Source organism: Acinetobacter sp. YH12049 (assembly GCF_013419875.1).
Lineage (GTDB): Bacteria > Pseudomonadota > Gammaproteobacteria > Pseudomonadales > Moraxellaceae > Acinetobacter > Acinetobacter amyesii.
Genome location: NZ_VOZH01000018.1, coordinates 1 through 57671, shown reverse-complemented (window position 1 = coordinate 57671; position 57671 = coordinate 1). Strand labels below are relative to the sequence as shown.

General features: G+C 40.3%; 53 protein-coding genes and 1 pseudogene (1 of these 54 running past the window's edge). 27 read left to right on the top strand and 27 right to left on the bottom strand.

Features of this window, described 5'->3' with window-relative positions; all coding sequences use genetic code 11:
• Positions 1–2237, top strand: the 3' portion of a protein-coding gene (locus FTU05_RS09735; RefSeq protein WP_373685292.1) for a Lon protease family protein. The gene continues 397 nt to the left of window position 1, outside the view; the window shows 2237 of its 2634 coding nt (coding positions 398–2634); the start codon falls outside the window, past its left edge; the stop codon is at positions 2235–2237.
• 182 nt (positions 2238–2419) lie between these two features.
• On the opposite strand, the gene grxD is transcribed toward FTU05_RS09735, so the two are convergent.
• Positions 2420–2761: a Grx4 family monothiol glutaredoxin gene (grxD, locus tag FTU05_RS09730; RefSeq protein ID WP_067762767.1), complete on the bottom strand. Its 342-nt coding sequence runs from the start codon at positions 2759–2761 to the stop codon at positions 2420–2422.
• A gap of 198 nt (positions 2762–2959) precedes the next feature.
• On the opposite strand from grxD, the gene FTU05_RS09725 reads away from it, so the two are divergent.
• Positions 2960–4171: an aspartate aminotransferase family protein gene (locus FTU05_RS09725; RefSeq protein ID WP_180165147.1), complete on the top strand. Its 1212-nt coding sequence runs from the start codon at positions 2960–2962 to the stop codon at positions 4169–4171.
• Between the two features lie 69 nt (positions 4172–4240).
• Here FTU05_RS09725 and FTU05_RS09720 read toward each other — a convergent pair whose 3' ends face one another.
• The 3 genes from FTU05_RS09720 to surE all read right to left on the bottom strand — a co-directional run bounded on the left by FTU05_RS09720 (position 4241) and on the right by surE (position 6981).
• Positions 4241–5170, bottom strand: a complete 930-nt coding sequence (locus tag FTU05_RS09720; protein ID WP_180004878.1) for a LysR family transcriptional regulator — start codon at positions 5168–5170, stop codon at positions 4241–4243.
• A gap of 92 nt (positions 5171–5262) precedes the next feature.
• A complete protein-coding gene (locus FTU05_RS09715; RefSeq protein WP_180165167.1) occupies positions 5263–6093 on the bottom strand; it encodes a peptidoglycan DD-metalloendopeptidase family protein in 831 nt (276 codons plus the stop codon).
• A 114-nt stretch (positions 6094–6207) separates the two neighbouring features.
• A complete protein-coding gene (gene surE / locus FTU05_RS09710; RefSeq protein ID WP_111884223.1) occupies positions 6208–6981 on the bottom strand; it encodes a 5'/3'-nucleotidase SurE in 774 nt (257 codons plus the stop codon).
• A 116-nt stretch (positions 6982–7097) separates the two neighbouring features.
• Here surE and FTU05_RS09705 point away from each other — a divergent pair, with 116 nt between their 5' ends.
• The 9 genes from FTU05_RS09705 to purB all read left to right on the top strand — a co-directional run bounded on the left by FTU05_RS09705 (position 7098) and on the right by purB (position 14840).
• The gene (locus tag FTU05_RS09705) at positions 7098–7472 is read left to right on the top strand and encodes an MCR_0457 family protein (protein ID WP_180165145.1); all 375 of its coding nucleotides are present in this window, start codon (positions 7098–7100) and stop codon (positions 7470–7472) included.
• A 228-nt stretch (positions 7473–7700) separates the two neighbouring features.
• Positions 7701–8087: an MCR_0457 family protein gene (locus FTU05_RS09700; protein WP_180107519.1), complete on the top strand. Its 387-nt coding sequence runs from the start codon at positions 7701–7703 to the stop codon at positions 8085–8087.
• A 118-nt stretch (positions 8088–8205) separates the two neighbouring features.
• Positions 8206–9354, top strand: coding sequence for a D-alanyl-D-alanine carboxypeptidase PBP5/6 (dacC, locus tag FTU05_RS09695; protein WP_078191838.1), 1149 nt, complete (start codon positions 8206–8208; stop codon positions 9352–9354).
• Between the two features lie 103 nt (positions 9355–9457).
• A complete protein-coding gene (locus tag FTU05_RS09690; protein WP_180165143.1) occupies positions 9458–9988 on the top strand; it encodes a gamma carbonic anhydrase family protein in 531 nt (176 codons plus the stop codon).
• 216 nt (positions 9989–10204) lie between these two features.
• Positions 10205–10738: a hypothetical protein gene (locus FTU05_RS09685; RefSeq protein ID WP_180165141.1), complete on the top strand. Its 534-nt coding sequence runs from the start codon at positions 10205–10207 to the stop codon at positions 10736–10738.
• 286 nt (positions 10739–11024) lie between these two features.
• Positions 11025–11510, top strand: a complete 486-nt coding sequence (locus FTU05_RS09680) for an NUDIX hydrolase (RefSeq protein ID WP_078190179.1) — start codon at positions 11025–11027, stop codon at positions 11508–11510.
• A 4-nt stretch (positions 11511–11514) separates the two neighbouring features.
• Positions 11515–12651, top strand: a complete 1137-nt coding sequence (gene mnmA, locus FTU05_RS09675; protein WP_168379207.1) for a tRNA 2-thiouridine(34) synthase MnmA — start codon at positions 11515–11517, stop codon at positions 12649–12651.
• A gap of 12 nt (positions 12652–12663) precedes the next feature.
• Positions 12664–13395 (top strand): high frequency lysogenization protein HflD, encoded by a 732-nt coding sequence (hflD, locus tag FTU05_RS09670; protein WP_218945479.1) that lies wholly within the window; start codon positions 12664–12666, stop codon positions 13393–13395.
• A 56-nt stretch (positions 13396–13451) separates the two neighbouring features.
• Complete coding sequence (gene purB / locus FTU05_RS09665; RefSeq protein ID WP_180165139.1) at positions 13452–14840, top strand: adenylosuccinate lyase; 1389 nt, start codon at positions 13452–13454, stop codon at positions 14838–14840.
• 203 nt (positions 14841–15043) lie between these two features.
• On the opposite strand, the gene FTU05_RS09660 is transcribed toward purB, so the two are convergent.
• Positions 15044–15283 carry a hypothetical protein gene (locus FTU05_RS09660; RefSeq protein WP_168379205.1) on the bottom strand — a complete coding sequence of 80 codons (240 nt, stop codon included), beginning with the start codon at positions 15281–15283 and terminating at the stop codon, positions 15044–15046.
• Positions 15284–15495: 212 nt separating this feature from the next.
• Between FTU05_RS09660 and FTU05_RS09655 the strand changes: the two genes are divergently transcribed.
• Positions 15496–16161 carry a DUF2238 domain-containing protein gene (locus tag FTU05_RS09655; protein WP_180165137.1) on the top strand — a complete coding sequence of 222 codons (666 nt, stop codon included), beginning with the start codon at positions 15496–15498 and terminating at the stop codon, positions 16159–16161.
• 364 nt (positions 16162–16525) lie between these two features.
• Here the strand turns inward: FTU05_RS09655 and FTU05_RS09650 are convergent, their stop codons facing one another.
• The 6 genes from FTU05_RS09650 to FTU05_RS09625 form a co-directional block, all read right to left on the bottom strand.
• A complete protein-coding gene (locus FTU05_RS09650) occupies positions 16526–16951 on the bottom strand; it encodes a hypothetical protein (protein WP_252725857.1) in 426 nt (141 codons plus the stop codon).
• Positions 16952–17056: 105 nt separating this feature from the next.
• Positions 17057–18019 carry a protease SohB gene (gene sohB, locus FTU05_RS09645; protein ID WP_180009607.1) on the bottom strand — a complete coding sequence of 321 codons (963 nt, stop codon included), beginning with the start codon at positions 18017–18019 and terminating at the stop codon, positions 17057–17059.
• A 190-nt stretch (positions 18020–18209) separates the two neighbouring features.
• A complete protein-coding gene (gene pstB, locus FTU05_RS09640; RefSeq protein WP_168379202.1) occupies positions 18210–19133 on the bottom strand; it encodes a phosphate ABC transporter ATP-binding protein PstB in 924 nt (307 codons plus the stop codon).
• A 13-nt stretch (positions 19134–19146) separates the two neighbouring features.
• Entirely contained in the window at positions 19147–20538 is a 1392-nt protein-coding gene (pstA, locus tag FTU05_RS09635; RefSeq protein ID WP_180022796.1) for a phosphate ABC transporter permease PstA, read from the bottom strand.
• Positions 20535–21914: a phosphate ABC transporter permease subunit PstC gene (gene pstC / locus FTU05_RS09630; protein WP_168379200.1), complete on the bottom strand. Its 1380-nt coding sequence runs from the start codon at positions 21912–21914 to the stop codon at positions 20535–20537. Before pstC ends, pstA begins: the two co-directional genes overlap by 4 nt.
• Before the next feature lie 99 nt (positions 21915–22013).
• The gene (locus FTU05_RS09625) at positions 22014–23042 is read right to left on the bottom strand and encodes a substrate-binding domain-containing protein (RefSeq protein WP_078190190.1); all 1029 of its coding nucleotides are present in this window, start codon (positions 23040–23042) and stop codon (positions 22014–22016) included.
• Between the two features lie 407 nt (positions 23043–23449).
• On the opposite strand from FTU05_RS09625, the gene FTU05_RS09620 reads away from it, so the two are divergent.
• Complete coding sequence (locus FTU05_RS09620) at positions 23450–24502, top strand: Rieske 2Fe-2S domain-containing protein (protein WP_180040626.1); 1053 nt, start codon at positions 23450–23452, stop codon at positions 24500–24502.
• 357 nt (positions 24503–24859) lie between these two features.
• Here FTU05_RS09620 and FTU05_RS09615 read toward each other — a convergent pair whose 3' ends face one another.
• Both FTU05_RS09615 and FTU05_RS09610 read right to left on the bottom strand, forming a co-directional pair.
• Complete coding sequence (locus tag FTU05_RS09615; RefSeq protein ID WP_180040628.1) at positions 24860–26392, bottom strand: aspartate aminotransferase family protein; 1533 nt, start codon at positions 26390–26392, stop codon at positions 24860–24862.
• A gap of 3 nt (positions 26393–26395) precedes the next feature.
• The gene (locus FTU05_RS09610; protein WP_180040630.1) at positions 26396–27769 is read right to left on the bottom strand and encodes a diaminobutyrate--2-oxoglutarate transaminase; all 1374 of its coding nucleotides are present in this window, start codon (positions 27767–27769) and stop codon (positions 26396–26398) included.
• A 483-nt stretch (positions 27770–28252) separates the two neighbouring features.
• On the opposite strand from FTU05_RS09610, the gene FTU05_RS09605 reads away from it, so the two are divergent.
• The 6 genes and pseudogenes from FTU05_RS09605 (at position 28253) to arsH (ending at position 33996) form a co-directional block, all read left to right on the top strand.
• On the top strand, positions 28253–28954 hold the full coding sequence (locus FTU05_RS09605) for an SIMPL domain-containing protein (RefSeq protein ID WP_180040632.1): 702 nt from the start codon (positions 28253–28255) through the stop codon (positions 28952–28954).
• Between the two features lie 187 nt (positions 28955–29141).
• Positions 29142–31337: pseudogene (locus tag FTU05_RS09600) on the top strand (TonB-dependent receptor family protein).
• A gap of 113 nt (positions 31338–31450) precedes the next feature.
• Positions 31451–31780 carry a metalloregulator ArsR/SmtB family transcription factor gene (locus tag FTU05_RS09595; protein WP_180106374.1) on the top strand — a complete coding sequence of 110 codons (330 nt, stop codon included), beginning with the start codon at positions 31451–31453 and terminating at the stop codon, positions 31778–31780.
• Positions 31777–32250, top strand: a complete 474-nt coding sequence (locus FTU05_RS09590; RefSeq protein ID WP_168379192.1) for an arsenate reductase ArsC — start codon at positions 31777–31779, stop codon at positions 32248–32250. Before FTU05_RS09595 ends, FTU05_RS09590 begins: the two co-directional genes overlap by 4 nt.
• The gene (gene arsB, locus FTU05_RS09585; RefSeq protein WP_180165135.1) at positions 32250–33290 is read left to right on the top strand and encodes an ACR3 family arsenite efflux transporter; all 1041 of its coding nucleotides are present in this window, start codon (positions 32250–32252) and stop codon (positions 33288–33290) included. Before FTU05_RS09590 ends, arsB begins: the two co-directional genes overlap by 1 nt.
• 1 nt (position 33291) lies before the next feature.
• Positions 33292–33996, top strand: coding sequence for an arsenical resistance protein ArsH (gene arsH, locus FTU05_RS09580; RefSeq protein WP_078191860.1), 705 nt, complete (start codon positions 33292–33294; stop codon positions 33994–33996).
• A 57-nt stretch (positions 33997–34053) separates the two neighbouring features.
• Here arsH and FTU05_RS09575 read toward each other — a convergent pair whose 3' ends face one another.
• From FTU05_RS09575 to FTU05_RS09560, 4 genes are all read right to left on the bottom strand, one after another.
• Entirely contained in the window at positions 34054–34572 is a 519-nt protein-coding gene (locus tag FTU05_RS09575; protein WP_180165134.1) for a GNAT family N-acetyltransferase, read from the bottom strand.
• Positions 34573–34663: 91 nt separating this feature from the next.
• The gene (gene proB / locus FTU05_RS09570) at positions 34664–35797 is read right to left on the bottom strand and encodes a glutamate 5-kinase (RefSeq protein WP_078190202.1); all 1134 of its coding nucleotides are present in this window, start codon (positions 35795–35797) and stop codon (positions 34664–34666) included.
• Between the two features lie 40 nt (positions 35798–35837).
• On the bottom strand, positions 35838–37052 hold the full coding sequence (gene cgtA, locus FTU05_RS09565; RefSeq protein WP_078190204.1) for an Obg family GTPase CgtA: 1215 nt from the start codon (positions 37050–37052) through the stop codon (positions 35838–35840).
• A 213-nt stretch (positions 37053–37265) separates the two neighbouring features.
• Entirely contained in the window at positions 37266–37640 is a 375-nt protein-coding gene (locus FTU05_RS09560) for a helix-turn-helix domain-containing protein (protein ID WP_078191873.1), read from the bottom strand.
• A gap of 115 nt (positions 37641–37755) precedes the next feature.
• Here FTU05_RS09560 and FTU05_RS09555 point away from each other — a divergent pair, with 115 nt between their 5' ends.
• Entirely contained in the window at positions 37756–38610 is an 855-nt protein-coding gene (locus FTU05_RS09555) for an SDR family oxidoreductase (RefSeq protein ID WP_180165132.1), read from the top strand.
• Between the two features lie 57 nt (positions 38611–38667).
• Here the strand turns inward: FTU05_RS09555 and FTU05_RS09550 are convergent, their stop codons facing one another.
• From FTU05_RS09550 to uvrB, 7 genes are all read right to left on the bottom strand, one after another.
• On the bottom strand, positions 38668–39348 hold the full coding sequence (locus FTU05_RS09550; RefSeq protein WP_180040488.1) for a hypothetical protein: 681 nt from the start codon (positions 39346–39348) through the stop codon (positions 38668–38670).
• A 3-nt stretch (positions 39349–39351) separates the two neighbouring features.
• Positions 39352–40068 (bottom strand): MFS transporter, encoded by a 717-nt coding sequence (locus FTU05_RS09545; RefSeq protein WP_180040489.1) that lies wholly within the window; start codon positions 40066–40068, stop codon positions 39352–39354.
• Positions 40069–40361: 293 nt separating this feature from the next.
• Positions 40362–41819, bottom strand: coding sequence for a glyceraldehyde-3-phosphate dehydrogenase (locus tag FTU05_RS09540; RefSeq protein WP_180165130.1), 1458 nt, complete (start codon positions 41817–41819; stop codon positions 40362–40364).
• A 711-nt stretch (positions 41820–42530) separates the two neighbouring features.
• Positions 42531–44210, bottom strand: a complete 1680-nt coding sequence (locus FTU05_RS09535) for a hypothetical protein (RefSeq protein ID WP_180165128.1) — start codon at positions 44208–44210, stop codon at positions 42531–42533.
• A 218-nt stretch (positions 44211–44428) separates the two neighbouring features.
• On the bottom strand, positions 44429–45361 hold the full coding sequence (gene rarD, locus FTU05_RS09530; protein ID WP_180040491.1) for an EamA family transporter RarD: 933 nt from the start codon (positions 45359–45361) through the stop codon (positions 44429–44431).
• Positions 45362–45488: 127 nt separating this feature from the next.
• Positions 45489–46085, bottom strand: a complete 597-nt coding sequence (locus FTU05_RS09525; RefSeq protein WP_111885539.1) for a lipocalin family protein — start codon at positions 46083–46085, stop codon at positions 45489–45491.
• 155 nt (positions 46086–46240) lie between these two features.
• A complete protein-coding gene (uvrB, locus tag FTU05_RS09520) occupies positions 46241–48262 on the bottom strand; it encodes an excinuclease ABC subunit UvrB (protein WP_180165127.1) in 2022 nt (673 codons plus the stop codon).
• Positions 48263–48562: 300 nt separating this feature from the next.
• On the opposite strand from uvrB, the gene FTU05_RS09515 reads away from it, so the two are divergent.
• Both FTU05_RS09515 and FTU05_RS09510 read left to right on the top strand, forming a co-directional pair.
• Entirely contained in the window at positions 48563–49351 is a 789-nt protein-coding gene (locus FTU05_RS09515) for a hypothetical protein (protein ID WP_180165125.1), read from the top strand.
• Between the two features lie 197 nt (positions 49352–49548).
• Positions 49549–51006, top strand: coding sequence for a sensor domain-containing diguanylate cyclase (locus FTU05_RS09510; RefSeq protein ID WP_180165165.1), 1458 nt, complete (start codon positions 49549–49551; stop codon positions 51004–51006).
• 59 nt (positions 51007–51065) lie between these two features.
• On the opposite strand, the gene FTU05_RS09505 is transcribed toward FTU05_RS09510, so the two are convergent.
• On the bottom strand, positions 51066–51245 hold the full coding sequence (locus tag FTU05_RS09505; protein WP_078190224.1) for a hypothetical protein: 180 nt from the start codon (positions 51243–51245) through the stop codon (positions 51066–51068).
• Between the two features lie 443 nt (positions 51246–51688).
• Between FTU05_RS09505 and FTU05_RS09500 the strand changes: the two genes are divergently transcribed.
• The 4 genes from FTU05_RS09500 (at position 51689) to FTU05_RS09490 (ending at position 55507) form a co-directional block, all read left to right on the top strand.
• Positions 51689–52747: an OmpW family protein gene (locus FTU05_RS09500; protein WP_180165123.1), complete on the top strand. Its 1059-nt coding sequence runs from the start codon at positions 51689–51691 to the stop codon at positions 52745–52747.
• 243 nt (positions 52748–52990) lie between these two features.
• Complete coding sequence (locus FTU05_RS09495) at positions 52991–54202, top strand: MFS transporter (RefSeq protein WP_180165121.1); 1212 nt, start codon at positions 52991–52993, stop codon at positions 54200–54202.
• Positions 54195–54329, top strand: a complete 135-nt coding sequence (locus FTU05_RS17920; RefSeq protein WP_257220694.1) for a hypothetical protein — start codon at positions 54195–54197, stop codon at positions 54327–54329. Before FTU05_RS09495 ends, FTU05_RS17920 begins: the two co-directional genes overlap by 8 nt.
• 221 nt (positions 54330–54550) lie before the next feature.
• Complete coding sequence (locus FTU05_RS09490) at positions 54551–55507, top strand: TauD/TfdA family dioxygenase (protein ID WP_180165119.1); 957 nt, start codon at positions 54551–54553, stop codon at positions 55505–55507.
• 107 nt (positions 55508–55614) lie between these two features.
• Here FTU05_RS09490 and FTU05_RS09485 read toward each other — a convergent pair whose 3' ends face one another.
• Both FTU05_RS09485 and FTU05_RS17915 read right to left on the bottom strand, forming a co-directional pair.
• The gene (locus FTU05_RS09485) at positions 55615–56391 is read right to left on the bottom strand and encodes a LysR substrate-binding domain-containing protein (RefSeq protein WP_373685290.1); all 777 of its coding nucleotides are present in this window, start codon (positions 56389–56391) and stop codon (positions 55615–55617) included.
• On the bottom strand, positions 56382–56525 hold the full coding sequence (locus FTU05_RS17915; RefSeq protein WP_257230106.1) for a LysR family transcriptional regulator: 144 nt from the start codon (positions 56523–56525) through the stop codon (positions 56382–56384). Before FTU05_RS17915 ends, FTU05_RS09485 begins: the two co-directional genes overlap by 10 nt.
• A 102-nt stretch (positions 56526–56627) precedes the next feature.
• Between FTU05_RS17915 and FTU05_RS09480 the strand changes: the two genes are divergently transcribed.
• Positions 56628–57479, top strand: a complete 852-nt coding sequence (locus FTU05_RS09480; protein WP_180165117.1) for a pirin family protein — start codon at positions 56628–56630, stop codon at positions 57477–57479.
• The last annotated feature ends 192 nt before the right edge of the window (positions 57480–57671 follow it).

Below are 57671 nucleotides of genomic sequence, written 5' to 3'. Positions count from 1 at the left end.
GCGAACCGATTGCGCTGAAACTTCCCTCTGGTCAAGCGACAAAGTTCCAAGCGTTATTACATCAAAGTTGGCAAACCATATTAAAACAGCTTGAACGTCGCTTCACCGCAGAAACCTATCACAATCGTATTGAAATGATTCGCCAACATGCTGGTGATGAACAACATCTTGCTTTAGTTGAATTAACCCGAGAAGGTGAAGAGCTCGATCTTAAACTGATTTCTCAGGATGATGATCATTGTTTCGTTCCGATGCACTTAGTAGATAACAAATACCAAGAAATGTCGAAAGAAGACATCAATGCTTTAAGCAGCAAACAACGTGCTGAAATTGCGTCAAACGTCCGTTATATGGATAAAAAACTTGAACGTCTTGGTCTACATCTTGGTGATCTTGAAGATGACGCACGCGATAAAGTTCAGGTTTTAAACCGTGAAATTGCTAAACAAGTCGTCATGCCGCGTATTGATGTAATTCAAAATAAATTCAGCATGGTTGAAGGCTTGGAAGATTATCTGAAGCAATATGCAGATGACATCATTCAAAATGTTGAGTTTGTGCTTGAGCAAGAAGAAGATGACTTTACACCTGGCCTATTTAACCGCGTGCCATCTCGCTACCAAGCTAACATTATCGCCTCACACAAACCAAATGCTGGTGCGCCCGTTATTTTTGAAGATTTCCCAACCCATTACAATTTGCTAGGTCATGTCGAACAACTGACCCAAAATGGCACCATCACCACAGACTTTACGTTAATCCGTCCTGGTGCATTGCATAAGGCCAATGGTGGATTCCTCATCTTGGAAGCTGAACAACTTTTAGAGCAGCCTTATGCATGGCAAGGTCTAAAACGTGCATTAAAGTCAGGACATTTAAAGCTGTCTTCACTTGAACATATGCTTACATTGACAGGCAGTATTTCGATTGAGCCTGAAGCTATTGATTTAAATATCAAAGTGATCCTGCTTGCTGAACCTGATATTTATTACGATATTTTAGAACTCGAACCAGAACTGGGCAGTGTCTTTAAAATTCGTGCCGATTTTACCGATACATTACAACGTAATGACATTAATGAGCAGGCATATATGCAGCTGATTGCTGACTATGTGCAAACAGACAAACTTCTGCCGTTTGACCGTACAGCACTTGCTGCACTGTTAACTGATTCAAGTCGTCAAGCTGAAGATCAAAGCTCTTTGTCATTACATGCCCTCACCTTAGGTGATTTGATTCGTGAAGCACATCATCATGCAGCACTTGCTGGCGATAAAATGGTGACAGAAACACATATCAACACCGCTCTTGATCATCGTAAATACCGTCTAGGCTACTTACGTGAATTATATTGGCAAGATCTCACTCGCGGTACACAGTTAATCGAAACCAAAGGTCATCGATTCGGGCAGATTAACGCCCTCTCTGTGATTCAATATGCAGATGTTGAATTTGGTTTACCGTCACGTTTAACGGCTTCGGTTTATCAAGGTGGCGGCGATATTTTAGATATCGAGCGTAGTGTAGAACTCGGTGGTTCTTTACATGCCAAAGGCGTCCTGCTGATGTCGAGTTTCTTAAAGGCACACTTTGGTCGTGAACAAATTTTACATTTCTCTGCTGCCCTCGCCTTTGAGCAAAGCTATGGTCAAGTGGATGGCGACAGCGCAACTGTTGCAGAGCTTTCAGCTCTGATTTCCGCTATTAGCCAATTACCGATCGATCAATCTTGGGCAATCACTGGCTCCATGAACCAATTGGGTCAAGTTCAACCGATTGGGGGTGTAAATGCCAAGATTGAAGGCTTCTATGATGCATGTAAATTACAAGGGTTAACAGGCAAGCAAGGTGTGATTATTCCACGCCAAAATATGCAGCACTTAATGTTACGCAAAGATGTGATTGAAGCTGTGCAACAAGGTCAATTCCATATTCACGCCATAGATACCATTGACCAAGCATTAGAAATTTTGATGGCGCGTCCAGTAGGCACTCTTGATAAAAAAGGTCGTTATAGCAAAGGCTCAATCTACGCTGCTGTCATGGAGCAACTTGAGTACTGGCAAGCGATTGAAGATGGTGCTGAGTTTGAGGAAGAAGAGCCAAAGAAAAAGAAAAAAAAGAAGAAGTCTAAAAAGGACAAAGATAAAAAGGCAAAGAAGTCTGAAGCTCAAGACAGTACTGCTGAAAATGAGCAAGTCATTGAGGAAAGTCCGACTGAAGACAATCCGTCATAAATCTTCGATGAGTTTATTCATTTGTTGATTTTTCCACCACTCATTGTGCTTTAAATGCCTATGAGGATGGTGGAAAAACGCATAACCCCAGACTTTTTAGATAATTAAGTCATAAAAAAAGCGCCTTAAAGGCGCTATTTTTATCTGTATCCAATGATTAAAATCATCAAATACACATCCAATTAAGCTTCAGGAGCTGGGCTATATTGTTCAACTAAAGGTTGTAATTCACCTTTTTGGAACATATCAAGCATAATGTCGCTACCACCGATCAATTCACCATTGATCCATAATTGTGGGAAAGTCGGCCAGTTTGCAATTTGTGGAAGAGTTGCGCGAATATCTTGATTTTCAAGAATATTTACATAAGCAAATGGACGACCAATTTGACTGAGCGCTTCTACTGCACGCGCAGAGAAACCACACTGTGGAAACTGTGGAGTGCCTTTCATGTAAAGTAGAACTGCGTGTTTAGCAATTTGGTCACGAATTAACGCTTCTGTATCGCGTGCTTGTTCAGTCATTGATATATCCTCAATAAATCTGCTTCGCATTATACCCAAAACTGAGTAAAACAATATGACTAAAGCAATATTTCACGTTTTATTTACATTTCAGCTTTTCAAGTGAGTCATATTTTGCTTATATAGACCTCTTGATGCTCATATATATATGGCGTCTCCTCTATATTATTTCAATCACCTGACAAATTAGAGTTAGTCATGAATAACATTACCCTTGCCCCAGTACAAACTGATCAACCATCGCACTTGATGCCAGTATTTGGCCGCCAACCGATCAGCTTTGTCCGAGGTCAAGGTGCTCACCTGTATACCGCAGATGGCACAGAATACTTAGACGCACTGACAGGGATAGCTGTTTGTGGTTTAGGTCACTCACATCCTGCAATTACAGCTGCAATTGCTGAACAGGCAGCGACCCTCATTCATACCAGTAACTTATTTGAAGTGCCTTGGCAAACGGCTGCTGCGCAAAAATTAGCTGAAGTTGCGGGTATGGAAGAAGTTTTCTTCTCAAATAGTGGTGCAGAATCAAATGAAGGTGCAATCAAAATTGCACGTAAATTTGGTCATATGCAAGGTGTTGCAAGCCCTAAAATTATTGTTGCTGATCATTCTTTCCATGGTCGTACCATGGCAACGTTATCTGCGACAGGTAACAAAAAAGTTCAAGAAGGCTTTGGCCCATTGGTTGAAGGTTTTATTCGTGTACCTTTTGGTGATATCGAAGCAATTGAAGAAGCTGCAATTCACCACCCTGACATCGTAGCGATTTTGGTTGAGCCGATCCAAGGTGAAGGTGGTGTAAATACTGCACCTCAAGGTTTTAGCTACCTCGAAGAAATTCGTCAAATCTGTAATCAACACAACTGGTTAATGATGCTTGATGAAGTGCAAACAGGTAACGGCCGTACTGGTAAATACTTTGCATATCAACACACCAATATTATTCCTGACGTGCTAACTACAGCAAAAGGTCTAGGTAATGGCTTCCCTATCGGCGCAGTCATGACTCAAGGTCGTGGTGTTGGAGTTTTAACAGCGGGTAACCACGGTTCAACTTATAGCGGTACAGCATTAGGTTCACGTGTGGTTTATACCGTGATTGATACCATTCAAAAGGAAAACCTTGTTGAAAATGCTGCAAATATGGGTGCGTATCTTGTTGAGCAATTCACAGAGCAACTTGCAGAGCAAAACGTAACTGTTCGTGGTTTTGGTTTAATGGTCGGCATTGAATTACCAAAAGCATGTGGCGAACTTGTGAATATTGCACGTGATGAGCATCACTTGATTATTAACGTAACAGCAGGCTCTGTGATTCGTTTATTACCTACGCTGAACATCAATAAAAAACAAGCGGATATCTTGATTGAACGCATTGTTAAAATGGTGAAAAACTTTCTAGCGTAATTTGTGCCGAAAGTAAAAAAAGCCGCTGATTGCGGCTTTTTTTATATCTTTTTAAACCTTTTTTGTTTTTTATGAGGCTTCTTGGTATACACGTCCGCCTGGTAATTGACTGAAATACAATTTTAATGCATCTAGGCAACGATGAATTTTAGTAGGCTGTTGATCACGTTTAGACATCACAGCATATAGAGTAAATGATGGTAAACGCCATTCTGGTAAAACTTCAACAAGAGAACCGTTTAATAAGTCTTTTTGCGTATCTAGATATAATATTCTTGCAATGCCATGTCCTTGTTGACACATTGCTTTTGCAGCAAATACATTATTTGTTGTAAATCGGGAGTGCACATCCAATGCAACCTGCTCTTTAGTCACTGCATTTTCAAATGCAAAATGCTGAAAGTTTTTAACCAAATTTATTTGAACCATATCATGATTTTGTAAATCTTCTGGTCGTGTAATTAAACTGGTTTGGTTGATATAGCTTGGTGCTGCAACGAGAACTTGTTCAACATGTGCCAATGGCACCACATGAAACTGTTGATCATCAATTTTTGAACTCATTCGTAGCGCAATATCAATGCGGCCATCAATTAAGTCGATATATTGATTATCTGCTTCTAGATGAACGGATAAACCGCGATGTGCAGACATCCAATGTGACAATGCAGGAATCACATGATTCGCACAAATTTCTGGTGTCGATGCAATACGTAATTCACCGACCAAGTCGTCACGAAGTTCATTGATACGAATTTTGCCGCGCTCTGCGGCAGATAGCATCTCTTGGCAACTATGAAAAAAAGCTTGTCCAGCTTCTGTCAAACTTAACTTACGTGTAGAACGATGTAAAAGAATGACTTCCATATCCTGCTCTAGTGAGCGGATTTGCTGACTCACGGCACTCGTGGTAATACCTAACTCACGAGCAGCGCCACTAAACGAATTTTTTTCCACAACGCAAGCAAAGACACCCATTGCTCGAAGTTGATCTAACATAAATTTCCCTCATAAACTTATGAGAAGCTTCATCTTTCGATAAAAGCAACTCATTGTATTATACGGGGATATTTTGCTTTTGCATTATATATTTAATTATTTGGTAAAACTGCAGTTGGATTGATTGGTTTACCATCTAAACGCACCTGAAACTCAAGCATCGTACGGTTTGTACCCGATGAACCCATCTCACCAATTTGCTGCCCTGCTTTCACAGTATCACCACTTTTGACATTCATTTTACTGTTATGTGCATATGCGGTGATATAGCCATTAATGTGCTTCACCAAAATTAAATTGCCGTACTCTTTAAGACCATCGGCTGCATAGACCACTTGACCATCAGCTGCTGCAAAAATAGCGTCACCCGTATTGCCTGCGTAACGTGTTCCTTTCACATTCGATGCTAAGTTATAACCTTGTAATACCGTAGGACGTGATACTGGACTCACCCATCGTAAACTAGATGAACTGACCACAGGAGTTGGTACAGTAGTTCGAGTAACTGTTGACGGTGTGGTTGAAGCTTGTGTCACGGGTGCTGTTTGCGTTGGCATTGCAATCGTTTGGCGTTGAATTGGTGCCGCTTGAGTCATGGCTTGTGTAGACGTCGTACGACGAGAGCCACTATTTTTAAGGCGAATGGATTGTCCAACATAGATGCGATAAGGCTGGGCAATATCGTTCATTTCTGCGATGCTGACATAGCTCAAGCCATAGCGAGCTGCAATGCCACTTAAAGTATCTCCCGAACGAACTGTATAATAATCCGGAGCAGTCGCATAACGGGTCGCATTATTAATTTGTGGTTTTGACGCACAGCCAGTCATGACCAAAGTTGTAACCACAGCAGCAGATAAAACAAGGGTCTTAAATAATGCTGCAGGAGCGGTAATAACGCGATATTGTGACACCAGGGACATCATCTTCCTCACTAATAATTCAAATATAGTCATTATGAATGGGCTAAGATTAGCAAAAATCCACTCTAAAAAAGTTGCGGCATAACCATTTTCACAAAGTTATAACACTAATACTTAAATTTTAGATAACTCTGCGTGTAAGTTATTCAAAATCTCATAGTTTGTAGCATCCATTTGTATAGGCGTTACACTGACATAACCATTTGCCACGGCAAAGAAATCTGACTCGATATCGGTTAAGCCTTTTTTAGGCTCTGCCACAGCCTCACCTGCCAAGCCAATCCAATAGACTTGACGACCACGCGGGTCTACATGACTGGTAATCGGTTTGGACTGTAAACGTCGCCCTTGATAGGTCACTTTAGTGCCTTGAAGTTCAGCGACATCTGGAATATTGATATTAAAAATATGTCGTGCAGGTAGCGCAGGTAAGCCATTGGCAATAAAGTCATGCACCCATTGTGCAGCTACGGCATAATCTTCAGGGTTGTTATAACTACGCACATTCGGCCCAGCCAAAGACACGGCTAGCGCAGGTTGTTTCATTAGACGACCTTCAAATGCGGCACCGACCGTCCCTGAATACAGCACATCATCACCCAGATTTGCGCCGCTATTGATCCCACTCACCACCAAATCAAATTCAAAATCGAACAGACCATTCATTGATAAATACACACAGTCCGCAGGTGTGCCATTTACCGCCCACATATTTGGTGCAATTTCGACAGGTCGTAATGGTCGATCTAAAGTCAGTGCACTTGAAAAACCACTGCGTTCACTTTCAGGTGCAACAATCACCACACGACCGAGAGGACGCAATGCATGTGCTAAAGCTTGGATACCGGGAGCAAAAACGCCATCATCATTGGCAATTAATATATTCACAACTAAATTTCCATTACTAAAAAATTAAAAATGACTCGCAAGAACATTTTATTGAAATATATGAATAATTATATATATTTACATTTCAACATCCAGCATAAATGTGTGTGTACAAAATGAATAAAACCGTAGCACTTCGTGGTTTCTTGGGCTTTGCTCTAGCAGCTTGCATGACTCAAACTGTGGTCGCAGACAATGACTTCACTCAAGAAGAAGCCAATACCATCGTAAAAGAAGACATTGCATCTGCACAAGTCATGTTAGAAGTATGCCCTGCGATTATTGGTCAAAATGCAAAATTTGATGCTAACATTCAAGCACTCACTAAAACATATCTTGCTGATTATTCTGATAAATCAATGACTTTAGAAAAACTACAGTCTGACAGCGAATATAAATCAGTTCTTGAAGAAGCACGTCAAGCTGCTAAAGAAACTGATAAAGCTGAACAAAAATCAGTTTGTGATGACGTTTTAAATTATGAAGGTTAATTGATCATTCAGCTTTGGACGTTCTCCAAATAGGTTAGTCCGTATTGCATCAAACCTGCCAAAAAAAGGATGACGCTTTATAGCCTCATCCTTTTTTCTTTCACAATGTATTGATTTTTAAACAGCTTCAATACAATTTTCTACTGATCTCTACCAGAAATACGATTAAGCTAGGCAAATAAATTTTAGCTATTTGATATCTTTTAGTTTATTTAACAGGTTATTTAAATGAAAAACTCTTTTGTAAAATCTCTTTGTGCCCTTAGCCTTTCTACTTTTGCTTTCACTACCATGTCTGCACATGCCGCAGATGAAAAAATTGAAGTTACCCCTACACCTCAAGTGACCAGTCAAGAACTTGCAGCTATCTATGTACTATCTGAAGTCTGCCCAAAATTGGTGAATGACAAAGATCAACCAAAGTTTGAAGCGGGTTATGCAAAATTAGCTAAAGAATATATGCCGAATGAAAAGAACCCAGTAAATGCTTTACAGCAACTCAGCAAACAAAAAAGTTTTAAAGATGCTTTAAAAGAAGCGCAGTCTGATGCGAAGAAAGCTGGCGATAAGAAAAATGGTGCGATTTGCAAAGAATTGACTGCTTACAGCAAATAATACCAATTGGTTACAATACTTTTAAAATAAGCGCTTGCACCCCATAGCAGTCCGCCTAGCTTTGTCCTAAAATGCTAGGCTCTTTGTGCTTATACCTAAGTTATTGGAACCACCCAGAATGACCCGAAAAACCGCCCTTGCCGCATTACTACTTGCACCTAGTTTTTCATTCGCGGCAACTGTCCTTTCTGCACCACCTGAATTAAATAATAAATCTTATGTGCTGATGGACTATGAGACAGGGCAAATCCTTGCTTCTAAAAATGAAAACGAAAAATTAGCTCCTGCTTCAATGACAAAAATGATGACCAGTTACATCATTGAACAAAAGTTATTAAGCGGTGAACTAACTGAAAATGAAAAAGTACGTATGAATGAGTCGGCTTGGTGTCGCGGCAGCAGCACTGAGTCATGTATGTACGTTCCGCTCAACGGTACTGCAACTGCATTAGAAATGTTACGTGGCATTATCATTCAGTCGGGTAACGATGCTTCTAAAGCTATGGCAGAACATATTGCTGGCAATGAAGGCACCTTTGCCCACATGATGAACCAAGAAGCGAAACGTATTGGCATGGTGAATACTCAATTCATCAATGCGACAGGTATGCCAGCTGAAGGTCATTTCTCGACTGCCAAAGATATGGCGACTCTTGCGCAACATATCATTCATGACAGTTCAAAATACTATCCGATCTACTCTGAAAAAGAATTTACGTTCAATGGCATTAAGCAAGGCAACCGTAATGCCCTGCTTTATACTGACCCAAGTGTAGATGGTTTAAAAACTGGTCATACTGAAGAAGCTGGCTACTGCTTAACGACTTCAGCTAAACGTGGTCCTTTACGTTTAATTTCAGTGATCTTTGGTGCGCCAAGCATGAACGAACGTGCATCTCAAACACGTGAAATTTTAGCTTGGGGTTATGCAAACTTTGAAACTGTAAAAGTTCAACCTGCTAAACAAGTGCTTGCAAAAGCAAAAGTTTGGTACGGTAAAGACAATGAAGTTCAAGTAGGTCTAGCTGAAAACTTTAACGTGACGATGCCTAAAGGCGAAGCGAACGCCATTAAAACTCAATTGGTTGTTCAACCTAAATTGACTGCTCCTTTAAAACAAGGTCAAGTGGTTGGTAAATACGTTGCAACACTTAATGGCAAAGTCATTGCTGAAAAACCACTTGTAGCTCTACAAAATGTCGAAGAAGCTGGTTTCTTTGCAAAAATGATTGATCACATCAAACAATTCTTTAGCAACTTATTCTAAGTTTGATGAAAACTCGATATTAAGACTAAAGTGAAAGCATCTAGATTTCGGTCTAGGTGCTTTTTTATTTTATACTGCCTAAAAACCTGTAGATGACTTTCCTATGAGCCAAAACATTCGCCCTTATTTACACACTGTTCCACGTATTGATGACTCTTGCTATATCGATGAAATGTCAGTGGTGATTGGCGATGTTGTATTGGCTGAAAATGTCTCTGTTTGGCCATTTGCTGTGATTCGTGGTGATGTAAACCATATTCGTATTGGTAAAAACTCTAATGTGCAAGATCACTCAATGTTGCATGTGAGTCATAAAAAAGCCGATAAGCCTGAGGGTTCTCCACTGATTATTGGTGAAGATGTCACAATTGGTCATCATGTAAAATTGCATGGCTGTACTATTGGTAATCGTGTTTTAGTCGGTATAGGTACGATTATTTTAGATGATGTAATTGTTGAAGATGATGTGATGATTGGTGCTGGTTCACTTGTCCCACCCAATAAAGTTCTAGAAAGTGGTTATTTATATGTGGGCAGTCCCGTTAAGAAAGTTCGCCCACTGACCGATAAAGAAAAAGCGTTCTTGCCTTATTCAGCGCAGAATTATGTGAAGGTGTCGGGGAATTATAAATAAAATAGATTTTGCATAAAATGTTTTATGTTCAATAAAGATAAAGCTAACTTTATAGGTAGCTTAAACTGTAGTTTATATTTTTGGTTTTTCATACAGAAAATATGAAACTCTTAGTGCCAAGATTTCATGTTCATCTTGGCACTATTTATATCCAAAACGGTTATTCATTTCACTTTTTAATGAACATAGTTGCTCATTATTTAAGCCAGTACCAAAATGAAAAAAAGTAAAATTATTGGAATTATTGGAATTATTGGAATTATTGGAATTATTGGAATTATTGGAATTATTGGAATTATTGGAATTATTGGAATTATTGGAATTATTGGAATTATTAGTGATAATTCTAAGTGCTTTTTAAAAAATGGGATTTGTATAGCAAGTTTCGAATATTCTCATTCTACTGAAAAAACGCTATATAGGAATAGAGATGCTTTGACAGAAGATGAAAAGTTAAATTGGATTCATTTACATAGTATTTATCCAAAGAGCGAGATAGGATTTTGGAATAATTGCACTGAAATATCTTCTAAATCAATAGTGTGCTCATTTCAACAACTTGTTAATACAAAAGAATGTGTCCCTTTAAGTATTGATAGATATCCCATTGAAAATTGGCGGTTAAAGTTTTATGAAATAACGATACTTAATCATTATCAGTTTGAAATAAAAAATTATACTGGACGAAAAAACTCATGGATAGAAGATCAACATATAAATGTTATGCAAGAGGTATTGTGTGATAGTTAGAAATGGATCAGGAAATTTGAACAACTAATAAAAGTGCTATTCTGTATACGAAATACTATTTTTATTTCTTACAATTCATCATTTTATCTCATACAAAAAAACCAGCTAAGCAGAGTTTTACTTTTTTTAATAATTTATCTTGCCCTGCACTCATTATTCAATCATTGTTCTACAAAAATTTTTACCCAAACTCAAAAATCATCTTCCTCCAAAGAATTCACCTCCCATCGTAGCCACCGCTCCCTAAATTTTGTAGAATAGCGTTTTTACCCCATGGTGCTTTTCTATGACCGCTTGGACTGCTCACGTCACTGTTGCGACAGTCGTTGAAAAAGACGGAAAATTCCTATTTGTTGAAGAACATACAGAAGGTGTGACCCATACTGTATTTAATCAACCTGCAGGTCATGTTGAAGCTGGCGAAACCATTATTGAAGCAGCCATTCGAGAAACCATGGAAGAAACAGGTCACGATGTAGAAATCACGAACCTTCTAGGCATGTATACTTATACTCCCCCGATGTTCCCTGATCGTACTTATTTCCGTTTCTGTTTTTTAGCTAAAGACATTCAGCACCATGCCGATGCACAATTAGACACAGGTATTGTCGGTGCAGTATGGATGACGCTTGATGAACTCATTGAGTCTGCCCGTGCGCGCAGTCCATTAGTGATTAAAGCAGTGCAAGATGCTCTTTCAGGTCAAAAATTTCCTTTATCGCTCATTTACGAGCACCAAAATTCTCCCTTAATTTCAAATTTGGATGCTTAATCCTATGCAACAACGTGTCATCGTCGGTATGTCTGGTGGTGTAGATTCTTCTGTATCTGCAGCACTTTTACTTCAACAAGGTTATCAAGTTGAAGGTCTTTTCATGAAAAACTGGGAAGAAGATGACGGCACGGAATACTGTACGGCAATGGAAGATCTTGCCGATGCTCAAGCCGTTTGTGACAAAATTGGTATCAAACTTCATACCGCAAATTTTGCGATGGAATATTGGGACCGTGTCTTTGAGCATTTCTTAGAAGAATATGCCGCAGGTCGTACACCAAACCCAGATATTCTCTGCAATAAAGAAATTAAATTCCGTGCATTTCTCGACCATGCTGTGAACTTAGGTGCTGACTTTATTGCGACAGGCCACTATTGCCGCCGTGGTGAAACGCTAAAAAATTCACGTGGTGAAGAGTATGCCCCTCTACTGCGTGGTCTAGACAACAACAAAGACCAAACCTATTTCCTACATGCAGTGCATGGTCGTGAAATTAACAAAACTTTGTTCCCTGTGGGTGAAATTGAAAAACCACAAGTGCGTAAAATCGCTGAAGAATTAGGTCTAATCACCGCGAAGAAAAAAGATTCAACAGGAATTTGCTTTATTGGCGAACGTCGATTTAATGACTTCTTAAAGCAATATTTACCTGCTCAACCCGGAAAAATCGTCCTAGACACGGGTAAAGAGGTTGGTGAACATCACGGCTTAATGTACTATACGCTCGGCCAACGTGGTGGCATCGGTCTTGGTGGTCTAAAAGGTGCTGAAGAAGGCGCTTGGTTTGTACTGCATAAAGATATCGAAGGTAATCGCCTAGTCGTTGGTCAAGGTCATGAACATCCACTCATGCAAAGCACCATTTTATGGTCTGAAGCGATTGATTGGGTGGCTGGTGAACAAGAGATTCCTGAATCAGGCTTCCGCTGCACAGCGAAAACTCGTTATCGTCAGCCTGACCAAGACTGTACAATATTTAAAGACCCTACAGCGCCAAATGGTGTGCGTGTCGAATTCGATGAGCCACAACGTGCTGTTACACCGGGTCAAAGTGTGGTGTTCTACACCGGTGAAGTTTGTTTAGGGGGTGGTGTGATTCATCATACCAATGCGCCTAAACCGGATTTTATTGAATAAGGATTGTTTCGGATGACAGAGTTACCGTTTCAACAGCCTCAGACTCTGAATACTCGCCAAAATCGTGCATTGGCGTTAGCTGCTGTTTTTCAAGCGACACAGCTGACCCACATGACTGCATTGACTGGGCAACAGAGTATCGGGGAAAGCGGTAACTTTTATTTTGAACATCTCATTAAAGCCAGTTTAAATATCCGTCCTAAGTCGAATCAGTCTAGTCAGACGCTTGATTTTTTTAGTGGCTTGGCGGATATTTCGCTGGGATTAAAAACCTTAGAAAGTAGCATTACTCAACCCTTCAATACTTCTCCCAAATCTAGACTGCCTAAACTTGCCAATACCAAGCTACCCATGACGTATGCGATGGCATTATTGCAGTTAGAAAAGAAAGTCTATAGCAATCCTAAATTTGTCGAAACCATTGAACAATCCCAACAAAAAATTCTGAGACAGCTTTCCTTTTTCGATAATAATTATTTACATCCAAGTATCATTGCCAATTTAGCGCAAACCTATATTGAAACTGCTGGCCAAATTAATCCACGTATTATGGTTCGTGGCAATGCCGAAGCATTTAAAGATACCTCTCATACCAATCGCATTCGCGCCACCTTATTTACTGGCTTACAAATGGCACATTTATGGCGTCAGCTCGGTGGTAGCTCATGGGGTATGATTTTCAGTAAGCGCAAGCTACTACAAGATATTCAAGATCTTGCCCGTTTACAGTATCAGGTGGTTTAACTGATGCAGTACGGGCTTTTTGTTTTACGTTTAATTCCAAAATTTAAGGAATCGCTATGAACGCTTTAACCGCACTTTCTCCATTAGATGGACGTTACGCAAGCAAATGTGATGCTCTACGTCCTTTCCTCTCTGAGTTTGGTTTAATCCATGCTCGTGTGACTGTTGAAGTGCGTTGGTTACAAGCGCTTGCAAACCGTCCAGAAATCACAGAAGTTCCAGCATTCAGTGCTGAAACGAATGCTGCACTTGACGCAATCGTTGCAAATTTCTCTGAAGAAAATGCAAACCGCATTAAAGAAATTGAACGTACGACAAACCATGACGTTAAAGCGGTTGAGTATTTCCTGAAAGAACAAATTGCACATATTGATGAGCTTAAAAATGCGGGTGAATTCATTCACTTTGCATGTACATCAGAAGACATCAACAACTTGTCTCACGCTTTAATGCTTAAAAATGGCCGTGAAGTTTTAGTTGCAGCAATGCAGCAAATCATCGATTCAATCGTTGCTTTGGCTGAACAACACGCTGAACAACCAATGTTGTCTCGTACACACGGTCAAACTGCAAGCCCAACAACTTTGGGTAAAGAAATGGCGAACGTGGCTTACCGCCTTGCACGTCAAATCAAACAATTCAAACAAGTTGAATTACTTGGTAAAATCAATGGTGCTGTAGGTAACTACAACGCGCACTACTCTGCTTACCCTGAAATTAACTGGCCTGCTCATTCACAAGCATTTGTTGAATCTTTAGGCTTAGAATTTAACCCGTACACCACTCAGATTGAACCGCATGACTACATGGCGGAACTTTTTGATGCGCTACGTCGTTTCAACACCATTTTGATCGACTTTAACCGTGACGTTTGGGGCTACATCTCACTTGGTTTCTTCAAACAACGTTTGAAAGAAGGCGAAGTTGGTTCTTCAACGATGCCGCATAAAGTAAACCCAATTGACTTCGAAAACTCTGAAGGTAACTTGGGTATTGCGAATGCGGTATTGGCTCACCTTGGTGAAAAACTTCCTGTATCTCGTTGGCAGCGTGACTTAACTGACTCTACTGTTCTTCGTAACATGGGCGTTGGTTTTGCACAAAGCTTGATCGCTTTTGAAGCTTGCTCTAAAGGTATTGGTAAACTTGAATTGAATGCTCAACGTATTCTTGAAGACCTTGACCATGCGCAAGAAGTACTTGCAGAACCGATTCAAACTGTTATGCGTCGTTATGCAGTTGAAAAACCTTACGAAAAACTTAAAGCCCTTACTCGTGGTCAAGCAATGACTCGCGAGATGATGGTTGATTTCGTAAATGGTAATGAGCTTGAAGCTGTTCCTGCTGCTGACCGTGCGCGTCTTGCAGAAATGACACCTGCAACTTATACAGGTAATGCATCAACTCAAGCAAAACAAGTTGCTGATTTAATTGCTAAGATCTGATTTCTAAAATCTAATTTTAAATAGATCAAAAAAAACGAGGCTTCATGCCTCGTTTTTTATTTCTACCTATATACTCCTTCACCCTTTGGGATGCGAAACATGCTCCGCAAGGAGATGAGACTATCCAACTCTCCCTTGCGAACTCAGAATATATTCTGAGGATTCTCATCTCCTATAAGGAGATAGAAAATTTAGACGCAATTTTATTCTGCAGGGCAATATTTCGCCCAATCATCTTTCATTCGCTGTAATTCACAGCCTGTTAAAACATCTGAGTAATAAACATAATATGTGGCATCGGGATACTGAATTTCATGGCGAAACATCATGCCACGCAAAGACACAGAGAGCTCTTCTGGAAAATCATCTGTTAAATAAAGTTCTTCAAACTCATAGTTAAAATAACAATTTTGAGTCGCAATAAATGCCTCAACAACGGCCATAGTTACTTCCAAATACATAAACTTCGATATTCATCTGAGTTTAATACAATCTTTTTGAAAATACTTATCCCTAGTAGCTAGCTGATGACATTTGAAAAATTAATGCACAAATTCTAGCGCCCTCGAACTAACACCTTTCATCACATTATGGCTATACTTGCCGCGAATTATAACCACTGCACACCGATAAAAATTTTGAGCTTTGCCTTTTCATGATTGATTTCAAATTAAAACTTAAGCACATCTTAGCTTTTGCGTTATTAACTCTTGCCATTGTGATCGCCAGTATCCAACCTTTAGAAATGGAAGCATATATCCTCCATCAAATCGGCACTGCGTTTATGCTGATTGTGCTGCTCATTTTCCTCTATAAAATAGGGCTAAGTTTCACAACTGTTTGCCTGTATCTTGGCTTTTTATTGATTCATGTTATCGGTGCCCATTATTTATATTCTTATGTACCTTATTCTGAATGGACACAAGCTCTCTTCGGTTTCAACCTTAACCAAAGCATGGGATGGTCTCGGAATATGTATGATCGGCTTGTACATCTTGCCTATGGATTGCTGCTCTATCCGTTCTTTTATCGCATATTTCAAATCTGGCTACCGCCATTAAAAGCCGGAACACTCTTTTTATTGGTTATACAATTCGTCATGGCGACCAGTTTATTTTATGAATGGATCGAATGGCTGATTGCCATTGGCTTATCACCAGAAGAAGCTGAAAATTATAATGGGCAACAAGGTGATATTTGGGATGCGCATAAAGATATGCTGCTCGCAACACTTGGTGCGATGATCACTGGTGGTATTTGTTTAATGACATCAAATTTGTTGAATAACGCTAAACAAAAGCCTGAATATTTTTTATCTTAAATACTGATGTTACGCACCTAGAAGTAATTTCTCATTTTAAAAATGATTTTTAAGTCTATTCGACGGAGTCTTACATCTAGGAATTGAATAACGGGATTAGCCTTCGGCTGGAGGTACTTTTACGAAACGATGTTTCTCATTCGGCAAAATGAGAAGCGAAGCTTCGCAAGGAAACCATCTTGCGAAGCAATGCTCCTCACCGCAAAACTCGTTCGCTCGCGTCTACGTATTCAAAGTATCGCAAAAACATTTTTGATTAGAAGCAGCCCTGTCTCAAACACTTGCGGATGACGTTACCGCGTATCGTTGTTTTATTTGAATCAAATTGCACTTCTGGTGTTACTGCGTAACATCAGTTAAATATTTAAGCAGTCCATTGAATTAAGATTGAATCTGACATTTGCGGATTCAATTTTCGGTCATAATACTGAAAGCACGCTTTTGCTCCCGCTGGCATTTTTTGTAGATCATCATCTATACGAAAATGCCGTGTATATTTTGTATGATTCACTAAAATTTCAACCCGCTCAAAAGGCTGTCTTTTATTTATATTTCCGCTACTCATATAACTCTGATAGGCCACAACAGTGCCGCAGGCTTCAGAGCGAACATCTACCTGTAGTGATGAACAATAAATATAGCCTGCCAACAGTGTTGCTGCTGGGCCAAACAGCGCAGCATACTGTTTCAGCACAGATTTTTTCACACTTTGAAAATGCAGCAAATATAGCCAAGGCCAAACCATTAGGCAAATGACACCACCTAAAATAAACAGAAAATTAGACATCATTATCATCAATATCTATGTACGCAACGCAATCTATCACAACAGCATCGTTTAGCATAAAAAAAGCTCACCGAAGTGAGCTTTAAATACTTTATAAGCATAAAGATTTTAAAATTTTAGATCTTTTAATTGAACGATATTTGCATTAGCTTTGCTCAATGATTCCATCACTTTTGACATGACAGCAGGAACCAATGAATCCGCAATTTGTGCTGCTTGTAAGCCTAACTTCTCACCCAGTGTTGGTTTTTTGCGGGTTTCAATCATATATACATCATGTTGTGGCATAAGACTTAATAGATATTCATCTGACGTTTGGAGTTTATCGACCAAATTGAGATCCATTGCATCTTGACCATACCAATGCTCACCTGTGGCAACTTTATCGACATTGAGCTGAGGACGGTATTTTTCAACAAAGTGTTTAAACAAGTTATGGGTTTGCTGTAACTCTTCTTCAAATTTGGCTTTACCTTCAGCAGTATTTTCACCAAACATAGTTACGGTACGTTTGAACTGACCCGCGGTATACAGTTCAAAATCGATATGTTTTTCTTTCAATAAACGGTTAAAGTTTGGCACTTGTGCAACCACGCCAATCGATCCCACCACGGCAAATGGTGCTGAAACTATTTCATTTGCAATGCAGGCCATCATATAGCCACCACTTGCAGCAACTTTATCCACGCAAATGGTTAAGTTAAATCCAGCATCACGTAAACGTACCAATTGTGCAGCGGCCAGACCATAGCCATGCACCATCCCGCCTGGACTTTCTAAACGTAAAACCACGCGGTCACGTCCTGCTTTTGCTGTCGCTAAGATCAGGGTAATTTCTTCACGTAGACTTGTCACCGCAGATGCAGCAGTATCACCATTAAAATCGATTACATAAATTTTTTGGTTATTCTTTTTACGTGCGCGCGCTTCTTTTGATAATTGTTGGCTTAGTTGCAGCAGCTCAAGTTTAGATGCAGTCGTTTGCGCAATTTTTTTTCGTTGTTCATTAATACGTGCATTTAAGTGACTTACACGAATTTCCGCAGGCAACTTAGGATTATGAAATAGCATAAAATTGAAACTCATTTAATTCATATTTATGTTGTATAACATGTGGGTTGCATCACAAAAATTCAATCTATTTTTTGAAAATAATTCTCATTGAGCCAAATTGAGCATTTTATTTTTATCAAGACTTTTTGACCTAATTATTGACTTCATAAAAAAAGAGCCTTTCGGCTCTATTTTTAAACAGACCAGATTAACCAAAACGACCGGTAATATAGGCTTCTGTAAGCTGATGATCCGGTTGGGTAAAGACTTTTTCAGTGGAATTCACTTCAATTAAATCACCCAAATGGAAATATGCGGTACGGTCAGAAACACGCGCTGCTTGTTGCATCGAGTGTGTCACAATCGCAATGGTATATTGCGCTGAAAGTTCAGTGATGAGTTCTTCTACTTTTGCTGTTGCAATCGGATCGAGTGCTGAACAAGGTTCATCCATCAAAATCACTTCAGGACTAACTGCAATGGTTCGCGCAATACAAAGACGTTGCTGCTGACCACCTGAAAGCCCCGTACCCGGTTGGTTCAAACGATCTTTCACTTCATCCCAAAGCCCTGCTTTACGCAGACTATTTTCAACAATTTCTTCCATGTCGTATTTGTCACGCGCCAATCCATGCAGTTTAGGACCATAAGCCACATTGTCAAAAATTGACTTAGGGAATGGATTTGGCTTTTGGAAAACCATACCCACTTGGGCACGAAGTAACACCACATCGAGATTTGGATCATAGATATCTTGATTATCCATGAGCACTTGCCCTGTCACACGACAAGAATCAATCGTGTCATTCATACGGTTGAGCGTACGTAGGAAAGTTGACTTACCACAACCAGACGGTCCAATAAAGGCAATCACTTCATTTTCATAAATGTTCAGATCAATGCCTTTGATCGCTTCAGATTCACCATAGTACACATGCACATCATTGGTACTGATTTTCACATTGGTCGATTTCGCATCTTTTTTCGCGCTAGATTGCGTATCGAATTGTGACACAAACGCAGTATTGGTTTGCTTTTGACTGCCCTGTGCAGAGGTAAATTGTGTTTGTTCTGGATTCACGGACTTATCCTGATCTAAGGAATTCTTTTCAGTTGTAACGACGCTATTCATATAATGCCCTCAATTACCAGCGTACTTCAAATTTCTTACGTAACCAGATCGCTAAACTGTTTAAGCCGATCATGAGAGCAAGAAGTACAATGATTGCTGCTGCGGTACGCCCTTCAAAGAAGTTACGTAGTTCGTTACCTTGCCAAAGGAAAATTTGTACAGGTAATGCAGTGGATTGATCTAAAGGAGTGGCTGGTACACTTGCCACAAAGGCACTCATACCAATCAATAATAATGGAGCAGTTTCACCTAGGGCTTGTGCAACACCAATAATGGCACCGGTTAAAATACCCGGTAATGCCAGTGGCAAGACATGGTGAAATACAGTTTGTAAACGTGATGCACCCAAACCTAAAGCGGCTTGACGAATCGATGGCGGGACAGCTTTTAGTGATGCACGTGTGGTAATAATGACCGTTGGTAGTGTCATCAAACTTAAGACCAAACCACCAACCACAGGTGCCGAAAGCGGCATGTGCATCCAACCAATAAAGATCGCAGCACCAAGTAAACCAAAGACAATCGAAGGAACCGCTGCTAGGTTGTTAATGTTGACTTCGACAACATCCGTAATCCAGTTTTTAGGTGCAAATTCTTCTAAGTAAATTGCGGATGCTACACCGATTGGAATCGAAATAATGATCACGATCAGCATCATGAAGAGTGAACCCATAAACGCCCCTGCTAAACCTGAAGTTGCAGGTGAGCTACGAGAGTCTGGATTTTTAAATATTTCAGTATTAAATGAGTTGGTGATAACACCGTCAGCCTTGAGTTTATCTGCGAGTTGGCGTACTTCTGGGCTCAATTGTTGCTGTTCATCAGGCAAGCTGCGGTCAATATTACCCGCTAACCAGACATCGACATTGGCATCTGCAAGGATTTTCAAATCTTGCTTTTGGCCAATCAATGATGGATCTGCCATAACCATGTCACGTAAGCGATATGCTTCTGAACTGGTATATAAACTGTTGAGATCATCACGTTGAGAGGCAATCGCTGGATCTTTTGCAATGATCCCATTCACAATCAGCGCATCCCAATCCACCATGCCCATTTCAGTTTGCCAAGCAATAAAACGCTCTTGGAACTGTGCAGGAGATTCACCTTCTTTTTGAACCGGTTTCGCTCCTACATTGACGATACTTGGATCAAAAAACACAGGCACCGTCATCGAGCTTTGCCAGAATGCTGGTAAGCCTTTGGCTAAAATACTGCCAAACAATAGCACGACGAACAATAAGCCAGTCACTACTGCACTAAAACCCAAGACACGGAAGGTATTTTCTTTACGGTGTCTTTTCGCCAATGAGTTTTCAATGATTTTCTTACGTTTTTCACGAAGCTCTGCGGCTGCGAGCGGATCAAAAGTTTGATCCATATTTGATGTATTCGTAGTACTCATTCGTATTGCTCACGGTATTTACGCACAATGTACAGTGCAACAATATTCAGACCTAAAGTAATCACAAACAGTGTTAAACCGAGTGCAAAAGCGACCAATGCTTGAGGACTCGCAAAGTCTGTATCACCTGTTAATTGGTTTACGATGGTAATGGTGACGGTAGACACCGCTTCGAGTGGGTTGATATGCAGTAAAGGACTGTTCCCTGCTGCAAGCACCACAATCATGGTTTCACCAATCGCACGAGATGCTGCCAATAAGAATGCACCGATAATGCCCGGCAATGCAGCTGGAATCACTACTTGGCGAATGGTTTCTGATTTTGTCGCACCCAAACCGAGTGAACCGTCACGAAGCGCGCGAGGGACTTGGGTAATGATGTCGTCAGATAATGATGAAACGAATGGGATAATCATAATCCCCATCACAAAGCCTGCTGTTAAAGCACTGGTTGCATTAATATCGAGTCCGATATATGCGCCGAGCTGTTTTGCAAAAGGTCCAATAATCATTAAGGCAAATACACCGTAAACAATCGTTGGAATACCTGCGAGAACTTCAATGGCCGGTTTTGCCCAAGCACGGAAACTTGGCTTGGCATATTCAGCCAAGTAAATCGCAATCATCAGACCAACTGGAACAGCAACCAATAGCGCAATACCACTGACCATGAGTGTGCCCCAAAGGAGTGGCAGCAAACCATAACTACCTTCGGCATTCCCTGATGTACTAAAACCGGGGTTCCATTCAGTGCCTAAGAAGAAATCTAGTGGACTGACAAAACTAAAGAAACGCATGGCTTCACTGAACATCGACATCACAATGCCAACTGTTGTCAGGATTGCGACACCCGAACACAGTGCCAATGCGATATTAATGACTTTTTCGACTTGGTTACGTGCACGATATTTTTCTGCGATGCGGCGTTTAGCCATGACTAAACCAATCAATGCCGCACAAATCACAATGGCCAATTTTGCATATGAGCCAATGTTTTCAATTTTCTTTAATTGTTCTGCTGCTGCAAGTTCATATGCAGCTGGCGTATCACTCACCCCAAAACCAGAAGCAATCGCTTGAACGCGGTCAACCATTACGCTCGTGCTTGCAGGATCTAAACTTAAACGAATATTTTCAGGGACATTATTTAAAATAACATGTTGAAAAATACTCGGTTCAACCAAGTTCCAAACAATCAAGATTAAAAAAGCGGGAATCCCACACCATAAAGCGACCAAAACACCATAGTAGCCCGGTCGTGAATGCAACATTGCTGAGTTATTGCCTTTACCTGCAAGTTTGCGACTTTTGGTCAGTCCAACTTGATAAGCGATTGCAATAATTGCGAGCAACACACCAATAAGTAGCAGATTCATGTAATCTCCACTGTTTTTTCAAAAGCCCTTCTTGAAAAAACTGTTTCTTTGCAAAAAGCCAATGGCAGGTCAATCCTGCCATTGGCTGTTTCAATCCAATTATTTAACTGCTTTACCCGCTTTAAAGTTTGCAAGAACTGCAGCGCGTTCTTTATCAGACATTGAAATTAAGCCTGCTTTTTCTAGCTTAGAACCTTTACCTGATACTTTTTTGCTAAGGAAGAATTCTGTGAACTCTTTTAAGCCTTTAATTGATTTTAAGTGCTCGCCTTTTACGTAGAAGAACAATGGACGAGATACTGGGTATGAACCATTTAAAATTGTCTTCTCAGATGGCGCAACGTTATTGACTGTTGCTACACGTAGCTTGTCACGGTTTTGGTCATAGAAACCTAGACCGAATACACCGACCGCGTTAGGTGAAGTTTTTAAGCGTGCCAATGTTTCTGTATAATCGCCCGCGATTTCAATCACACGACCGTCTTTACGGAAAGTTGAACATGCTTTTTTCTGAGCATCTTTATCTAATTTTGCGAAAGCTTCATAAGTTTCACAGCCAGCATCGACCATTTTTTCTTGGAATACTTCACGTGTACCGTGGTTTGATGCAGGAATAACTAAAGTGATTGCTTCGTTTGGTAATGTTGGGTCGATTTGATTCCAACGTGTGTATGGGTTTGGAACCAATTTACCTTTTGATGGTAGTTCAGCAGCGAGTGCAGCAAATACGTGCTGTGGGCGAAGTTTGAATGCCGCTTTTTTCGCATTTGACGCAAATACGATACCGTCATATCCAACTTTAATTTCTAAGATTTGGTTAACGCCGGCTTTTTTACATGCAGCCAATTCAGTATCTTTAATTTTACGAGATGCGTTTGCAACGTCAATTGTGTTGTCACCTACACCATTACAGAATTGTTTCAAACCACCTGAAGTACCGCCTGAACCTACGACAGGTGCTTTAAATTGTGGGAATGTATTACCAAACTCTTCTGCAACAATACTTGCATAAGGCAGTACAGTTGAAGAACCAGCAATTTGGATCGTGTCACGAGCTGCATTTGCAGTTGTAGCGACTGTTGCCCCAGTAGTGAGTACCATAGCAAGTGCGATATGATTTAAGCGCATTCTCATCTCTCTTATTTGATGCAGTTTAGGAGTACGCCACTTTTTATTCAGTTTTGTACTTATTTCGATTACTGCATTTTGATTTTAGAATATGACAGTGAAGTTACAGCTTTATGACGCTTTTATGATAATTGATGATTGCACATTGATTTAAATATAATTCTCTATTTTTCAATATGTAATGAAATTTTTCAAAGTATTGGTCTTATTTATTTCTACTTTGATATTCGTAAGAATTCATGTCCGTGTCATATTTTGTCTTATTTTCTTTTTTCAAATTCCACTCTTTTTCTGAATGATGCAGATTTGCATGTTCGATTTTTTATTTCCTTGTATTCCAATAATTGAAATTTCATTACATTTTTAGTTCGCTCAATATGCAAGTTTACATAAAAACAGAGCCTAAAATGACAAGTAAAGCCATTGCGACATTTAACCCAGACTTGCCTGTGCATATGACTTTTGAAGAACATGACTGGCACTTACTTGCAGAATATTGGTATCCGATTGCTTTATCGAGAGACATTACAGAACAGCCTTATGGCACTGTGCTTTTAGATATGCCGCTCGTTATCTATAAAATGGGAAATGAACTGGTTGTCGCTAAAGACGCCTGCCCGCATAGGGGCGTACCGCTAAGTTTAGGCAAAAATGATGGTCTAGGGGTAGTCTGCCGCTATCATGGCTTACGCTTTGGTGAACATGGGCATTGCAACCGTATACCCGCACATCCCGATCACAAGATCTCCCCTCGCTTTAATTTACGAACTTATGCAGCTGTCGAACGTTATGGCTTAATTTGGTGCTCCCTCACTGCCCCTAAAGAGGCTGAGCCCAATATCCCTATCATGCCAAATTGGGAAAATATTGAATTTCAGAAATTGGTTTGCCCAACAGTAGATTTTCAATGCTTCGCAGGCAGGCAGCTTGAAGGTTTTATTGATGTCGCTCATTTTGCATGGGTACATCCAGAAACTTTTGGTGACCCTGAAAATACAGAAGTACCTGACTATAAAACCATTGAAACTGCAACAGGATTCCATGCAGATTACTGGAGCAGTGTTGGACGCTATCCAATTGGTTTAGAACAACGTGGACAAGAGGACTTTCAATGGCTACGGCATTTTGAGATTCATCTACCTTTTACCGCAACGCTGACCATTCATTTTCCAAACGACAGCAAGCAAGTGATTATGAACGCGGCCTCGCCTATGACTGCCCGCTCCACACGTCTATTTGCACCGATTTGCCGTAACTATGACAAAGACTTGCCTATTGAGGATGCTTACGACTTTAACCTGAAAATATTTGAGGAAGACCGATTGGTGTCCGAATCGCAAAAGCCTGAATATTTGCCTTTGGATTTAAGCATCGAAGCACATTTCCCGGCGGACCGTAGTTCGAGTATGTACCGTAAACTGCTGCGTAAGAAAGGTTTTAGTCCATTATTTGCGGCATAACATCAATATCGTATTGCATTCACCTCACCCTAAGCCTCTCCTACAAGGAGAGGGAAACTCCTTTACAAGCCTTATATTGGTTATAAATATTGTGGTATCACATTCATCAAATGATAAACATCAATGACTATCGCGACTGGCGACAGGGATGTCACTATAAGGTAATGGTCACATGGATGTACCTTTTCCCTGAGAAGGATTTTAGTTACTTTGATCCTTCAAAGTAACAATCTGCCTACACAGTAAAATATCATCACTCAATGAAAAATTGTGGCTGTAAAATCATTAACTGTTTTTTCATTTAGACAAAAAAAGGAGCTCAAATGAGCTCCTTCTTCTACAACTGCAAAACGACAATTAGTCAATTGCAGGTGTATATGTACCATCAGCGATTGGGCCTTTGATACGATCCGCTTCTGCAAGCACAAGAGCAAGTAAATTCTTCACGTTATCTAAAGTCGCTACTGGGCTTAAAGTCGTCATTTTCAAAGATTGAACCTGACCAACTTTAGTTACACCAATATTCGCTTCACCACGAGCAAACAATTCGTCTGCTACGTTTTGGTTCAATGTATCTAACAATTCAACAGGGTAGCCTGCTGGCACTACACGGAACAATACCGATGCAAATTGAGGATCAACCAGCATTTCTAGACCGTCAGTTGCAGTAATATAATCTGCAACATCACGTGTAAGCCCTACACCGTGATCGATCATCGAACCGTAAAGCTCTTCACCTAGCGCTTCAACTGTCATCCACAACTTCAACGCATCGAAACGGCGAGTTGTTTGAAGTGACTTAGATACTAAGTTCGGAACGCCATGCTCTTCATCATAAGCAGAGTTTAAGTACTCAGCTTCATAATGCATGAAACGATAGTTCGCTTCATCTTTAAGCAAGAATGCGCCACATGAAATCGTTTGGAAGTAATGCTTATGGAAATCAAGCGTTACCGAGTCAGACAGTTCAATACCATCTAACATTGAACGATAGTCATTTGAAAGAATCAGTGCACCGCCCCATGCTGCGTCGATATGCATCCACGCGCCATATTTGTTGGTGATCGCACGCACTTCTTTCAATGGGTCAATTGCGCCTGCATCGGTTGTACCCGCAGTTGCAACTACACATGCTACGATTTTGCCCGTCGCGCGAAGGTGCGCCATGGTTTTCTCAAGCGCGTCCATGTCCATGCGTGCATTTGCATCTACAGGAACAGTCACTACAGATTGGAAACCCATACCCATCATGGCCATGTTCTTTTGCACAGAGAAATGTGCATTTTCAGAACAGATCACTTTTACGTTACGCATTGCTTCCGCAGGTACGCCATCACGCTGAACAGACCACGGGTTACCGTTTTCGTCTTTCCAGTTTTTAGCAATACATGCATCACGTGCAAGCAAAACGCCCATCAGGTTAGACTGCGTACCGCCAGAGGTGAATACACCTGCTTGACCTGCACCATAGCCAACTTTTTGGCGAAGCCAGTCAATTAACTGAACTTCCATCAATGAACCTGCAGGGCTTTGATCCCAAGAGTCCATAGATTGGTTTGTCGCGTTAATTAACACTTCAGCGATTTGGCTTGTTACCATCGTTGGGCAATGCAAATGCGCTAAAGAATGTGGGTGATGTACTTTTAAGCTTTTATTTAAGAAAAGCTCAACCATACGGTCTAGTGATTTTTGAACGCCCATACCTTCTTTTGAAGGGTTGAACGCAATTGCACTACGAAGCTCTTTAATGCTACCGCCGGTGTACATTTTGTCATTTTGCAACCATGCAGATACAGCTTTTACAGCTGAATCCATTGCTGACTGATAGTCAGCAATGGATTGTGCATCATTGCAGAATAACGCTTTACGATGTTCTGCAAAATCTACCATGACTTATGCGCCTCGAGTTGCAACTAGTGCTTCAGCAAGTGCTTTCTTGAAGCGAACGATCACTTCTTCACATTCAGCTTGGTTAATGATCAATGGGCAAAGTAAACGAATTACAGTACCGTTACGACCACCTTTTTCTAACAACAATTTGTTGTTGAAACATGCTGCTTGAATTGCTGCTGCCAATTGAGAATCACCTGGTAAAGAACCCATGTGATCTGCTTTTTGACGTTCATCAACAATTTCAACACCAATCATCAAACCACGGCCACGTACGTTACCGATACATGGGAATTCTACCGCTAATTTTTTAATTTCAGCTTGTAAGAAGTCGCCACGCTCTTGCGCGTTTTGAGCCAAGTTTTGTTCTTTGATGGTTTTGATTGTTGCAAGACCAGTACCCATAGCAAGTTGGTTACCACGGAATGTGCCCGTATGACCCGCTGGTTGCCATGCGTCAAACTTACGTTTAATACCTAATACTGCAAGTGGTAAGCTACCACCTACTGCTTTAGACATTACAACGACGTCTGGCTCAATACCTGCATGTTCAAAGGCAAACATTTTACCTGAACGTGCAAAGCCTGCTTGTACTTCATCAAGAATCAACACGATGTTGTGCTTTTCAGTCACTTCGCGGATTTTCTTTAACCATTTTACAGGTGCAGTCACTACACCGCCTTCACCTTGGATTGCTTCCAAGATTACAGCTGCTGGCTTAGTTACACCACTTTCTACGTCTTCAATGAAGTTTTCGAAATAATACGTTAATGCGTCTACACCCGCTTCACCACCAATGCCTAATGGGCAACGGTATTCATGCGGATACGGCATAAATTGAACACCTGGCATTAAGCCATTCACAGCATTCTTCGCAGACAAGTTACCTGTCATTGCTAAAGAACCATGTGTCATACCATGGTAACCACCTGAGAAGCTGATTACTGAACTACGACCAGTGTAAGTTTTTGCTAATTTAATTGCTGCTTCTGTACCATCTGCACCAGATGGGCCACAGAACTGTAAGCAGTACTCTTCTTTACCACCAGGTAATTGCTCAAGTAATGCTTCAGTAAATGCATCTTTTAAAGGCGTTGTTAAATCCAAAGTATGCAATGGGAGACCACTTGCAAGTGTATCTTGGATACTTTGAATGACCGCAGGGTGATTATGGCCTAGTGCCAATGTACCTGCCCCAGCTAAACAATCAAGGTACTCTGTACCTTCAACATCGGTAACCCAACAGCCCAAAGCTTTTGCTATCGCAAGTGGAAGTTTACGTGGATAGCTACGAACATTCGATTCCATTTGACTTTGGCGAGTTAAATAGTATTCGTTAGTAGAATTAGGGGCAGGATTTACTGAAGAAACGCTCATATCGAATTACCATCTCTGATATGGGTTAAAAGAAATAAGTCGGGTGACTTGCGGTCCTTTGACTCGGTGCTTTATGAGTTCCAGTTAGTTTTAAGAGCTCTATATGTAATGGCTAACTAGAGGGCGGATGATACAGAATTTTTCAGGAAAATAAATAACTTTTATGACCAAATCATAGCATCAAGCACTGAAAAAACAGATCAATCCGATTGATAGCCTGAATTATCATCTTACAGTGTGACAAAACAAAGAAAACCTTTTTATTTTATGCTTTTTTACAACTTATGAATGATTATTGTAATCATCAATTATTTAAACAACTAAGTACTGATTATTTAAATAAATATTCATCAAGCACTACATTTATTTTTCTTGAAAGATTTACAATCCCACCACAGATTTTCCTTTAATCCATCACAATCCCCTTTTAAGATAACAGCATAAGCTAAATTAGTCATTCTGAAAGAAGAATAGGTCATAACAATGCGTAAAATTATCTTATCTACTGTTTTATTAGCATCAGGTTTAGGTTTGGCAGCAGCAACTCAAGCAGCTGACCCACTCAATTACAACATCGTGAACATTCAAGCGGATGCTACTCGCCAAGTGTCGAACGACCAAATGTATGCCGTTTTATATATTGAAAAATCAAATAAACAGCCGGCTGAACTTGCTACCCAAATCAACCAATTAATGACCCAAGCGGTGAACACAGCCCGTAAATACCCTGCGGTAAAAATCGAAACGGGATCTCAAAGCACCTACCCGATTTATGACAATGACAGTCGTAAATTGAAAGAATGGCGTGGTCGTGCTGAAGTTCGTTTAGAAAGTACTGACTTTAAAACTGCTAGCCAATTGGTGAGCGAGTTACAACAAAATTTCCAAACTCAATCCATCAGCTTTAGTGTGTCAGATGCACAGCGTAAAAAAGTTGAAAATGAACTGATGGTTGAAGTATCCAAAAACTTTCAACAACGTGCCCAAGCGCTCGCTCAGGCATGGAATAAATCAGGCTACAACTTGGTTAATATTAATTTAAATACCAGCAATTATGGTGGTCAGCCAGTTCCGCGTATGGCGATGATGAAAGCTGCAAGTGCCGATGCTATTCCTGAACAAGAAATGGCAGGTGGTGAATCTAAAATCACGGTCAGTGCAAATGGCTCTATCCAGTTTAAATAATTAAATTCATTTTAAGAAACCGTGCTTTAGCGCGGTTTTTTTGACTATAAATTCCATCTATTCTTTATTTAAATTAAAAAGTCTATTAGCTTAATCAAATTCATAGTTTCAAATGATAATCATCCTTATTTAAATTTATCGCACTCAAGATTATGATACGCGCTCTCTCTCCATTGCTCACACTTTTATGTATAGTTCAAGCAAAAAATCTCTAAAGCTTCAAAACTTCCCGTTATTACCGCTAAGTATTGCCGTAGGTATAAGCATGGTTGCCACTATGGCTTCTGCTGCTGAAAATACAGATACCGCGCAAGCTGATGTTTTACCGACCATCACCATTGAAACTCAAGGGAACTGGCTGGAAAACGCCAATGAAAAAAAGGTGCAAAAGCATGCCGGTGCGCGGACCATTATTGACCGTAAACGCTTAAACGAAAGCGCAGCAACATCTCTAAAAAATGCGTTACGCCAAGTTTCTGGTGTTCAGGTTCAAGAAAATAATGGTACTGGCGGTAGCGATGTTTCATTAAATATTGGCGTTCGTGGATTAACTTCTCGCCTCTCTCCACGTTCAACTGTGTTGATCGATGGCATACCAATGTCATTTGCACCGTATGGCCAACCACAGCTTTCGATGGCGCCTGTCTCTTTAGGAAATATAGAATCTGTTGATGTAGTCCGTGGTGCAGGTTCTGTCCGTTTTGGGCCACAAAATGTCGGCGGTATTATCAACTTTGCCACACGTAGCATTCCTGAAGACTTTAAAGGTACCGTGGCATTAAACTCTGAATATGCAACAGGTACAGATCAGGTAAAATTAGGTCCTAGTCTGTTTGTTGGTGGAACATTAGATAATGGTTTAGGTCTTGCCTTGCTTTATTCAGGCACTAAAGGCAACGGTTATCGTGAAGCGAACAATAAAAATGACATTGATGATGTCATGTTAAAAACCGCTTATGACATCACTGATCAGGATAAAATCGCATTAAATTTCCATCATTACGATGGTACAGGTGAAATGCCTGAAGGTTTAAGCGCTGCTGAATTCGAAGTAAATCCATATCAAACGTCGCATTATCGTGACTTTTTCACTGGCCGTCGTTCAGATGTATCCCTACGTTATACACATAAAGATGACACGAACAACTTTGAACTTTTAAGTTATTACATCGATTCATTCCGTACCAGCAACCTTGAATCTACTTTAGCCAATGGCAATCATCGCTTAGATACCTCACCACGTGATTATAAAGTCTTTGCCATTGAGCCACGTTATTCACGTAGCTATAGCTTAGGAAGTACGCTGAATGAAGTGACTGTCGGTTACCGTTATATGGACGAAGAGAGCACCGAGTTCGCAGGCCGTACTGAATACGCAGCAGATGCAGAACCTGGTCAGTTTATAGCACGTACCCGTAGTGCGGGTGGCACCAAAGCACACGCTGCTTATATCGATAACCGTATAGAACTGGGTAAATGGAATATTACACCCGGCGTTCGTTTTGAATCGATTGATACACAAAACAGTTTTAGTGCCTATAAAAATGGCGTATTACAAAATACTGTTCATCCTTCGATCCAATCAGACGAATTTTTACCAAGTTTAGCTGTCCTGTATAAAGCAACTGACCATTGGAATTTCTTTGCCAATGCTGGTGTATCTTTTGGTCCACAGTAATATAACCAGTTAGCGACAACACAAGGCACTACAGCGGTCACCACCTTAGATGGCTTACATCCTGAAAAGTCTAATAACTATGAAATTGGTACCAAATATTTAGGCAATGGTTTAAGTGCTGAATTGACTGCATTTTATCTAGATTTTGACAAAGAACTGATTTTAGAACGCGATGCTGCAAACAATGGCTTTTGGACTGACCTCGGTGCTACAAGTCATAAAGGGATCGAAACTGGTTTTAGCTATGACTTTGGACATTTAGCTGACAATCTCGAAGGCTTAAAAGCCTATGGTAATTACACCTATACCAAAGCGGTTGCTGAAGCAGGTAACTTTAAAGGTAAAGATTTGCCCTTCTATTCACAAAATGTCGCAAACTTTGGCTTAGGTTATAAATATGATGCTTGGTCCATCAATGCCGACATGTATGCACAATCTAAACAACGTGCCCCAGGCAACCAAGATTCTAACATCTACCAAACTGAAGAAACAGCAAATGGTAAACTAGGCGATATTCCAGGCTATTCAACTTTTGCTGTGCGTACAGGCTATGACTTTGGCGGTTCGCTACAAGGGGTTAGAGTTGCTGCTGGTATTAAGAATGTCTTTGATAAACAGTATTTCACCCGTTCATCAGATGCAACAGGTGGTAAATATATTGGTCAGCCACGTACTTTCTTCTTACAAACTTCATTCGACTTTTAAACTGATCTAAATATAAAAATCCCACCAAGTGTGGGATCTTTATTGAAGAACACATATGGACATCCATATATTCATATGTAAAGATATATGCAAATCCATATATACAGATAAACATGGAACAGACTGAATTTTTCAAATTACTTGCAGATGAGACTCGTCTGAACATCATCATGCTGTTGGCATGTAAAGGTGAACTCTGCGTCTGCGAACTCACCGAGTCCCTTGAATTAAGCCAACCCAAAATTTCGCGCCATCTAGCGCTACTACGGTCATCAGGTGTGCTGAGTGATCAACGCAAAGGTCAATGGGTCTATTACTCCATTCACCCTGCACTGCCTACTTGGTGTACACAAATACTTGATGTCATGCGTCACCAAGAACGATTTAAAAATCTCGATTTAAACTCTCCGAAAGGCACTACAACATTGTGTGAAACGCTATGAATTTTTTATTTCTATGTACTGGCAATAGCTGCCGCAGCATTTTATCCGAAGTACTTTTTAACCAGCGTGCCCCTGAAGGTTTCCATGCCTATAGCGCAGGTAGTAAACCTTCAGGACAAGTCCACCCGTTTACCTTGAAAACCCTACAAAACCTCAATCTACCGACTGAGGGTTTGTCGAGTAAAACCATCGCAGCATGTGAACAATATCAACCCGATGTGGTAATTACCGTCTGTGGTTCTGCCGCTCAAGAAGCTTGCCCAATTTACTTAGGCTCTGCCATCAAAGCCCACTGGGGCTTAGAAGATCCTTCCCATTTAGAGCTTGTAGATGAAATAAAACTTGCAGCATTTCTTGATACCGTGGCGCATATTAACCGCCGTTTAGATGCTTTATTTGCACTCGATTTTACGCAATTAAGTCGTGAAGAACTCAACCTAGAAATCCAAAAAATTTCAGAGATCCAATAATGGCTGCTGCAAAACTGTCATTTCTAGACCGCAATCTAACGCTATGGATTTTTATCGCAATGGGGCTAGGCATTGCGATTGGCGTCTATATTCCAAGTGCTTCAAGAGCTTTAAATCAACTCAATATCGGTGATGTCAATATTGCGATTGCCATTGGTTTAATCCTGATGATGTATCCGCCTTTGGCCAAAGTGGATTACAAAGCGCTGCCTGAAGTGTTTAAAGATAAACGTACCTTATACCTATCACTGGTTCAAAATTGGTTAATCGCACCTTGCCTGATGTTTATTTTGGCGATCGTGTTTTTACAACACTACCCTGAATACATGACCGGTTTGATTCTGATTGGTTTAGCACGTTGCATTGCAATGGTTCTGGTTTGGAATGATTTAGCTTGCGGGGATAACCAATACGTTGCGGCTTTAGTGGCATTTAACAGTATTTTCCAAATTGCATTTTTTAGTACCTACGCATGGTTCTTTTTGAGTTTTTTACCGCCATATTTTGGTATCGAAGCACAAGTGATCCAAGTCAGCTTTTGGACCATCACACATGCAGTATTGGTGTATCTAGGTATTCCCTTCCTGCTCGGTTTCCTGACGCGTGCCATATTGGTAAAACAAAAAGGTCTGGATTGGTATAAAAATCAATTTATACCCAAAATCAGCCCCATCAGTTTAATCGCATTACTCTTTACCATTGTGGTGATGTTTAGCCTCAAAGGTGCAGATGTCGTGAGCCTTCCGATGGATGTACTGCGTATTGGCATTCCCCTCACGATCTACTTTGTGGTGATGTTTTTCATTAGCTTTTTGATGAGCAAATGGATGGGCAATAACTACGCCAAAACCACTGCGATATCCTTTACAGCAGCAGGTAATAATTTTGAACTTGCCCTCGCTGTTGCCATCGCCACCTTTGGCATTGCATCTCCGATTGCATTTACCACGATTATTGGCCCATTGGTTGAAGTGCCTGTGCTTATTGCATTAGTGAGTGTATCGCTATGGTTAAAACGCAAATGGTATAAAGAGAACTAAAATGAAGCTCCCCAATATTCAACTAGATTTACTTGAAACACCGCGTTTTGAGCAAGTTCAAGCTAAAGCACTTGAACATCCGCCACGCATCCTGCTGCTATATGGCTCCAACCGTGAACGCTCATTTAGCCGTTTAACAGTATTGGAGGCGGGTCGAATCCTTGAACATTTTGGTGCGGAAGTCAAAATCTTTCATCCTAAAGGTCTTCCACTACCGGAAGATGCTGAAACCTCACATCCCAAAGTTCAGGAATTACATGAATTGCTTGCATGGTCTGAAGGCATGGTATGGTGTTCGCCAGAACGACATGGCGCGATGAGTTCTATATTGAAAGCACAAATTGATTGGATTCCTTTAGCCGCTGGTGCCATTCGTGCTACTCAAGGTAAAACGCTGGCTTTAATGCAAGTCAGTGGCGGTTCGCAATCCTTCAATGCTGTTAACCAAATGCGAATCCTTGGGCGTTGGATGCGGATGATCACGATTCCAAATCAATCATCCGTTGCAAAAGCATTTTTAGAATTTGATGAAAATGACCGCATGAAACCTTCCTCCTATTACACTCGCATTGTCGATGTAATGGAGGAACTATATAAATTTACCCTACTCACACGTGGCCAATCTGCCTACCTCACAGATCGCTATTCTGAACGAGTTGAAAGTGCGGAAGAGCTCTCTAAACGGGTTAATCAAAAGAACCTTTAATGAAAAACTCCTGCATCTGTGCAGGAGTTTTAGTCTAAAAATTTCATCAACTTTAACTTAAGCCAATAATTTATAAAATAATGTCGTTGAATCTATTGTACCCGTATGGCTCAATGCAAATTGCGGAATGATCCAAGCTTTTATATAGTTAAATTTTTCATACAGCCTTTCAGCGAAATCGCCTGTACGCGTATCAAGTACGAGTAATTTCAAGTTCAAGTGTTTTGCTTGATCTTCTGCAAGTGTTAATAGTTGATAAGCTACTCCTTGCTGACGTACCTTTGGATGCACCATAAGTTTTTCAATCTCAGCACGATGCAGTGCATTGGCTTTGGTGGCACGAACCAATTGTACTGTGCCCACAACTTCACCGCTTTGCAGCGCCACCCACAAAAAGGTTTTATGCTTTTGAATATCCTTTGCCACAATAGACCAATATTCATCATACTGCGACTTAGATTCTTCAGCTAAAAAACCCAGTGATGCACCATCTTGCACACATTGTGCCAATAATTCGCATAGTTGAGCCTGCTCATCTTTTAGATCTTGAAGGTTTAAATATTGAATTTCGCTCATATTCTTCTCGTCTTATTACTATTTTTATCGTCATATTCAAATGACATGCCATAAAAAATCCCGCTCGGAAGCAGGATTTTGATCTTTCAATTTAGTAAATCGACATATGATTGCGATGGATCATTTCAAGTGATCGGGCTTCCCCTAAAACTTGATGAACTTTATCTGAGGCCAAACCTTTGACGATTTCGGCCGAACGTGAACTGAAGTTTACACGACCGACGGCAACACGATGACCTTGTGTATCGACACATTCCACCACATCACCACGTTCAAAATGCCCTTCAACTGCTTTCACACCGACAGGTAATAAACTGCGGTGATTATCACGAATGGCTTTGACTGCACCATCATCAATCACTAAACGACCAGCTGTTTGTAAATGTGCAGCTAACCATTGTTGATGGGCTGTGACACGGTCATTATCCGTAATGAATAAGGTACCGAGTAATTCACCGGCCATCACACGTGAAAGTACATTGTCGCTATCGCCGCTCGCAATGACTGTTGGACAACCTGACTTGGCTGCCAAACGTGCCGCACGAACTTTGGTCAACATACCACCACGACCGAATTTACCGCCGCCGCCCGCCATATCGAATAATGATTCATCCATTGCACGTACTGTATGGAACAGTTTTGCGTCTGGATTGGAACGTGGGTCAGAGTCGAACATACCTTCTTGGTCAGTTAGAATCACCAAGAGGTCTGCATGAACCTGTCCAGCCACCATCGCAGCTAAAGTATCGTTATCGCCAAAGCGGATTTCGTCAGTCGACACTGTGTCATTTTCATTGATCACAGGAATCACACGCCAATCGATCAAATGCTGCAAAGCATCACAAGAGTTCAAATAGCGACGACGGTCTGCCAAGTCATCATGCGTTAACAGAACTTGCGCTGTGCGTATCGAACGTTGTTCTAATACGCTAGACCAAGTATGAATTAAGCCCATCTGACCAATGGCAGCACAAGCCTGTAGACTGGGTAGATCTGTGGGTCGGTTGTCCAAATTCATACGTACCATCCCTTCAGCCACAGCACCGGAAGACACAAGAATGATCTCGTGTCCTGCATTGTGTAGTTCTGCAATTTGTCCCGCCCAATGCGAGATTGCATCCAGATCTAACCCTTTTCCGTTTGCTGTGAGTAGTGATGATCCGATTTTAACAACGATACGTTTACAACCCTTGAGCTGACGTTGCCCATCTACCACTTCTATCATCTTGTCCTCAGACTTGTTTGCTTTGACACTTATTCAGCAATTAACGTACGTAGTACGATTCTGCCTCATCATCACCGTCTTCAAATTCATCATCAAAGTCTTCACCTTGACCTGCCAGACGTTGTTGACGACGCATTTCACGATATGCTTCTTTCGCAGCGAGTGTTTGCTCACGTGTTTCAGCTTCAAGCTGATCACGGAACGCTTTAACTTCTGCAGCATATTCAGGATCTTCAGTTTCGCGTTCGCGCTGCTCTTCAATTTGATCCATCAGGTAATACACAACGTCTTTAGTACCTTCAAACGTTAAACCTGAAGTTTTGAATACAGGGCCTTTCCACTGCAACTCTTCGAGAATGTGATCACACCATTCATCACGCGTTTCAGCCGCCAATTGGTCTACTTTATTGAGTACCAATACAACAGGTAATTTTGAAAGTGTTGGGGAGAATTTTTTCAACTCTTCCAAAATTGCTTTTGCATTGTACGCAGGGTCAGAACCATCAATCGGTTGAACATCTACGATGTGCAATAAAATACGTGTACGCGCCAAGTGTTTCAGGAATCGAATACCTAGACCAGCACCTTCTGCAGCCCCTTCGATTAGACCCGGAATATCCGCCATTACAAATGAACGGTGACTATCGGCATCAACCACACCTAGGTTTGGCACCATTGTGGTAAATGGATAATCTGCAACTTTTGGTTTTGCTGCTGAAACTGCACGGATAAAGGTTGATTTACCCGCATTTGGCATACCCAACAAACCAACGTCTGCGAGTACTTTTAATTCAAGACGAATTTCACGATATTCGCCTTTTGAGCCGTGTGTACATTTACGTGGAGAACGGTTTGTTGAAGATTTGAAGTGAGTATTACCCAAACCACCTTCACCACCTGCTGCCACTAACACACGCTGACCGTCAGCCACTAAGTCGCCGATGATATCGCCAGATTCTGTATCTACAATTGTTGTGCCCACTGGAACGAGCAATACGGTATCTTCACCGCCACGGCCTGAGCAGTTCGCTCCACGACCATTTTTAGCACGTTCTGCACGGAATTTACGTGTATAACGATAATCTACTAGGGTACTTGTGTCGTTGTCGGCTTGAACGTATACGTTACCGCCACGACCACCATCACCACCATCTGGACCACCAAATGGTACGAATTTTTCACGGCGAAAACTGGCTACGCCATTGCCACCGTCGCCAGCCTCTACGGTAATGACTGCTTCATCAACAAAGCGCATGTTTGCCAATCCTCTAAAAACTTTAAAACCGCTTATTCTGCCATATTTTAAAGAATTTCTCGAACAATATTATTCAGCAATACTATAAATTTCATTCATCTTGGTACTGATGCAAATTTTTAGGAAAATCCGCACCTCACTCGAAAATCTTTAGCTCATCATCAAAGTACCTTTGATAAATGGCAAACGAATTTCACTACCCATTTCCAAACACTATTTACGTGCATTTTCCTTGGCTTCAATAATTTCAGGCAAGGTTCGTTCAACCCAACCAATTAGATGCATTAACTTTTCTGCAGCCTGCGAGCCCATTAAAGTCAGTTGATATTCAACTTTGGGTGGCACGACTGGATAGACTGTCCGTAAGATAAAACCATCTTGCTCGAGCATTTTCAGCGTTTGAGCCAGCATCTTTTCGCTCACCCCTTCGATCCGCTGCTTAAGTTCACTAAAACGGTGTACCCCTTCAGTCAAACAACGTAAAACTAATACTGACCATTTATTGGTGAGATGTTCCAATATTTCTCGAGATGGACAATCTGTGGATAAAACTTGACCTAATAATTTACTTGTAGCGTATGTGTTCATTAAATCTTTCCTCAAAGTCACTAACTTACTTTTTGGTATGTACTTACATTTAGTAAGTTAACAGATTAAGATTCAACCATCAAGATCATTTATTCAATAATCAGAGGGTTTAAATATGAAAATCGCAATTACAGGTGCAACAGGTCAACTAGGCCAATTGGTCCTTCAATTTTTATTGAAAGAAACCGCGGACGAAAACATCATCGCTTTAGTTCGCTCACCAGAAAAAGCAGCATCTCTACAAGCTCAAGGCATCGAACTTCGTCATTTTGACTATGATCAACCAGATACACTTGTTCCTGCACTACAAGGTGTCGATAAATTATTACTCATTTCTGCCAATGAAATTGGTCGGCGTACTCCACAACACAAAGCCGTAATTGATGCTGCAGTAGAAGCGAAAGTTCCATATCTTGCTTATACCAGCCTGTTACGTGCTGATACATCGCCATTGGGTTTATCTCAAGAACATCGTGAAACAGAAAGTCTGATTCAAGCTAGTGGTTTAACCTATACCTTCTTACGAAATAACTGGTATGTCGAAAACTATCTTGCCGCTGCAGGACATGTGGTTGAAACAGGCACCCTATTTGGTGCAGCAAAGGATGGGAAAATTAATGCAGCGACCCGTGCTGAGTATGCTGAAGCAGCTGCAAAAGTACTTACAAGCTCTGGTCATGAGAATAAAACCTATGAACTTGCAAGCTCAGACAGCTTCACCTTGGCACAGCTTGCTGAAACCTTACAGCAAGTTTCAGGTCAAAAGGTCCACTATCAAAATCTAACCGCTGAAGACTACACACAAGGCCTATTACAAGCTGGCTTACCCGCTGGTCTTGTAGATGTGATCGTCGATGCCGATATCAATAGCATTGACGGTGCAATGCAAAGTGATCGTAAAGACTTGGAACAGTTACTCGGTCACCCAACCACTTCTCTACGTAGTGCTGTTGAAGCTGCTTTAAAATAAGATCGAACAAAAAAAAAGCCCGGATTGATTCGGGCTTTTTTTTGAGTTGAATCACGCTTATGGATGTACATTTTTTATCGGCAAATCCATATTCATATCTAAATTTGCCTTGGTATTTCGCTCTGCGTTATACATCGTGGCATTAAAGGTTGCGATTTTTCGCATGGTCATCGGGTCATTGAGTTTGAGTTGTGGTGCAAACTGATGTACCACATGCAAATCGACTTTTTCATTAAACTCAAAATACACTGGACCATTAAAATTTATTCGAATAGGAATGTTATAGGTTCTTTTCAAATGAAAAGGCACATCTAACTTGACAGGAATATCCATTTTTAACGGAAATTTCGGCACGAGTTTATTTTTAATCACCAAATCTGTGGTCGCCTCAAGTGGCATCGTCTGGTTAATTTGAATATTGGTGGAATAATCAATATCCACAGAGATGGGAACCTCTACACTAAACTGCAAATCTGCCAGATATTTTCCCTTCAAGGGTAGTTGCAGCTTCCGATCTAAAGCAATCTGCGTATCCAACGTCCCAATAGACTGCGTTTGCAAATAATTGCCAACGGAAATTTTGGTGGGTAGTGAATGCGACAATTGAATATCAGCATTTTTTGCACGTACTTGCATCGACGCATAAATATTTAAATACAACCAAAATAGCAGCGCAACCAATAACGCAACTGCGATAAAACTCAAAATGATGCGCTTCGCCGATTGAAATATCCACATGACTTACTCCTGAGCTATCGCTTCAGTTTTGGCATGCTCTCTATTGAGTCGCATTGTTTTTAGTGGAATCACCAATTCACCCTTTTTAATTTGAACGGGCAACGTATTTTGCACATCCACTGTCGCTTTTAATGCCGTTTTAATTGGAACATTCAAATTACCTTCAATAGGAATGTTGGTTTTTAAATTTGCATTCAGTGGAATATGTAGGTTTTCTTTCAGCACGGTTTTGACTGGCGCATCAAATTTTAAATGTACTTTTTGCTCCAAAGGCACATTCATATTCACTGGAATATCCAATTGTATCGGGATATCACCTTTGAGTGGCAAAGTCACATCCTGCCCCATGACTTTAACTTTCACTTTGGTATTCACAGGAAGGTTTTGATTCACTTTCAAAGTTTCACGTACTGGAATCGTGGTCTTGATTGGGACTTGATTATCAAAATACACCCGTGGTGTCAGCGTTTGAGTTAAGGGAATATTTAAATTTTCATGTATCGGAATTTCAGCATTCACCCGCCCTGTCACGTCCACATCCAAGGCATCATGAATTTTGACTTCGGCTTGTAACGGCTCTTGCAGGTCAATATTGACGTTCTGATTTTCTAGCGGGATATAAATATTAAAGTGCTTAAACACCCAAATGGCGATAAGTACACCACAGAGCGCAGCAAACACAATAAATGCCAATCCACTGAGCATGTGCTTTGCTTGCAAACTAAATTCCTTTTGCTTTTTATTTTTTACAGTCTCATTTTGAACACATTATACAAACCAGTTTGCAATTTTTTGTATTTAATTCTTTAATAATTTCATCAACTTAAAACTTGAACATTTTAGTCAGCTTTTCATTATAAATGACTCACACTCATCTAACAGTGGCAGAAAAAACAAGAACTTTTGATGCTTTTGATCAATCCATTCGTCATCTATGCCTTAAGTTTTTAACCCATACTCTTTAGATAAAAAAAGAGCCTCAAATGAGGCCCTTTTTTTACAGCGTGAACTAATTAAGCATTAGTTTCAGCAGGAACTTTTGGATAGCTTACGCCGCCCATTTGCTCAGCAATACGCAATACTTGGCAGCTATAACCCACTTCATTATCGTACCAAACATAAGCAGTTAAACGGTTACCAGAAGCGATTGTCGCTTGAGCGTCAAACACACCAGCAGTACGTGAACCGATAAAGTCAGACGATACAACTTCAGTTGAGTTTGTATAACCGATTTGACCTTGAAGGTTAGAGTTGATTGAAATTTGGCGAATGTATTCATTCACTTCTTCACGGTCAACATCTTGACCCAAAGTAAGGTTCAAAATTGCAAGAGATACGTTTGGAGTAGGTACACGTACTGAGTTACCAGTCAATTTACCTTGAAGAGCAGGAAGTGCTTTAGCAACTGCTTTAGCAGCACCTGTTTCAGTGATTACCATGTTTAAAGTAGCAGCACGACCACGACGGTCAGCTTTATGGTAGTTGTCGATTAAGTTCTGGTCATTCGTGAACGAGTGAACTGTTTCAACGTGACCATTGATCACTGTGTACTTGTCGTTTAACACTTTAAGTGTTGGTGTGATCGCGTTTGTTGTACAGCTTGCAGCAGAGATGATTGTATCTTCATCAAGGATGTCAGCTTGGTTCACACCGTATACAACGTTCTTCATGTCACCTTTACCAGGTGCAGTTAGAATTACACGTGCAGCGCCAGCGCATTTAAGGTGCTGTGCAAGACCTTCAGAATCACGCCATTTACCTGTGTTATCGATTACAAGTGCATTGTTAATACCGTAAGCAGTGTAATCAACTTCAGATGGGTTAGACGCATAGATCACTTTGATGAAGTTACCGTTAGCAATGATTGCTTCGTTTTCTTCATCAACAGAAATTGTACCTGCGAATGGACCATGAATAGAGTCACGACGTAACAAAGACGCACGTTTTTCTAAGTCACCGTCAGATGATTTACGAACAACGATTGCTTTAAGGTTAAGACCACGGCCTAAACCAGATTGGCTGATCATCAAACGTGCAAGGATACGACCAATACGACCGAAACCGTAAAGTACAACATCACGGTTTTCAACGTTAGTTGCATTGCCTTCAAGTGATTTAACAGCGTCAGCAACGAATGCGTCAACATCACCGCCTTTTTCTTTGAACTCAACAGCAAGTTTGCCAAGATCAATTTCAGCAGTACCGATGTTTTCCAATTTTGCCAATGCTTCAAGAATTGGGAAAGTGTTCACAACTGAAAGTTCAACGTCAAGTACGCGAGTACGACGATGCGCTTTAAGAATTTGGATAACCGAACGGTTAATTAAAGAACGACCGTATACTGTAGCTACGATGTTTTTTTCACGATATAACTGACCCACTAGGGCAATCATACGTTCCGCGATTTCTTCACGGTTTTTCCAGCGACCTTGGTGCTCTGCATGTAGGGCAACGATAGTGTCTTTGCTCACAGATACGTCCTCTAATTAATTGTAAATCTAAGCATAAATTTCAAAACCCCACAATTGTAATGGAAAACTGAAAATTAATGAATCTAAAAGCAGATTTCGACAAGGTTATTTTGTTATATATTCACTATCAATTTTCAAAATAATCATGATTAGTATTATGATTTTATAGCCGAAAGTTGAAAAACCGGCTTTTTAGCAGATTTTTGTCACAAAATTTCAAATGTAGTTTTATCAACCAGATCTCAGCACATTTAGCTCTAAGATGCACGAATATTTATATTTTTCAAATTGCGGTGTTTTTTTATTTTGGTCAATTTATTGTATTTTTACTGATGTTAAGCTCGTAATAATAATTTCACATTTTTAAATGATTTTTAAGAATATTCGACGGAGTCTTACATCTGAGGTTTGAATAAAGGGTTTAGCCTTCAGCTGGAGGTACTCTTACGAAACGTTGTTTCTCATTTGGCAAAATGAGAAGCGTGCTTCATAAGGAAACCATCTTGCGGAGCAATGCTCCTCACCGCAAAACTCGTTCACTACCGTCAATTTATTCAAAGTATTGCAAAAACATTTTTTATTAGAAGTAACACTGTCTCAGACAATTGCGGATGACATTACCGCGTATCGTTCTTTTATTTGAATCAAATTACGCCTCTAATGTTACTGCCTAACATTAGTTTTAAAGTCAGATCAATATTTAAAATTCAGTTAATTTTTCAGATTCTCAGCAAACTTTTCTAGATTAAAATCAAAGAAATTTACACTCAGCTCTAATATTTTCGGTAGTGCATTTAAACCATTCTCTCCAGCACTAATCGCAAAATATCTCCGATCACTAAAAGACTGCACCTTTAAGGCATTTTCACATGGCTCAAAATCGAGATTGACGAGCTGTGACGCATGTTCCTTTAGCAACATTAAAACCTGCATATAAGTTTGTCGCTTTTTTTGCTGCTGCGCTTTTAAAGCATCGGCTTCAAGGCTTTCATAATCCCCTGTTTTCGTCATGCGTTTGGAAAATCCAACATGCGCGCCATGGGCACCCGTATTTTCTACAGTTGCTTCTGTAGCAAAGATCTTCTGTTGATCATCGACCGACTGCAAGAGCGCCTTCAGCGCCGTATGAATTTGCTGTGACTGATGATGATGAAACTCCCACTCATCTTCGTTTTGAACATTAAAAATGTGCGTACACCGTTTCAACAACAGTACTTGCCAAGCCTGTAGTTGAAGTCGCAGTCGTTTCAACTCCAAACTTGCCTCAAACTTAGGGCAACTACTCAAGACATTTAGACTCGTGATGAGCTTTTGAGATATTTGCATGCAATGAAAAAAGACAAAATCATGCTGTATCTGCTCACTTAGTTGAAATTGAACAGTCTGATGTAATGGCTTCAAAATCAATTCATTGAACTGCTGCTCAAAAGCAGGTAAAACCGTCGCCAATTGTTGAGTGGCATCCTCTACATGCAGCATCAAAAGTAGATGCTTATCTACCCGTATATGGAGTTGCTGCATTAAATTTTGTAGATCTAAATGTATAAAACCTGCAATGGATGCTAGCTTTGACACTTGAATTTTTAATTGTTCTATTTGCTGATTCTCTAAAGCAGTAGTTAAATCTATGGCCACCCCATCAAAAACGTCGTCTGCTAAAGCGTCATTGTGCTTTGTCGATAAAAACCGTGTAGCGGAATACTGCGTCGTCCAATCTAAATCAGGCGACAAAATATAAATAAACTCAGATGTTTGTACGATTTGTAAATATCTCGTTTTTTGTTCACGCTTTAAATAGTATTTAAAAATCGGATGTTGCCAAATCTCAGACGATTTCGGGATAGTGGCATCAAAAAATTGCCCCAACATATGTGACTTTAAGAAAATTTCGATCAAGAAAATTTTGACTTGCTGGGCAGTGAGTTCACGTGCATCACTCGGCGCAATCAAATCCATTTCACGGATGATTTGTGCAGCATTTAAAATGAAATGCCGATGTAATACGTTTTTTTCATGCTGTAATTCAAAATCTTCTTCGGCATCTATTTTATTGATATAGATTAAGTTTTCTTCTAATTTATGCGCAATTTGAATACTCATTGTCAATGTTCGAAGTTCTTCGAGCTGTATTGCCAAATACTGTGCATGCTCACGCATGACATCATATTTTAGTACTTTCATCAGCATGCCCAAATTCATCGGTACATCTCTTTGATACGACTGTGATGAAGACTCCCAACGAATACCTTTTTGCGATAACACCTGCTGTATCTGTGCTAAATTGGATTGATCAAGATCAGTGCATACTTCAGATACAATACTCCGCCAATGCTGATCCAACACAGGCTCTAGCTGTAAAAGTTTGGCGCTTTGATGAAATGGGACAACCACTGACTGCTTCCTGTATCTTGGTTCTTTAATCGATCTTTTATCGATTTCAGTTTATTTTTATCTAAAATAAATATTTTTGTACACCATCATTCAATGCTGTTCTTCCTAAACAATAAATTGAATCATGGCGTGTTTTAATTTTCTAAGTTTAAGATTTTACTAAAAAACAGCAAGCATTAATTGTAAACTGATCAATTTATCGTACCACTATTTTCAGTTTAAGAATCGATTCGATCATTTAACGCTTTTACATTTTTTGCTAGCGCACGTTCATTTTGCTTTTGTTTAAACAGATGCAAAACACCTTCTATCACCAATAACAATACCGCACCCCAAATTGGAATATAGGTCAGCCATTCTTCGGCTTCTACTCGCTCCCCCAATGCGATGGATGCAAAAGCTAACAACACGGGTTCTAAATAACTCAACAAACCAAAAATCACAAATGGCAAATAACGACTCGCCAACATATAGCTACCTAAGCCAAGCGCACTCAAAAACCCGAGTCCTAAAACCGCCAAAATCAGATACGGGAATAACGACATCAGCGCTAAACTATCGCTATGAATAAATCCTAAATAACAGGCTACAGGCAAAATTAAGCAAAGATCCCACCAAAAACCACCCAAATGATCGGTTTTAAAGGTACGACGTAAAAAGAAATAAATCGGATAAGCCACAGCGACATAGACAGTTTCCCACGCGATACTGCCAATACGCCAAATTTCGTGGCCGACCCCTAAAATTGCCAGTGCCACGGCAGCCATCTGCCATTTAGACAGCTTTTCTTTATACAGTACACATCCAACCAGAACCATCACTAAGGGCAATAGAAAATACCCTAAAGATACTTCTAGCCCTCGGCCATTAATTGGTCCCCACAAAAACAACCAAAGCTGTGTAGTACATAAAAATGAACTAATGATTAACCAAATGAGAAAGATCGGCTGCTTAACCACTCGCCAAAAAATTTCACTAACTTTGTTTAAATCTTTCATCCACCACATAAATAAGGTTAAAAATGGCAAGGTCGCCAACATGCGCCATGCAAAAGTTTGCTCGCTATCTAGAGGTTTTAAAAAGATGGTAAAGAAATACAAAATACCAAAAGTGACCGATGCCAATACAGACAATGCTACGCCTTTATACATCTTTCACTCCAGTCAAAATGACTACATAATCTTGATATTTTGCTTGATCAATCAAGCTTCTCACCTGGACATTCTAGCAAATAAAAAACCATGCACAGGCATGGTTTTTTAGCATTTGTTCAATTATTTAGGTTTTAGGTTTCACTGTCTGCTTGGTATGAATAATATCTGATAAATCATAACCAACAGATTGCGCATAATTTAGATATTCCTGAATCACTTCCTGATCTGGATGAGCCGAACGAGAAAGAACCCACATATATTTACGACGTGGCTCACCCACCAAAACTGTTTGATAGTCTTCATCGGCTTTGAGTACCCAATAATCACCACGCCCCACAGGCAACCAACGAATGGCTTCTGGTAAGAAACTAACTTTTAATTTCGTGTTAAACGGTGCATTTTGTACAAATGCCTCGCCTATTGATTGCTTCTTGGTACCATCTTTAGATACACAGCGATTATTGACATTAATGTTGCCATTTTCATTTAGCGTGTAAACCGCAATCACATCACGGTCACAGCTTTTTTGAAAAACCATAGGCTTACGAGCTACTTCATACCACATACCTAAATAACGATCGAGCTCGACTTTTTCCACAGTCTGTAACGGTTTCGTCTGTGCATAGGCCATTGTGGCTGCACCCAAACCAATTAACACTGCTGCACCAAGTGCAATTTTTGCGAGTTTAAAACCAGCTTTGGGAAGATTCGTTGTTGTCATTTTTATGCCTCATTTCGATGCAAAACATTCGATGAACATTAAGTAATTCTTTCTCTCGTGTTTTTACTCTAGCGGAAAAAATTGCTCTAAAAATCATTTTCTTGTCTGAATTATGTATGTCATTCAAACAATATTCCGCATCTTGTCTAACAAAATTATGAAATCATCTGTGCTTTTAAACGCAAGATTTCATCGCGTAATCGAGCGGCTTGTTCAAACTGTAAATCTTTCGATGCCTTCAGCATTTCTTTTTCCAGCTTGTTCATATGTTTTGCCAGAAGTTTTGGATCCGACATCAAATGACGTTCATCTGCAGTTAATGCCTTGGCCTGATCTGAAATTTTTGCATCGATTTCATCATCTGTCAGCACTTCACCTGTATCAATATCATTGACGTTTTGACGCACTGCACTGCGTGGCGTAATGCCATGCTCAAGGTTAAATGCAATCTGTAAATTACGACGACGATCCGTTTCATCAATGGCTTTTTGCATGGAGTCGGTCATACGATCTGCATATAAAATCGCTTTACCATTTAAGTTACGCGCTGCACGACCAATGGTTTGAATCAAAGAACGCTCAGAACGTAAAAACCCCTCTTTGTCAGCATCTAAGATGGCGACTAAAGACACCTCTGGCATATCTAAGCCTTCACGCAGCAAGTTAATCCCAACAATTGCATCGTATACACCTGAACGCAATTCATGAATAATTTTAGTTCGTTCAACAGTGTCAATATCAGAATGTAAATAAGCGACCTTAATACCATATTCTTTCAAATATGAAGTTAAATCTTCTGCCATACGTTTGGTTAATGTCGTAACCAATACACGCTCATTTAAGTTTTTACGATTATTAATTTCTGACAATACATCATCCACTTGCGTTAACACTGGACGAATTTCAATTTCAGGGTCGACCAAACCTGTGGGTCGAACCACTTGCTCAACGACTTGTTCAGACTTTTCCATTTCATAATGTGCAGGCGTTGCACTGACATAAATGGTCGAAGGAACAATCCGCTCCCACTCTTCAAATTTCATTGGTCGGTTATCGAGCGCACTGGGTAAACGGAAACCATAATTCACTAAATTTTCTTTACGCGAACGGTCACCTTTATACATAGCCCCAATTTGCGGAACAGTCACATGTGATTCATCGATAATCAATAAGGCATCATCAGGTACATAGTCAAACAAAGTCGGCGGTGCTTCACCTGAAGGACGACCTGACAAATGCCGTGAGTAGTTTTCAATACCGTTGGTATAGCCAAGCTGCTGCATCATCTCTAAGTCATAACGTGTTCGCTGTTCGATACGCTGTGCTTCGAGTAATTTATCATTGGCGCGGAAAAAACCGAGTCGTTCAGTTAATTCTTCTCGAATAGTCCCAATTGCACGCTGCAAGTTATCTTTAGGCGTCACATAATGGCTCTTTGGATAAATCGTAATACGTGGCACTTTACGGACCAACTTGCCCGTCAAGGGATCAAACCATCGAACTGAATCAACTTCATCATCAAATAATTCTATTCGAATGGCATTTTGATCCGATTCTGCAGGGAAAATATCAATAATTTCACCACGGATACGGTATGTGCCACGTAGGAATTCGAGTTCATTTCGGGTGTATTGCATTTCCACCAAACGACGAATGATGTCATCACGGCTGATACGGTCACCTTCCACGATATGCAAAAGCATACTCATATAGGCATTCGGGTCACCTAGACCATAAATAGCTGAAACTGACGCTACGATAATTGCATCACGTCGCTCTAATAATGCCCGTGTTGCCGAAAGACGCATTTGGTCAATGTGATCATTAATCGATGAATCTTTTTCAATAAAAGTATCTGAAGATGGAACATAGGCTTCGGGTTGATAATAGTCATAATAACTGACGAAGTATTCCACGGCATTATGCGGAAAGAAGGCTTTAAACTCGCCATAAAGCTGCGCAGCCAAAGTTTTATTATGCGCCATAATAATCGTTGGACGTTGCGTGCGAGCGATCACATTTGCCATGGTATAGGTTTTACCCGAACCAGTTACCCCTAAAAGCAACTGGTCATGCATTCCTTTCTCAATCCCCTTGACCAATTTCTCAATCGCTTGAGGCTGATCACCTGCGGGCTGATATTGTGTTACCAGTTCAAAAGGCTGTTCCTGCATCACACTCTTCTTCAACAGTTTTTATAGGGCTTTATTATGAGGGCAAAGTTGCACAAAACAACGCTAAATTTATGTAAAAAGCCAAAGTCTCTTACAGACAGAATTAATCTTTATTTAGTATAAGTTTCTAGATTTTTTCATCATCTTCAAAATTATAAAGCACCTAATTGAGCCAATTTTTTTCGAAGAAACTCTTTGAGCTAAAAAACTCATAGATAAAGCGTTCATTTACCCCAGATTGATACTTGACCTAGGTAAATTTCACCTGCAACATGGACAAAAGGACGCCACAGATCAAACTTTATGACTTATCAATATCATGACGAAAGTATTGTTAAAAACTTAGCTGAAGATACCATTTTTGTTTTTGGCAGCAATATGGCAGGTCAACATGCTGGCGGTGCAGCGCGTACCGCACTAGAGCATTTTGGCGCAATGAATGGTATTGGTCGTGGATGGGCAGGTCAAAGTTTTGCGATTCCAACCATGAATGAGCATTTACAACAAATGCCGTTGTCACAAATTCAACACTATGTCGATGATTTTAAAATCTATACCAAGAATCACCCCAAGACCAAATATTTCATTACGTCGATTGGCTGTGGTGTCGCTGGCTATAAAGTTGAAGAAATTGCTCCCATGTTTAAGGGGATTTCCAGAAATGTTATTTTTCCAATTTCATTCCGTCCTTTCGTTGAAAAAGCTTTACCTAAACTTACTTCGAAACTTCTACATACAATTTTTCAAGACTCGGTAATTTTTGCACCTTCGGCAGATGAATTGGTTGATGTTCTGGCCTTAACAGATAATGAAAAAAGTCTTGCGAAAATTGTGCTGAATACCCAAATGTACCCGACAGATAGCAATGGTCGTGACCGTATTTTTGAAATTGAAGATATTTTGCATGCATTGAATGGGAAAATATTTGAGTTTCAAAGCAACTCAGAAGGCCCAATGATGTTTGGCGGCGTCATTTTAGCCCTACTTGAACTGTACAATATTAATGAAAAAGATTTCATGGATGTTTGGAAAGCTGAACGTGAAATCGCTGCACCAAGACCTGAAAATAAAGCTCGTAAAGCCAGCCGCTAAAGACTTTTTTCACCATATCTCCCCCCTAAAAAAGCCAAAGTCTACATTGGCTTTTTTTCTACGGTTGTTTAATGGTTTTTAGTGACTTAAGTCACATTAAAAATAAAACTTATTTTACATATCACATTATTTTAATATCATTTTTTTCGTCTTATACTACTTGCTGACATTATCATAAAGAATGACGAGCACATAAAATAGACATGCTAGATTCTCCTTTTTTTGAGCTATCCCCCATTGCCATGTGGCTTGAAGATTACAGTGAAGTCAAAAAACAATTTGATCTCTGGCGTCAACAAGGTGTGCAGGATCTCGCCACTTTTCTTCAACAAGATGAATCTCGTATTTTGCAATGTGCGAGAAAAATAAAAATCTTACAGGTCAACACAAAAACACTAGAACTGTATCAAGCACGTGACTTTGAACATTTATGTCAAAACCTGGATTTAGTTTTTCAGGCGGAGATGTGTCAAACACACATTAGAGAATTGGTTGCATTGTGGAATGGTGAAACGCATTTTTCCCATTCTGCTGTGAACTATACGCTCAGTGGACAACGCCTAGACATTCAACTCAAAGGCATTGTGCTACCGAGTCATGAGCAGGATTTATCTGCCGTCTTAATTACGACTGAAGATATCACCTCTTATACTGAAGCTTGCCGTTTACAAGAACAAAGTCGTCATTTGGCAGAAGCGCGTTTTCATTATTCTCCGACCTCACTTTGGGTCGAAGATTTTAGCCGGATTAAAATCAAATTAGATCAGCTACGCGCTTTAGAAATCGAAGACTTTGTCACTTTTTTGGATGTTCATCCCGATTTTGTACAAGAGTGCATTAAAGAAATACTGATCGTTGACGTCAATCAAGCCACGCTTGATTTATTTGGCGCTCCGAACAAAGAAATATTGCTCAAAAATGTACATAAAGTGTTTGCCAAAGAAATGCTGCAAACCTTTAAAGAACAGTTGATTGAACTTTGGAATGGCAATCTACATCATCAACGTGAAGCCGTAAATTATGCACTTGATGGCAGTATTCGCCATGTCTTGCTGCAATTTACCGTATTTCCTGATTATCTCGACGACTGGAGCACCGTGCAGGTTGCTCTGACTGATATTACCGCACGTAAAAAGGCTGAAAATTATCTTGAATATTTAGGTAAACATGACGTCCTGACCAAACTCTATAACCGTTCATTTTATATCGCAGAACTCAATCGTCTCGAACGCAATCAATTACGTCCTGTTTCTTGTATTTTTATTGATTTAAATGGACTAAAAGAACTCAATGACAGTATTGGGCACGATGCTGGTGACAGTATCCTCAGACGTCTGGGCAACATTTTAAACCAACTTATTCAGCATACGCCCTATTCTGCTTCGCGCATTGGCGGTGATGAATTTGTCATTCTATTACCTGGTGCAGATGATGCAGCGCTGCAAAACTGCTTACAAAGTTTGAATGAGTTATTATTGGTCGATAACCAATTTTATTCTCATCAACCGATGAGTATCTCGATTGGCTGTGCCACCAATGAGCTGAATGAGCGGATGGACGATATGCTTAAACGTGCAGATCTGGATATGTATCGTCAGAAGAAAAAGTATTATCTCAATAAAGACCGAAGAATTCAGTCTGAAATACGCAATTAACATCAATAATTTGCAATAAAAAGCCATGGTTTGAACCATGGCTTTTTTATTTAAATCTTTTAACGCTTACCCATCGAACGACGTGTACCGCGTGGTGGCATCCAAGTACGGTCAGCATAACGCTGAGGTTTTGGACGCATATCTTCAAAGATTTCATCCGAAGCATTATCTTCAGCTTTTTTAATCGGAAAAGGCAAATTGACTAAAGCCTTTTTCTTGGGAGGGTTTTGCGTACTCATACGAATAACTCAATTGAATCTGGCGCTATTGTACAAAAAAAATGGTTTTGGTGTAAAAGGCTTTGAGTGAATAGCCTCGATTGGCATATAAAGACTCAATGATCAGCTATGAATTTTTATACTATAGAGGACAACAGCACAAAAAAGTGCTTTGAATATGGTCGTTTTAAACTATTTTATTGACCCAAATCAACCAACACACTGTCACTTATGTCAATAAATATTGAATATATACAAATAGATAGAAACATTTCTAAATTTCAAAAATGTTCGATTTTTTTACACAAATACCTAATTAAAACCTTCAAATAATACAAATCATCAAGAATGTTACAGGACTATTACGTTTATTCTTGTTTTCTATAACATTTTTTACGCACTAATTTTGAATAATGAGCACTTAGAAAAATTATTATCAATTTACGGACATGGAGTCCTTTAAAATGAAAAAAAGTGTATTGTGCATTGCTGCTTCTATGGCTGCCCTACCAATCATCAGTCATGCAGACTCACCATATTTTAGTTTAAAAGATGGCGATGGCTTCAAACGTTTTTCTGTCTCTGTCGGTGCTCTACATGTTATGCCACAAGGTAAAGCACAACCATTCCGTGTAAATACTGCCATCAATGAAGGCTATGAGGCAGAAGTTGGCAATGTTAGCTCACAAACAGTAAAAGACAATATTCGAGAAGGGTACAAAGTTCCGCCCCTACTAGAAGTTGCACTAAATACTTTGGACACTGTTCCTGCTGCAATGAGTGGTAAAGCCACTATTTCAGGACTTGAACAATGGGACAATCCAGGGACCGGTCTTGAAGCAGATGATGTTACTACTCTTGGGATCATGACCAACTATTTCTTCACTGACAATGTATCATTAGAAATGAAAGCGGGTATTCCGCCAAAAGTTGATTTACAAGGCTCAGGGAAAATTTACGCGCCCTTTTCAGCCATTGCAAAACCACTAGGCGGCGCACTTGGAAATCTAGAACTTGAAAATGATATTTTCATTACCGACTTAGGCGCACATGGTGCAGCAGCTTCTGCACGTGCATGGACTCCGGCTGCTGAAATCCAATATCACTTTGGTAAAACTGGCGTCAATAAATTCCGTCCCTATGTGGGTCTAGGCGTGATGTATGCCTACTTCAATGAATTGGAAATGAATCCACAAATTGAGAAAGATTTGATTGCCGCAGGTCACATGATTGCCAACATTAAAGAAGGTAATGCAGGCGCCTCTTTGGAAGGAAAACCAAGTAAGGCAAATCCAAAAGTTGATTTAGAGGCAACTGATGTATTTGCTCCAGTTGCGACGGTGGGCTTCACCTATGACTTCAACGACAAATGGTTTGCTGTAGGTTCTGTCAGCTATGCACACCTACAAAATGAAACAACCATTACCGTTACAGATGCGACACACGGCGAACTGATTAAATCTAAAGCCGATATTGAAGTAAATCCAATTCTTGCATATGCAGGTATCGGTATGCGTTTCTAATTAATAACCTAAATAAAAAAAGACGGCTACAGCCGTCTTTTTTATTAGGCTATATATGGTCTTTTATTCTGAGATACCTTTTCTAACTCTTTTAGACACTTTTGAATTTCCGCTGTGTCAATTTCCTTTATTCATCCATAGTTACCTATAAAAAAAATTTATTGTTTGGTGAATTAAATTTAATCGCAACTCTGCGTTTATTCGAATACCATTGGATTAAATTTAAAGAATGTAGACTGCTGTATGTCTGATACTCGTTTCTCGAAGCCCCTGATTTACATGCTCATTGGCAGTGCAATTATTTTGGCATTGTCTTTAGGGGTGCGTCATGCATTTGGCCTCTATCTCGTGCCGATGAGTGATGAATTTGGTTGGGGACATAACGTATTTAGCCTTGCCATTGCCATGCAAAACTTAATTTGGGGTGCTGTGCAGCCGATTACTGGGGCTTTTGCAGATAAATATGGCAGTAAGATCGTGGTCGCCGTCGGTGGTGCATTATATGCTCTCGGACTATTACTCATGGCCGTCAGCTCCACCGGTTTACTGCTTAATTTAAGCGCAGGTTTAATCCTAGGTTTGGCTCTCTCGGCCACTTCATTTCCAGTATTACTCTCGGCCGTAGGACGTGCAGCGCATCCAGAAAAACGTAGTTTAGCCATGGGTATTGCCAGTGCTGCAGGTTCTTTTGGTCAGTTCATTATGCTGCCCTCTACATTACTACTACTGCAAAAATTTGGTTGGTCTTCAGCTTTAGTGGTCAGCGCCATTTTAATTGCACTTATTATTCCTTTAGCTTGGATGCTAAAAGCACCAATGTATGTTGCACCAAATACTACCAATCCACATGAAGCCTATCTGACTTTTAAACAAATTTTGCAATTGGCTTGGGAGCATAAACCCTTTTGGTTTCTAGCACTTGGTTTCTTTGTCTGTGGCTTCCAAGTCGTGTTTATTGGCATCCATCTTCCGGGATATTTAATCGATCATGGCTTTAATGCTACTACAGGCACTATTTTCCTAGCGCTCGTTGGACTGTTTAATATTGTCGGCACTTACACAGCAGGTTGGCTTGGCGGCAAATATTCCAAACCAAAGCTGTTAATGGGACTGTATGGTTTACGTGGCATTGCCATTATTGCCTTTCTTTTGCTGCCTTTAAGCACATGGACAATCTATGCATTTGGCGTCATTATGGGTCTACTATGGCTTTCTACCGTACCGCTCACCAACGGTATTGTAGCCAATATGTTTGGCGTTAAATATCTCAGTATGCTAAGTGGTATCGTATTCTTTACTCATCAAGTCGGTTCATTTTTTGGTGGTTGGTTGGGTGGTGTGAACCACGATATAACCGGTAACTATAATGCCATTTGGATTTTTTCGATTGTCCTGAGTATTTTTGGAGTATTGGTACATTTCATGGTTAATGAGGAAAGTGTCATTCATGACTAATTCAACATTATGGTTCCGACTCAGTATTGGCATCAGTATTCTGGCCTTGTTGGCATTGTCCATCGGCTTATGGAGCCAAACGCCTGAATTATTCGAATACTTTAACCAAGCGTTTTGTGCACATTAAAGACGCATAGAAGCCTTAATTCCAATTCAAACTGCTGTTTTATCAACACTACAACAGCAGTTTTTGAGCTATTTTCTACACGATTCAATAAAAGCTGCATTTTCAGCATATTAGTATTAATAGTAAGGTTTTTCATAAACTTAGCTTATTTTTTAATTTTCCAACCTGTGCTTTCTTCCATAGATTAAGTCTCAATAAAGAACAATTTGAGAACTTATGAAATGACCGCATTGACTCAACTTTTACAAGCCATCCATGATGCTCCACGTTGGCATCAAGCAGAACAATTTCAAGATGGCAATGAAATTCGTATTGAAGTGCAACATGACCAAGCTTTGGGGGCTGTGGTTTATGGTTTAGATGCGCGTAAAGCACAGTCTGGGGAAACCATCTACCGTTTAAAACAAGCGTTGGCAGAACACTTGATTTTAATTTTTAAACATCAAAGTCTAGATGATTTACAGTATCTCGCGTTTGCAAGTTACTTCGGTTCAATCTTCCGTCCCGGTGCAGATATTCCTGTGCTAGCATCACAAGATGATACCGGTACACCACCAGACGTCGTACCTGTTTCAAATGCAGTCGGCAAAGGTGACTATACTGGACATGGTGAATTGGCTGCGCATGCAGACCATCAGTGGACTCCGCTGCCATCTTTTGGTTCATTACTCTATGCCATTGAACTGCCACAAGACGGTGGACAAACCTCATGGTATAACACCATTAAAGCCTATGAAGCTTTAGATGAAGCGACACAAAAACATTTAGACCAACTTCAACTCATTACATACAACCCATTTGTCCGTGCCAAAAATAATAAAGGCACAACGGGATATGGCGCTACACCGCTTTACCGTTTCAAAGACCAACCGATTGTTGGACATGCCTATCCACATCCGCTTGTACGTACCCATCCAGAAAGTGGCCGTAAAGGTCTGTGGTTAAATGAACGATCTGAAGTGGAATTGGTTCACTACGATGATCAGTCGGGCAGTGAGTTGATTGCATCTTTACGTGAACATTTATTGAAACCTGAGTTTCGATATGAACATCAATGGGAAGAAGGTGACATTGTATTTTGGGATAACCAAGCGACATTACACTCACGCCGCCCTTTCCCTTCAGACCAACGCCGCTTATTAAAGCGAATTAGCTTAGCAGGAGGACGACCATACTAATGTTGAACTTCATGCCAACAATAAAAAATAAATAACCCTGTAAAATCCGTGTTTGAGCAATAACCCAAAATAATTAGAATATGAAAACAATAAGAACACTGCTCAAATTACGGATGATCTATATCTAAGGCCTTAAAACCTGAAATCAAATGATCTAACATCGCACGTACACCCGGCAGCATACCTTGTCGTGTCGCGTATGCAACATGGATGACCCCTTGCGGCAATTGCCATTCAGGAAATAGCTCAATTAACTCACCACTTTTTAAAGCATCACGTACAAACACTTTGGGCAAAGAAGCGATTCCCACGCCAGAAAGAGCAGCAGAAATCATCGCACCAAAACTGTCAGTTCTTAAGCGTGGATGAAATTCAATTTGTTGGGTTTCACTTTTTTCACGATGTCGAAAATCCCAAAAATGTTTAGGCCGATCAAAACCAATACACGGAAAATTTTGAATCTCAGCCAATTGCTGTGGCATTTCACGCTCGAAGAAAAGTTGTGGCGATGCCACTAAAACATGATCACAAGCATCTAAATCTCGAACGATCAAATCACTATCCATTAAAGGCATATTACGAACACGAATGGCTAAATCTACGCCTTCCTCAATGACATCAACCCGATGATTGGTCGCCATCAGATGCACACTGATGTCTGGATATTGCTGCATAAAATCAGTGACCATTTTGGCAACAGGCATTTCCACCAAAGCCACAGGACAAGAGATTTTAATTTGGCCACAGAGTTGGTCATTCAACGTACTAAGCACAAAGTTTTCCGTTTCGCTGACTTCCTCTAAAATTTTTAAGCAATGCAAATAGAACTGTTGTCCTATTTCAGTTACTGTAAATTTACGCGTATTACGCTGAATCAGACGCACCCCAAACGGGTCTCTAATTCTGTGATACGGCGTGATAGTTTAGATTTTGTAATACCCAATGCTTCACTAGCTTTGGTATAACCTTGGTATTTCACCACTTGCACGAAATAGTAATAGTCATTTAAATTTTGCATGATTGTTTCATTTTTAGAATAATCTGTTGAGTTTTTCGCCCTGTCATTCCCTCACTATACCTCAATAATAGATCTCAGAAGCAATATATTGAGGGCTGAATTATGAATTCAATCAAACGTGTTTATCATAGTGATCGTAGCACTTGGGTGGGCGATGGCTTCCCAACAAACTCTATGCTCCCTATGCAAGAAATGGGCAATCAAACCAGTCCATTCCTCGTTATGGGCTATACCGGCCAATATCATTTCTCTCCAAGTCATCATCAACGTGGTGTTGGGTCACATCCACACCGTGGCTTTGAAACAGTGACCATTGTTTATGAAGGTGAATTGGAGCATTTTGACTCTAAAGGAAATCACGGCAGTATTGCCAAAGACGAAGTGCAATGGATGACCGCGGGTCGAGGCATTATGCATGAAGAACACCATTCTAAAGATTTTGCCAAAACTGGCGGAAATTTAGACATGGTACAACTTTGGGTCAATTTACCTAGTCATGCCAAAATGACTGAACCTCGCTACCAAGAACTGACTACAGCCAATATTGCTGAAGTTAAACTTGCACAAAATGCAGTCGTGGTACGCGTCATTGCTGGCCAATTTGAAGACACAATGGGTGCAGCTGAAACCTTTAGCCCAATGAATGTCTTGGATGTGCGCTTGAATGCAAATGTTGAACAGGAATTTTCATTCAACCCACAGTGGAATAACATGATTTTAGTATTAAGTGGCGCGATCGAAATCGAAGGTCAACGCTTTGATGCGAAACAGACTTTATATGTCAGTGACCAAGTATCGTGCTTGAAACTTAAATCTTTTGAAGCAACCAAACTGCTTATTTTAAGTGGCGAAGCTTTAAATGAACCTATTGCGGCACATGGACCATTCGTCATGAATACTGAAGATGAAATACGTCAGGCATTTTATGATTTTCAACATGGTCATTTTGCTTAAATATTTCCACGATAAAGTCCCAATAAAAAAACCGCCTTCTGGCGGTTTTTTTATATCTATTTTGGCTCTGTACACGACAAATTTCATAGGATCCTTGTCCTATCAGGCTTTTTCTTTCTTAAAATTGCTAGCACTTTCTTAAATTCTTCTTTTTTTCCAAAACCAATCAAACGTAGAATAGCCATTTGAACA

What these genes read in the sequence shown, in the direction of transcription:
- grxD (WP_067762767.1), bottom strand. Translation starts at nt 2,761, where the DNA reads ATGACTGAACAAGCACGCGATACAGAAGCGTTAATTCGTGACCAAATT.
- FTU05_RS09725 (WP_180165147.1), top strand. Translation starts at nt 2,960, where the DNA reads ATGAATAACATTACCCTTGCCCCAGTACAAACTGATCAACCATCGCAC.
- FTU05_RS09720 (WP_180004878.1), bottom strand. Translation starts at nt 5,170, where the DNA reads ATGTTAGATCAACTTCGAGCAATGGGTGTCTTTGCTTGCGTTGTGGAA.
- FTU05_RS09715 (WP_180165167.1), bottom strand. Translation starts at nt 6,093, where the DNA reads ATGTCCCTGGTGTCACAATATCGCGTTATTACCGCTCCTGCAGCATTA.
- FTU05_RS09705 (WP_180165145.1), top strand. Translation starts at nt 7,098, where the DNA reads ATGAATAAAACCGTAGCACTTCGTGGTTTCTTGGGCTTTGCTCTAGCA.
- FTU05_RS09700 (WP_180107519.1), top strand. Translation starts at nt 7,701, where the DNA reads ATGAAAAACTCTTTTGTAAAATCTCTTTGTGCCCTTAGCCTTTCTACT.
- dacC (WP_078191838.1), top strand. Translation starts at nt 8,206, where the DNA reads ATGACCCGAAAAACCGCCCTTGCCGCATTACTACTTGCACCTAGTTTT.
- FTU05_RS09690 (WP_180165143.1), top strand. Translation starts at nt 9,458, where the DNA reads ATGAGCCAAAACATTCGCCCTTATTTACACACTGTTCCACGTATTGAT.
- FTU05_RS09685 (WP_180165141.1), top strand. Translation starts at nt 10,205, where the DNA reads ATGAAAAAAAGTAAAATTATTGGAATTATTGGAATTATTGGAATTATT.
- FTU05_RS09680 (WP_078190179.1), top strand. Translation starts at nt 11,025, where the DNA reads ATGACCGCTTGGACTGCTCACGTCACTGTTGCGACAGTCGTTGAAAAA.
- mnmA (WP_168379207.1), top strand. Translation starts at nt 11,515, where the DNA reads ATGCAACAACGTGTCATCGTCGGTATGTCTGGTGGTGTAGATTCTTCT.
- hflD (WP_218945479.1), top strand. Translation starts at nt 12,664, where the DNA reads ATGACAGAGTTACCGTTTCAACAGCCTCAGACTCTGAATACTCGCCAA.
- purB (WP_180165139.1), top strand. Translation starts at nt 13,452, where the DNA reads ATGAACGCTTTAACCGCACTTTCTCCATTAGATGGACGTTACGCAAGC.
- FTU05_RS09660 (WP_168379205.1), bottom strand. Translation starts at nt 15,283, where the DNA reads ATGGCCGTTGTTGAGGCATTTATTGCGACTCAAAATTGTTATTTTAAC.
- FTU05_RS09655 (WP_180165137.1), top strand. Translation starts at nt 15,496, where the DNA reads ATGATTGATTTCAAATTAAAACTTAAGCACATCTTAGCTTTTGCGTTA.
- FTU05_RS09650 (WP_252725857.1), bottom strand. Translation starts at nt 16,951, where the DNA reads ATGATGTCTAATTTTCTGTTTATTTTAGGTGGTGTCATTTGCCTAATG.
- sohB (WP_180009607.1), bottom strand. Translation starts at nt 18,019, where the DNA reads ATGCTATTTCATAATCCTAAGTTGCCTGCGGAAATTCGTGTAAGTCAC.
- pstB (WP_168379202.1), bottom strand. Translation starts at nt 19,133, where the DNA reads ATGAATAGCGTCGTTACAACTGAAAAGAATTCCTTAGATCAGGATAAG.
- pstA (WP_180022796.1), bottom strand. Translation starts at nt 20,538, where the DNA reads ATGAGTACTACGAATACATCAAATATGGATCAAACTTTTGATCCGCTC.
- pstC (WP_168379200.1), bottom strand. Translation starts at nt 21,914, where the DNA reads ATGAATCTGCTACTTATTGGTGTGTTGCTCGCAATTATTGCAATCGCT.
- FTU05_RS09625 (WP_078190190.1), bottom strand. Translation starts at nt 23,042, where the DNA reads ATGCGCTTAAATCATATCGCACTTGCTATGGTACTCACTACTGGGGCA.
- FTU05_RS09620 (WP_180040626.1), top strand. Translation starts at nt 23,450, where the DNA reads ATGACAAGTAAAGCCATTGCGACATTTAACCCAGACTTGCCTGTGCAT.
- FTU05_RS09615 (WP_180040628.1), bottom strand. Translation starts at nt 26,392, where the DNA reads ATGGTAGATTTTGCAGAACATCGTAAAGCGTTATTCTGCAATGATGCA.
- FTU05_RS09610 (WP_180040630.1), bottom strand. Translation starts at nt 27,769, where the DNA reads ATGAGCGTTTCTTCAGTAAATCCTGCCCCTAATTCTACTAACGAATAC.
- FTU05_RS09605 (WP_180040632.1), top strand. Translation starts at nt 28,253, where the DNA reads ATGCGTAAAATTATCTTATCTACTGTTTTATTAGCATCAGGTTTAGGT.
- FTU05_RS09595 (WP_180106374.1), top strand. Translation starts at nt 31,451, where the DNA reads ATGGAACAGACTGAATTTTTCAAATTACTTGCAGATGAGACTCGTCTG.
- FTU05_RS09590 (WP_168379192.1), top strand. Translation starts at nt 31,777, where the DNA reads ATGAATTTTTTATTTCTATGTACTGGCAATAGCTGCCGCAGCATTTTA.
- arsB (WP_180165135.1), top strand. Translation starts at nt 32,250, where the DNA reads ATGGCTGCTGCAAAACTGTCATTTCTAGACCGCAATCTAACGCTATGG.
- arsH (WP_078191860.1), top strand. Translation starts at nt 33,292, where the DNA reads ATGAAGCTCCCCAATATTCAACTAGATTTACTTGAAACACCGCGTTTT.
- FTU05_RS09575 (WP_180165134.1), bottom strand. Translation starts at nt 34,572, where the DNA reads ATGAGCGAAATTCAATATTTAAACCTTCAAGATCTAAAAGATGAGCAG.
- proB (WP_078190202.1), bottom strand. Translation starts at nt 35,797, where the DNA reads ATGATAGAAGTGGTAGATGGGCAACGTCAGCTCAAGGGTTGTAAACGT.
- cgtA (WP_078190204.1), bottom strand. Translation starts at nt 37,052, where the DNA reads ATGCGCTTTGTTGATGAAGCAGTCATTACCGTAGAGGCTGGCGACGGT.
- FTU05_RS09560 (WP_078191873.1), bottom strand. Translation starts at nt 37,640, where the DNA reads ATGAACACATACGCTACAAGTAAATTATTAGGTCAAGTTTTATCCACA.
- FTU05_RS09555 (WP_180165132.1), top strand. Translation starts at nt 37,756, where the DNA reads ATGAAAATCGCAATTACAGGTGCAACAGGTCAACTAGGCCAATTGGTC.
- FTU05_RS09550 (WP_180040488.1), bottom strand. Translation starts at nt 39,348, where the DNA reads ATGTGGATATTTCAATCGGCGAAGCGCATCATTTTGAGTTTTATCGCA.
- rarD (WP_180040491.1), bottom strand. Translation starts at nt 45,361, where the DNA reads ATGTATAAAGGCGTAGCATTGTCTGTATTGGCATCGGTCACTTTTGGT.
- FTU05_RS09525 (WP_111885539.1), bottom strand. Translation starts at nt 46,085, where the DNA reads ATGACAACAACGAATCTTCCCAAAGCTGGTTTTAAACTCGCAAAAATT.
- FTU05_RS09515 (WP_180165125.1), top strand. Translation starts at nt 48,563, where the DNA reads ATGACTTATCAATATCATGACGAAAGTATTGTTAAAAACTTAGCTGAA.
- FTU05_RS09505 (WP_078190224.1), bottom strand. Translation starts at nt 51,245, where the DNA reads ATGAGTACGCAAAACCCTCCCAAGAAAAAGGCTTTAGTCAATTTGCCT.
- FTU05_RS09500 (WP_180165123.1), top strand. Translation starts at nt 51,689, where the DNA reads ATGAAAAAAAGTGTATTGTGCATTGCTGCTTCTATGGCTGCCCTACCA.
- FTU05_RS09495 (WP_180165121.1), top strand. Translation starts at nt 52,991, where the DNA reads ATGTCTGATACTCGTTTCTCGAAGCCCCTGATTTACATGCTCATTGGC.
- FTU05_RS17920 (WP_257220694.1), top strand. Translation starts at nt 54,195, where the DNA reads ATGACTAATTCAACATTATGGTTCCGACTCAGTATTGGCATCAGTATT.
- FTU05_RS09490 (WP_180165119.1), top strand. Translation starts at nt 54,551, where the DNA reads ATGACCGCATTGACTCAACTTTTACAAGCCATCCATGATGCTCCACGT.
- FTU05_RS17915 (WP_257230106.1), bottom strand. Translation starts at nt 56,525, where the DNA reads ATGCAAAATTTAAATGACTATTACTATTTCGTGCAAGTGGTGAAATAC.
- FTU05_RS09480 (WP_180165117.1), top strand. Translation starts at nt 56,628, where the DNA reads ATGAATTCAATCAAACGTGTTTATCATAGTGATCGTAGCACTTGGGTG.